Here is a 57,671-nt window from a genome sequence, read left to right on the forward strand (position 1 = left end):
AAAAATCTAACTTAAACTGCTGTCCTGTTTTCGGGGGGAATTATAAAATCCTTTATTTTTTTTGTGTGCTCTTCGCTTAAGTGAGAGAAGTCATTATCGATTATTTTTTCAACGACATCATCCAAATTTTCTTTTTTAATTTCTATGTATTTTATCTTAGCGATTTTGTTCCTTTCAAGTTCCTCTGGATTTGAGTCTATTGTTATTAAAGAGAGTTTATTATTTGGCTTACTAATATATTTTAAAAGTTTTCTGTGATCTTCCAAACTGCAGTTATCAAGGATAATAATCCTATTTTCATCCTTTTCTTGCAGACTGTTGAGATATTGTGATAGATCTAATGTTGATTTTTCTTGGAAATCGTAATAGAGAATCCTACTTGACAATAGTAAACTATTCGGATCACTATCTATAGGTCTAAAGGTTTCTAATAAAATTCTGCTTTTACCAAGTCCTGACAATCCAATTATTCGAATCGAGGTATAACTATTGCTGACCGTATTTTGAATATCATTTATAAAATCACTAATAAATTGATTATTTTGAAACTGTTGAGAACAATCAAAGTCATCATTCCAGTCGTTCCAAGTCTTAAATGGTCTAAATTTACTTTTGAGGGTTTGCAAATGAAATCTTGAGGTCGTTTCTATAGCATCAGCCAATTGCTTAATTAGTTTTTTCTCTACCTTTAGCTTATCATCTTTATTGTCTTCACTATAGTTGTATGATAAAGGGAATCGTAAATGTCTTATATCAAATGGTAATAGATTTTCATAATCTTTTAAAGACCCAAAGTACTCATTTACAATACTAATTATTTTCTCTTCACCCAATACCTGATAGGCATTCCCGTATTCAAGCAATACATTTGGGTTTGGTGTAGGCTGAATTAGTGTCTTATATTCGTCTCGTTTTTCTGCTGGAATAAAATCAGGAATTTCACCATTAATATTTGTTAGATCAGCGATGAAAATATCAGATCGAGGAATTCTATCATCCATGATTTTTGAGGCTAATTGTACTGATCCTGATTCACCTGATATTCCTTCTAACAATTCGAATTTGATTCCCTTGAAGTCAGGAACTGTTTCTAAAAAGGGTAATATCTGTTTTAGACATTCTAAAATAAAAAATCTGTTATACTTGCCTTTAGTTCTAGCTTGCCAAGAAAAAAAGATGGTTATTTTCATGTATAATATAGGTTAATTGATGACGTTTATTTATCTTTCTGATCTTTTAAAGTAACTCTTTTCCAACCCTGTTTCACAGAAGAGGATTTTCTGTAATATCTTATCGGAATTTCAAATGGTTGCCTCAGTTTGTATAAAATTGTTTTAATTTCTTCATGTTTAATGTAGTTTTTTTCTCGATTGAAGAGAAGATGATAAAAGGATGCCCAAAATATAGCGGAATCATTCATATTAATAGCCTCAGGTGCGCCCATAATTGAATAACAATCTGTATTTTTAAAGACTAAATTAGCGAAACTATCTGTGGTCAAGGAACACGCCGATAAAAAAAGCCGTCTTTTATCTAATACATTCTCAAGTATCATTGATAGCTCAGATACACCAATAAATTCGTTCAGAGTCGTCTGTAAACCTTCTTCCGAAGCATGACATGAAAGATGTAGGTATCTAAAGTTGGATTCTTTAAATTTTTGTATAAAGTACTCAAATTCTTGCTTTGTTCGAAAGTAGTAATATTCACAATCTACGGAAGACATTTGCAAAATTTTGTAAATGATCTCACCTTCGTAGTTTCCTTTTTCTTCGTCTTCAAAATCAAGGCTTTCGAGAATGAAGACTTTTGCTATAGTTTTTTCCTTTTCTGACATATTTACTCAATGTATAATATATGATAAAAAATAGTTAATACCGAATATAGTTAAATGAGGCTTTCCAGTATATTATCAGCTCTCCTCCTTAGCCGGTAATCCATTAATATTTGATCGAACAGCAAAAGAAGTTTTTTTCTTTTAGTTTTACTATCCTCATCAATACCATGCAAGCAGTCATAAGCTCCTACCACAAATTTTATGGCAGTTTCGTCACTACGATGATATGCTCGGGGATTTTTTTCACTTAGAGTGTGTCTATAAAGTGCTAAGTCAAATACATCAATTGCAACATAAACAGAGATCCCACATTGATAAATTAAATATTCTATAAAATATTCCGACAATTTAAATTTAGGTGATGATATATACTGCATTAAAAATTCTTGAATATCAGTTATCTTGACATGTTCGACATTTATAAAATTTAATGTCATGTCCTCTTCATCATCTTCGCTGATTTGCTTAATTATCAGATTCAGCAATCTATCATTTTTCTCTTTACTATTTGGCACATCATAGTAATGTTTCAAAATTTCTCTGATAGCTCTAGACGATATCTTTTTATTAAAATGCAAATGCTTTAACAATAAATATTCAGCACCAATTTGATCATGCAGATAGGAGCCATAAAGAATTAAAAAAAGGTTGTAACTATCATCCTGACCCAAAAGCTCAGACTCTATTAGCTTCTCATAAGCGTCGGACAATACTTCAAAGCCATTAACATTTCTCATATATTGTAGTGACCAGATGGATGAGGCGATAACATAAATGTTATTTTCTGATGCTATGCTCTTTGCGAATATAGCGTAAGCCCTCTCTTTGTCTAAATGAGTTAAATAGGCAAATTGCCAATACCCAACCGCTCGAAGTTCGTTTGGTGCAGAATTGAGAATTTTTTCTAAAGTATTAAAAATAAGATCTTCATAGGCTTTATCCCTAAAAGTTAATAATGTTCGTACTGCAGAACCGCAGGCTGTATTGATTCCAGCCATAACCAGTCCATTTATCGATGTTGTTTTTTCTTTTTCTTCATAATTTGAGAATATCGTTCTTTTATGATTTTCAAAGTCTAAAGATTGATCAATGAGAAAATTTACTAAATACTCTTCATTATCACTATCACCTACAAGATTGGAAGCAATATCAATGCAGGTCGATATGTCTGAACCGTTGCAATCACTCAATATAGTTTTGAACAGCGGTATAGTCTTTTCTTTAAGATCTTCTCTCTTTTCTGTCCAGCCCCACAAACCATAGATAGCATACTTCCTATTTATTGAAGAGTCATCTAATATACTTTCAATTAGTTCAAGTTTTTGGTTGGAGGGATTTTCCTGAATAGCTTTACGAAATGTCGATGCCAATTCATCCAATCCTCCTTTCAAAAAATCTTCTCCTCTTCTCGATTGATTATCGTTATATTTTTTGAAAGCCTTTAACCATTGTTCATTCGACATATATTGATGAGCCTGAGAATTGATAGGACTATGTACAACTCCTGCCATAACAGATCTACTCCTTCGTTTTTCCTTTCGATCTGCAAATCTTCTCTTTAGTTCTTGTAAACTACGATTGAGTTCTTTATCAATGGATATTACTTCTGTCGGCAGGCGTAATAACCAATAGTATTTGGCCAAGCCCCAATGTGAATAAAAATGCTTCTTTCTCGGTTCTCCATATTCATGAATACCCATTTCATATTTGTTTTCATATCGTTTTATTTGTGATATCACATAATCCTTTTGATTTGGTTTGAAGTATTTAAATGTACGTTCAATGAGATTACGCAACTCAAACTCTAAATCACTATCTTGACTTATCAATCCGGATTCGAATAGCTTCTGAAAAATGATAAAAACGCTGTCATAATGTTGCTCCTCATTATCATTAAGACTAAAAAGTAACAAGCGCAATATTGCCTGATATCTTGAATTTTTAGATCTCTCAAAAAATGGGACAAAATGTTTAGGATATCTGTTTGCAGTTCGCTTTAGGCAGACTGCCAGTAATTGATAGATAAACTCTGAGCCGAATATCGTCTCACTGTCGTTCAAATCCACGTTGTTGTACTTCCAGTCTCTTATAATACCTTCCTCATATTCAATCTCTCTTTTTAGATCTATTTCTATACAATCATAGAAAATAGGAAATAGTTTATGTGGACACGTTTTTGCCAGAGTTTTTAGCACTTCTTTTTCCTCATAGTCTCTATCAGATTTTGATTTTTCAAAGTGCAGAGGTAGTAGTTTTGAAAGTATTTCGATGACATAATCTTCATTACTCTTTGCAATGCTGTCCAATACATGGTAGAACTCAAATGGATTAGTGGTTTCAAAGTCTTTACACCTTTCAAAAAGTTCATAAGATATTGGATTGCTCCACTTTTCAACTGAAAATAACAGGTCTTGAACAATCTTGTCATCTTGTAAAGATTTCAAGAACAGCCAAGCTACAGGGGCGTTTTGCGTAACGATATGGTTTCTCAAAAAGAAGAAAGCCACATTTTTCCTGTATGCTATTAAATCCTCAGAGAGATCAACGTCTCCGATTGTTTCGCTTTTCAATACGTTCAGCAATCCCTCTTTTTCGGCCAAATCGAACCAAACTGTAGACATGGCTAACTCGAAGAACATAAGCTGTAAATGAATCGATTTATGAATCACCCCTTTAACCAAATCTATTTCTGTTTTCGAGGGGTTATTTTGAGAAATCAATAACGAAAACAGTACATGTTTAATATGGAATAGTGTTTCTTGATCTTCAAAAATCAGTCTTATTGTATCTTCATATTGTTTTTCATCATAGTCTCGGAGATACGAAATTATCATTTTTAAAGCGGGACGTATGTGGATTGATTGCTCGGATTGCTTTATGTATCCTAAGATATCTTTAGTGTTCTCTACAAACTGCTTGGCAAAAACAAAGTCATAAAAAGATTGGTGAAAAAATTGCAACTGTTTATCTTCCCTCTTTAGCAATCTCTCACTCACAAGGTATTTTATCTCACTAATATCGTCTTCAAATTTCAGAGAGGAAACTGTTATTCTTTGCGTATTGAACATTTGATTCGCAATGTTGTATAATACAGTTTTTAAATTGGTTCGTTGTACGGGAACACTGTCAGGGAGATTTACGATCTTGTTGTTCCAAAGCTCTAAATACAAACTCTGAATGGATGTTGCTTGTAAATTTACTCCCCCACCTACAACGACACGGATGAAAATGTTTAGATGATTAGGCACCTTAAGGAGTTCAAACAACTTGGGAGATATGGTTTCCTTTTTGATGTTGATTTTTGATATAACGGATAACACTTCACTTTCACTTAGAGGTTTTAACTCGAAAGTGGGCATGTTTTTATATATACGGAGGGATGGGTCATAATATAGCTCATAAGGTCTTATGGATACAATTATTCTTACAGAGTTATCTTTAGTGAACTGATCAATAAAACTTCGAAATACATTTAAATAGTTCCGGTCTGATGCCATAGATTGAGAAAGAGCATCTATTTGATCAATCAGAACAACTATTTTCTTGTAGTATTTTTTACATGTTTCAATAAATTCATTTACAGGAATCGGAAACCCCAAACTTTTTTGTAAGCCATCCAGAGTATAAGTATATAGTTTGTCTGCCTTTAAGCCCAAGACTGGTATCCCATTCACATTACATTTATCATATAAATCTTTTAAAACGACCGTTTTGCCATAGCCTGCTTGTCCTACCAATAGACATACGCTTTGGAATTCTTTATTCTGGCTTTGTTTTTCAGAAACAATCCAATTATATAAGTCATCCGTTTCCTTTCGTGGAAGATGGGAATCTTTTATATCATCGAAATTGTTTTTTTCAGAATTTAAGCTTACCGATCCCGATTTTAATTTTTTACTTATTTCTTCTTGGCTTAAATCATATCCTAATTTTGCGATCAATTCATCGATCTTAACGTTGTCAGTGACGGTTCTAATCTCAAAGAATAATGGAACGAGGTGAGTAAGGACTGGGGTGCTGAGATCCCTGTCCAAATCCTGAGGTGTGATTTTTTTTACTTTAATTTCGGCAAGGATATGTTTAACTTCATCGTAATCTATGCTCAATGCTAATGATTGTAATGTAGGGATATTTAGGCTTTTAGAAATCCAATCTGATAGCTTGGGATCTTCTGGCGCTAATTTGTTAAAGTCGTCTATAAATTCTATACAATCCGCGGTAAATCCTTTAGAGACAGAAATATAATAAGTAAAATCCGATTGATCATGTAATAAAGTTTTTTCCAATAGACTAAATAATACAAATTTGGTAATTTCTATACCTAAATCATTTTTGCTATAATTTTTTTCGTATTTCTTACACTGGATCAATCCATAGGACTTACCGTCTCGTATTAACACACAATCCCTCCCCTGATCTCTGACGCCCGTCATCAAATTAATATCATCAAAGTCATCAAACGTATCATTTTCTATTTTTGCTTTGTATATACTATAAAGCAACTCTTCAAATCGCCGAGAATCGGCAATATCATTATAGGGAAAAGATTTATTGGCTAATGCAGGGGGACGAGGCAATGTTCCCTTATCTATTGTTGGTTTCTCATACACAATATTCATACTATAGTACTTCTTTTAAATAGCTTATATATTTATTCACTAATAATTTGATCGTACAGCGTTTCATTAGTTTTTGAGAGCTATTTCCATGCTTAAAAAACTTAATGAATATCTGTTAAAGGTTTTGTTAAATATAAGTATAATACCCATATAGTGAGGTAGCCTGCTGTTTATGAAATTACATTAACGTGTTGTCAATTCTCATTAGACAAGTTATACAATATGAGGCAAGTCGGCTCTGCTATTTACAGAATCAAGACAGATCAGATCTATATGAAATACTACAAACAAATATACATTCAATGAAAACAGCTTATTTATATGTACGTGTAAGTACGGACGAGCAAAAAAGAAAAGGATACTCCTTACCGGAACAGGAGGAACGGTTATTAAAATATTGTAGGTACAACAATATTGAAGTCAAAGGCATTTACCGTGAAGACTTCTCTGCTAAGAATTTCAACCGACCCGAATGGAAAAAACTATTTTTAGAAGTCAAAAGTAAACCAAAGATGGACAAGAATACTGTTCATCAAGTGGGATAGATTCAGCCGAAATGTTGAGTATGCCTATGAAATGATAGGTATGCTCCGAAAACATAAGACAACAGCAATGGCAATAGACCAACCCATAGACTTTTCAGTGCCGGAAAGTACGGTCATGCTTGCCGTTTATCTATCCGTACCGGAAGCGGAAAACAGTAGACGGGCAATGAACACGGCAAACGGTATCCGTCGGGCAAAACAGATGGGTAGATATCCGAGCAAAGCTCCTTTGGGCTTTATCAATCTGACAACAGCGGACGGCAAGAAAATCATTACTCCAAAGCAACCCGAGGCAGGTATCATAAGGTGGGTCTTTCTCCAACTCGCCAAGAATATCCATAGGATTGAGGAAGTCCGAAAGATGGCTGATGGCAAAGGATTGAAATGTTCCCGTTCATACTTTTTCCGACTTATCCGCAACCCTGCATACTGCGGTCTTATCCCAATCAAATCCGAATCAGAAGAACAATACATGGTAAGGGGGATCCATGAGCCGTTGATTTCCGAAATCCTGTTTTATGAGGTACAGAAGATAATCAATGCAAAGAGAAAGATAACTTCCCAAAGGGACGATTTAAAAGCAATATTTTATCTAAGAGGAATATTAGTGTGTCCGTTCTGTAATAGAAAACTCGGTGGAAGCTTCTCCCGAGGCTCAACAAAAAGATATCCATATTACCATTGCCAAAAAAGATGCAAGACAAGAATCAACGCACTATTTCTGAATGAGTGTTATGAACGTAAGCTTAGACAACTGGTACTTTCAAATGGAGCGATGGATTTATTCAAGAGTATCTTAGAGGATTGGAATACAGGCACACAAAAGGCCATGTATTTACAGCATCGAAATCTGGTCGTTAGAAAACTGATTGAACAGGAATCAACCCTTTCCCAAGCCCGAAAGCTATTTGTGGCCGATGTACTAAAATCCGATGATTACAGTGCAGTAAAAAGAGAATGTCATGTCAATGCCAAATGTCTGAAAAGGGAACTGAACGATATCAATGTTAAATTAGAGCGTATCGATAAACAAAGCCTGTTGGGTAGCCGTTCTTTTGTCCGTATTCTTAAAACGTTTCCAAGCTTGGACACAGCAGACAAAAAACATCTTGTCAGTCTTATTACTCCGCTTAATGTTGATTTTCAAACAGGAGATATGTCATTGGAACTATTTGGGGGATTATCAAAAATATTATCGACAAAACGACAATCAAAAAAGCAATGAATATGAATTTTATCGATAAAAAGGTTTCTGTTAGACGGGCAATTACGATATTAGCAAAGAATGGTATTGAAGTCGACGATGATGAAGCAAATGTTATTGTGGACTTCCTTTATCTCATGGCAAAAAATCACACAAAAGAGAAGGTGGAAAAGATGTCGAAACCCAAAGGAGAAATCGAACTTTAGAAAAAACAGGGTAGTGATGTCCTAAAGCAAGTTTTTTAGAGAGTATCACACATCGGCACAAAGATTTTAGTCATGAAAATCGAACTATAATTGACCAGATTATAACAGTTTGGGTCACAGATTTTTATTGGCATAAAAAAAGGAGACAACCATTACTTGGTGTCTCCTTAAGGACCCCGCAGAGGATCGAACTCTGGACCCACTGATTAAGAGTCTGTTGCTCTACCAGCTGAGCTACGGAGTCAAAACGTCGTTTCTGACTTACAGAAGCAATATATGAACAAATTTTGGAATCGCAAAATTTTCTTCCGTTACTTATTTGTAACGGTTTTTTTGACAAATTATAGCCGTTAACATTCAATAGTGTATCATTGTTTCACACCTTCTAAGGTTGTGGCAAACCTCTATTCCTGCTGGTCCTTCTTTTTTTGCCTTACGAACTATAACTTTGATTATGATTTTTCCTAATTTCAAAAGGGCCATAGGATGTGTCAGTTCGGAACAATTCTTTCAATTAATTTCACGGGCGAACATCTATTATCGACAAGATCTTTTCATAACGAAGGCAAATCTTAGAACCCAATTTGTTAATTTCGGACAATGCTTGAACAAAACAGAATAGGTCTTGGTATGGCTTCCATTGGTAGGCCACGATATATCAATATAAAACAGGATGAATCCAACAAGTCTTTTTCTTTGGAGAATTTTAAAGAAAAAGGAAAAGCAGCCATTGAAAACGCCTATAAAAATGGGATAAGGCATTTTGATACATCGCCGGGTTATGGCATAGCCGAATCATTACTCATCGATTGGCTAAAAGAAAAAAATGATCCTGCGATAACCGTATCTACTAAATGGGGATATACCTATGTTGCCGACTTCGACCCCAACGCAACGGAACACGAGGTAAAAGAACATTCTATAGATAAGCTAATCGAACAGTGGACGGTTTCCCTAAAATTATTGCCTTATTTGAAAATCTATCAAATTCATTCAGCGACATTGGAAAGTGGAGTATTGGAAAATTCCGAAGTTTTAAGCCGACTACATTCGATCAAAAAATCACATAAAATCCATATTGGTTTATCAACCACGGGAGATAATCAGGTAGAAGTTTTACAAAATGCAATGGATATATTCATTGACGGAGAACAACTCTTCCAATCATTTCAATGTACGTTCAACATTTTAGAGCAAAGCATTAAAAAAATTAAAAATAAGCTTGATCATTTAGAAGGCCGATTGATAATTAAAGAAGCAATGGCAAACGGAAGATTAATCCCTAATAGACAATATCCTGGGTATAACGTCCTTTATACTTTTATGAATACTTTAGCCGCAAAATATCATGTAGGTATTGATGCCGTTGCGATGCAATATTGTATGGAAAGTTTCCCCAGGGCATTGGTCTTAAGCGGGACCAACGATAATAATCATCTGATGTCAAATTTAAAAGCCAATCAATTTACGCTATCATCGTCTGAAATGAAACAATTAAGCGCTTTCGGCATAGAAAGTTCAGACTATTGGAAAGAAAGAAAGCGATTACAATGGAATTAAAAAAGGTGGCTTCTTATTTTTGATGCGTCACCTTCTATTTATTTAATCGCTATTATTAAACCAAAAACTTACCTGCTTTTCATTTCCAAAGTTGTCCGAAACCTATATATAGTATATATCGAATGATTGCGATACCGTCGAGGCTGAAGTATAATACAATCTGAATTGCTCCATAAGCACCCGCACCCGCAGATAGTCTGAACTTGTCCAGATCGGTATCCCAAAGGACTTTGGTACGTCCCTGCAAGAGTTTTCTATGTACACGGGGATGCGGCCGATAAAAGCGAAGCCGGGATGGTATGCCTTAGTTTTTTTGTAACTGAACCGGGCATCCTGTTTCTCATTTTCAATGACCACATTATCGTAATCCAGGGTATAGCATTGCCCATCGGATGCGTTAAGCTGATTGCATCTGAGGGCAAGGCTGACCAGCAGCCCGTTGAGCCGGTTGTCATGGTTCAACTGATGTACAACCTCCGATTCCACGGTTATTTCCTGATTGGGCCGTTTCAATTGCTGACACACATATTCCACCGTATCGGGTGAAGGGATGGGGGAGTAATGCTGCCCTACCAATTTTGCCTTAACTATTTCCAGATCTGCCAAGCATGTACTCTGTGCCAGGCTCTTGGCAAAAAGGGCCAGGACAATATCGGCGTGCGTGTATTTGGCAAATGGACTCCTCGACCTCAGTTATTTATCAAGAAAATCCGGCAAACCGGATTGTGTAATCGCATGGTAAATGAAATTTATTCGCCAATGGCGTGATTTCTTGAGTACTATTGGTAACTTGCATATATTAGTGGGCCGAGTCACTAGTATTACCATCCTGGTGCAACAAAACAAGGATTTAACTAATTGTATTTCAAGTTATTAATCCCTATTTTTTTATATAGACTTCGACTTTTAGGTTTTTTACAAAAAGGGGTAACAATCCTTTTCATCTCTTGATATACCTACAAAACCGCGGATAATCCCGCGAAGGCGGTTTCCGAAAAGCCTTTGAAGAGTAGGAATGAATTAAATCAAATTGAGATGAAAAAGTTTAACATGACCCTGATTATTGGCGCAATGCTGACGGTGTTAGCATCATGCCATAAAGAAGATGTAGCAAGCCCAGACTTCATTTTAGCCCCTGCATCTGCAGTTAAATTTCAAGAATTAAGAGATCAAGCACTTCAGGATCTTACCCAAACAACCACATTTAAAGCAGAAGAAGGTGTTGTATTCACCTCAGAGAAAGGTGCCGTTGTGACCATTAACCCTGGTTGCTTGCGAGATGAGGAGGATAATGTGATTACTGGAGATGTGACCTTATCGTTTGTTGAAATTTACGACAGAGGAAATATGGTGGCAGCGAACAAACCAGTCATGGGTAAGGATATGGATAACGACGGAAAGCCAGCTCCTTTAGTTACCGGCGGACAGTATAACCTGAAAGTCATGCAAGGAGATAAAATACTGAAATCCAGTTGTTACTTTTCTGTAACCCTGCCTGCAGACCATACTGGAGGCGTAGATGATGAAATGATCCTCTGGAAAGGCCAGATTAATGAAGACGGAAACCTGGTTTGGGAAGAAGCCAGAAAAGATAATGAGGCCAATGTAAACCCGAACGAACATCACACCCGTTATGATATCTGGGAAGATACATTTGGGTGGACTAATGTAGACCGTTTTTACAGCGACGACCGGGATAAAACACAAATCAAAGTGGTGGTTCCTGAAGGATATGATAACGAAAATTCAGGTGTGTTTCTTGCCTATGAAGGCGAACCGAATGTGCTTGCACAACTGGACATGTACAACACAGCAGAAGGGTATTTTTCCGAGCACTATGGTTTTATACCCATCGGTTTAAACGTACATGTGATATTCGTTTCCGAGAGCAAGGGTGAGGTGGTGTATGCCATCAAAAAGGTGACGATTGAAGCTGGTAAGACCATTGCCATCAACAGCGATGCGCTGGATACCACGACAAAGGATGATCTGGTTGAGAAGATTAATATGCTGAATTAACATCAAGTATTAACCATGCATTGAGCAGCATCGTGTCGGGAACACGGTGCTGCTTTTTTTGGGTAGAGTTCCTTAATCGCCGGCGCCGGATCTATGAGACCTCCTGGAATGCCTTTTTAAATACGCAGGTTGCTGCGCATAAACCAGTCGGTATTGGTCGCATTCTTTGTAAGCTTCCCATTTAATCGAACTATTTAACTCAGAAATTTCCGGTTTGTTTATATTATGCATCCCTGGGCAGGCAAGCGTATACTGATTAAATACGAAGAAGATATTTATCGATCGAATTTCACTCTGCCCCCTGAAGTAGTTTATTCCCTTAAAAGTGCGTTAAAATGCACTATTTAAATCCATCCTAATTCCAACTTTTGTCAGAGCTCAATCCCCCTGACAGCAAGCATTCGGACAGATAGTCGAGTCCATACTTGAATACCGACACGGCTCTCCTTCCGTGCTTTTTCACCTTTCTCGGTCTGATCTGCGTGTCGATGTGGTCTCCTATATTGTAGCACCACACGATTGACTCCTGATCGCTCAGCCTGATGTCTCCATCCGGGTTGCTCCTTCACGCTTATACCTGCCGCATATACATTCATCCCTTCCGGATAAGTATTGGATTTTAGAGATACACGCCTCCTTGTCCGGTATGGATGCCTTATATGCGATTCCTGTTCGTCAGGCCAGCGCCTTGCCTTCGGCTTCCTTCAGATTCCACCTCGCGATGGACACCCTTGCCGTTCGGCTAACAGTTTCCCTTACCGGGCCTGTAGATGACTTCCACCTCCAAGAGTCTGTGCCCTGCCGGGCGCACATTAAAAAAGCAACCAACCGGATGCTTTTGAAAATCGGTCGTATCATTACCAGGTGATCATAACCAATGATGGAAACAGCTCTGAAAAGGAGGTGATCGAATTCTATAACCAGCGTGGTGATACGGAGAAATCCAATTGCTATCTGCTGAATGACTTCAACCTCAGTCGCCTGCCCTTCATGAACATGGATGCCAACACCACGTATATGTATTTGATGGCTATGTGCACCACTTTATTCGAATGGATAAACCAGGTGCTAGTTACCAATAAAACCCCGGGTATCTCGTCGACGATGCGGGTCAAAGCCATCTGTTTCCATTACATCACGGTTAGTGTCCGCTGGGTGACCCATGCACGGGAGACCGCCATAAAAGGTCTTTTCCAAACAACAATACCGCTTCCGTAGGGGAATCGAACCTACTTTCTATCAATCTATTTATCAGTATTTTACAAACTTCCCTTTTTCCAACTCACCGAATCACTCACTGGTTTGACATACGTTTTAGCTGCAATTGCTATAATGCTAAGATACAAAATTTCTGTGATGTAGGAATGAAATATTAACGGTTTTGTATATGAAAAGTAGCGGATTTTATGCCTTAACTTTTCGGTTTATAACTGACCTTTAATTTGTTTATTTTCTTTCGATTAAGCGATTAAACCGCTATTTTTTATATACGTTGTTGTGGGCAGTTTTTTATTTTTTCAATTAATAATTTTTCCTTTGTTCTTCGACAATTTTTTATGCCATTCTTCAATTTGTTCTGGTGTTTGCTTAATCCAATCAGTTACTTCTCCAATAATTTTTAATGGTTCACGAGAACGATAAGAGCGTGTCAGATTGCCTGGGAATTTCTTGTCGGTAACATTTGGGTCATTTTCAAAATTTCCAGTTGGTTCTACCATATACACACGTTCACGCCCCTTTCCTTTTGCCAATGTTGCTGCAAGTCCTGCTCCATTAATCAAAGCGGTAAAATATATATGATTCATTTTTAATTCAGATTGGTAATTAGAGTTTCCGCCTGCTGTCAGTAAATCTCCTACTTTTAAATCTGCTTTCGTTCCGTGATAGAAAGGTCCTTTGTCAGACAGATTGCCCTTAAAAGAAATAGCTAAATCATAATTTTTTTTTACATTGTCTGTGTCGTTTAATTCTTCATAACACTCGGCAATTTTTGAGTATAGTGAAGGGAAGGCACTTTTAACAGAGTCGTCATTTATTTTTAAACCATACTGCAAAGCTGTTTCGAGCCAACTTAATTTGTCCGACACTTTAATTTGGTGTCGAGCTACATAATGAGCTGCTAGAAATTTTTCGAAATCGTTTGTCGCTTCGTTCCAAGCTTGAAAAAATAATTTACTAGCTTCATCAGGTTTGCTAATTTCTTCCATTGCCATACCTTGAATACAACGTTTAACTATATTGTTGTTAGAATTGAATTCCATCTATTTTAACTATTGGTTTGAATTTGCTTATTGTCTTACCCATTTAGTAAATTAATAATTCTGCTAAATGGTCTAGTGCCGATATTTTGGTCATTACTTACATATTGTCCATAAGTAATACGTTGAATTTATGGCCATCAGGGTCAGCAAATGCAAAACCATAGTAGCCAGATTCATCCCTTCGTAGTTTCTCAAAAATCTCTCCACCAGCTTTTCTTACTTTAGCTTCAAATTCCTGTACTTCTTCTTTTTTATCTGCGGAAAGTGTAAAAATAATTTCATCGGTTTTCGAGCCTGATGGGAAAAATTTATCTATTCCTGTACCTTTTTCAAAAAAGTGAATCACAAATTGATTATCCGCAAAAAAGAAACTGGCAAGTTCTGGATTATTCTGTAACGACCCGTTTGGGGTAAAACCTAATTGTGTATAGAATTGAGCTGTTCGTTTGGCATCTTTTACACTAAAATTTGCCCAAATTAATTTTGATTTCATACTATTGATTTTTATAACGATTTAAAGTATTACTGTCTATTTATTTTTCTAAAAATTCTTTAAGCGAAACATTAATAATTTGATTCCAACCGTTTTCAAAATTATGAATGGCCAATTCAGGAATATCGGCAGGAAAGCTATCAATACCTGAATGTGTCAATTTCAGTTTCGTGCCATTATGCTCCTCAAATAGCTCGAACGTTACATAGGACATCCCGCTACAACCTTCGTACTTCCAAGAGTAAGCAAGTTTCTTTTCTGGAACAACTTCCGTTATCTCGCACAAATGTTTCCATTGCTTACCACCTTCTTCGCCACCCCAAAACTCAAACTTAAACCCAACAACAGTCTTGAATTCTTTCAAATCGAAATACCATTGTTTCACTAGTTCTTTTTCAGTTAAGGCTTTCCATACCAATGCTATATTGGCGTCAAAAACACGTTCTACTACTACGTTTTTACTGCTCATTTTTATTGTTTTTAAGTTTTGATAATAAATTGTCAAGTTTGTCAAATCGGTTTTCCCAAATCTTTCTGAACTGTTCCAGCCATTTATCGATTTCTTTCATTTTTTCGATTTCAAGGGAGTAATAGATTTCTCTGCCTTCTTGTTTTTGCGTTACTAATTCACATTCGGTTAAAATGCGAAGGTGTTTGGAAACCGCTTGTCTGGTGGTGTCAAAATTCTCGGCAATGGCGTTAGGTGTCATCGCCTGCAATGCTATGAGTGCAATAATCGCCCGTCTTGTCGGGTCTGCGATTGCCTGAAAAATGTCTCTTCTCATATTGTTGTTATTTAACTTAGGAAACTAATTAGTTGCAAATTTATGCGCAACTTTTCGGTTTCGCAAATTTTATCAATTTTTTTTCTGGAAGCTAAAATTTAAGTCGGAAGAATTGGTGTTAGTCCGCTGGTTGTTGTTCTTAAATTGCCCACAACGGCCGGCAGGTTTGCGTTCGGGCGGGATTAGAAGCACAAACGTTCAACCTTGCACCAAAGTTAATAAAAAGCACTGATGTTCAATTTACCACGTCCGCCCGCCTGACGCAAACCTGATGTTATGTGTTCGGGCATTTAGTCAAGCGTTTTCGTCATTTTATAGTTAGTCAGATTTACTCCTTTTCTGTTTACAATTTGTTCTGTCAAAACTTTGAAGTTATTCTTTTCAAAAAACGGTCTTGCGGTTTTGCTAACGTCAGAAGTCAAAACGGTTTGTTTTAGTCGTCTTGCTTCGGTTTCAATGCCGTCAAGTAGTCGCTGTGCAATTCCTTGTCGTTGGTGGTCTTTGTGAACATATAAAAAGTCAAAGTAATTTCCGTTGTCAAGTGTCGCAAAGCCAACGATTTTGTCTGCGTGTTGAGCAACTAAAACAAATTGCTTTGTCAAAATTTCGTCCCAACGTTGTTTGTTTTCAACGCTCGAAATCCACACTTCAATTTGTTGTTTGTCGTAGTCAGCGGTGCAAATTGTCGTTATTGTGTCCACAAATAATTTTTGCAGTTCAGTCAAGTCGTTTGTCTGCCCTTGTCTAAGTATGAAATGTTGTTTATTCAATTTGTCAATGCTTTTATTGCTTCCGATTGAGAACCGACAAAGTTGATTTGTTTTCCTTTATTGCTTTCAAAAATGAAATCGTTTAAACTCTTACTCTTAAATTTTGAAAAATCTCCAACAATTATCAATGGCATTTGATATTGTGTGAATTTTTGAAGTATATCTCCTGCAATTTTAGTTTTTAGGTCAAAAAAGTCGGGGGTAATGTTCTTTTCGTAAATAATGATTTTATCAAACCCTTGATAATATAGATTACCCAATAAATCTAATCCGTCTTCGGTAGTTCGTAGAATAATTTCGTCCGTAATAATTTCGGCAACTTTTATGTCGTTGATTTTGTAAGTTTCAATTTTCATATACTATGGCTCTGTCGTTTTGCGGGGTGTCCTTGCCTGACACATAACGGCTCTGTGTATGAGCAGTAGCGGATTTCAAGGCAGTTACCTGTCCGGCTACCACCAAAGTTAATTAAATGCACTGACCTTAAATTTAGCACTTCACGCGCTATTGCTTATACACTTTGTTGGGGCATCGTGCTTTTCATTCTTTTTGTTTTCTGTCCACAGTGTCAACCGGCTCAAAGTCTTATTCTTGTCTGTTCGTACTATTGTTTTGTCTTTCTTTTTAGTCGCGTGGGGCATTTTTGAAAATTTCTTTTCTCGGGTTGGGCAGGCACACTCTTTGGCTGGCTTTGGTCTGCGGGTCGGCTCTGAGTGGCCAGCCAATGTGTGTGACTGATGCGTTGGCACTATTTAGAAAGTTGCATTATCCTGTACGCTCCCCTTGCTACTACAAGAAATACGATAGTCCCGATTATTAAATCCGGATAGCTTGAGTTTAACCAGTTCACCAGAAGTCCGGCCGCAATTACGCCAGTATTAATTATGATGTCATTGGAAGTAAAAATCATACTTGCCTTCATGTGTGCTTCACTGCTCTTACCCTTTTGAAGTAGAAATAAGCAAATTACATTCGCAATCAATGCGAGTATTGAGACGATTATCATAGTTTGGAAGTCAGGCATTTTTTCTTCACCAACAAAACGTCTGATGACTTCTACAAAACCTATAATAGCAAGGGTTATTTGAAAATAGCCTGCAAACCTTGCAACCTTTTTCTTTCTTGAAACTATTTTACCTACTGCTAATAGTGATAGTCCATAAACGATACTGTCCGCAAGCATGTCTAAACTGTCCGCTACCAACCCCATTGAGTTTGCAACCAATCCTGTGGTTAGTTCGATGGCAAAAAAGGAAAAGTTAATGAGTAAAACTGCCCAGAGCAGTTTCTTTTCTTTTTTGTCAGAAGGTGTATTAGGAGCCAATTCCGCTTCTTCGGAAGAAACTTGCGTTGTATTCAGGTTTAGACTTTCCAAGGCAGCCAATATAGATTGATAAGTCCCGGTGTGGTAAACTTCTAACCTTCGATTTTCAAGGTCAAAATCAAGAGACTTTATCTGGTCGTCCCCTTCCAGTTTCATTCTTATCATCTGTTCTTCACTGGGGCAGTCCATTTTCTGAATTTTAAAAACTGTTTTCTTCATGCCGTTAAAGTTTGAGTTTAATTCCTCCGTTAATAAGAAAACCATCGAGTGGTGCATAGATGTCCCTGAAAACAGGATTGGTGACCGTGCCTGTATTAATTGTGTCAAAGCGGGTTTGTCTTGCGTCAAGGAAATTTTCAAAATTCAGGTAGATGGAAAAATTCTCCCAAAGCTTTTCAGCCATAAATCCGGCAATGACATATTGCTGTCCGGTAGTTCCATCGCTCAGCTTTTGAGGACTGTAATAATATGCTTCTAACCCTATTTTCCATTTTTCTTCAACTTCATAGAATAGCACTGAATTGATGCGGTGCTTTGGAGTTAAAGGAGCTTCATTCACTGTGCCACCTTGATGCAGCCTTGCATCGGTGAATGTATAACCCAAGAACAATTTAAAGTCGTCATATGCTATCTTCATATTCGTTTCGGTTCCTCTTGTATCTATGTAGCCTTGAGTATTGACAAATTGGTATAGGCCGCTTGTCTGTAGTTCAAGTAGCAATGGATTGTCCAGATAGGTATAGAAGAAAAGTTGGTTAATGCTGAAACTGACTTCTTCGCCAATAATGGTTTTGTAATTAATGTCAAAATTTCCCCCATAGCTACGTTCAAGTTCATTGTTATTGCTGCTAATGGGCAAGACATTTTGAAACTGTATGCGCTCACTTTCTTCCGTGAAAATGGTAGGTGCCTTATAGCCAAAACCTCCACCAATACGCGAAGATAACTTTGGTGAAATTTTAAATAAAGCAGAAATTCGGGGAAGCAAGACAACACCATAATCAAAAACATAATCAGTTCTCAATCCTGTCTCAAGGTTTAGCCATTCAGTGGCTTTCCATGAGGTTTGTGCGAAAGCTCCAAGGGTGTTCAAGTTGTAATCGCGGGTTTGAAAGGTGTCCAGTTGATTTTCATCAAAATGGTCAGTCCAAAGATTTAATCCTGTAACCCATTCAAACTTTTCATTGCCACAGGCGTAACTTGCTTCTGAAAATGTGGCTAACTGTGTTCCTTCAAAATTATAATCAGGGACTGATATACTTCGATTAAAATAACTTACGCTGTTTTTAAAATTGAACAATCCGTTACCTGTCCTATGGTCTAAGCTTAATTGAGTGGAATAGCGTTGCGTATTATTTTCCTCAAAATAGCTGTGAATGTTGTCTCCCTCACCTTCAATGAATTGAAGATCTCCTCCCAACCGGTCTTCCACTGTTGCATTCACTCCAAAGTTCAATTTTGTTTTTTCGCTGAAATAAAGGAACAGCTTTGGGTTCAATACATAACGCTCGTATTGTGGAATGGCAGATAAGCCTATTCCCGCAGGGTCATAAGCCCAACTTCTGTTGTGTGAAGCAAAAATGGTAGTGCCTACCTTCTCGAAACGCTTGGAATAAAATCCGTTCAGGTCAAACCCTTTCCCAGAGTTTACATCCAGGTGAAAAAGTAAATCTCTTTCCTCAGAAGGTGTTTTGGAAATCAGGTTTATTAAGCCCGCAATTGCTCCACCTCCATAAAGTGTTGATGCCGAACCCTTGATAACTTCCACCTGCTTGAGGTCGAGTGGTGGAGTTTGTAAAAGACCCAGCCCACTTGCTGCACCTGAAAAAAGCGGAAAACCGTCTTTTAGAATTTGAGTATAGCGCCCATCCAGCCCCTGAATACGAATAGAAGCATTGCCGGATGTTGCAGAAGTTACCTGAGTTTGAATGCCCGTACTTTCGCTTAAGAGCATTCGAATATCTCCGGCTTTCATATTGGCTTTTTCTCCTAATTCCTCTAAGCCAATGAATTCCATTCGGGTAGGAATTTCCTGAATAGTTCGGGTGCTTCTTGTAGAAGAAATAACAACTTCCTCTAATTCACCGGCTTTGGGGTTCAACTCAATTTGAAAAGGTTCGGTGTGTGTCAGAGGAAAACTAAAGGTGTCTGATTTGGTTTCATAACCAATGTAGCTAAAGACAATAATTTGCTTGCCATCAGGAATATTTTCAATTGACAATAAACCTTCCAGATTAGCAGTGCTGCCTTTGGTTGTTCCCTTTAAAACCGCAGTTGCCCCAATCAGTGGTTGCTGAGTTTCGCTGTCTGTTATAATTGCTTCGAAAGTGTTCTGAGCGAATACAGAACTTATATTAAATGCCGCCAATAGCAGCAAAATGCTTTTTGTTGTCATTGTTTTAAGATTGATAATGTTAAAAAATAGCTTGGCGGTGCGTAGCACCGCTTTCAGCATTTATGCCGAATACACTTTAAACATTATCCAATCTTAGGCGGCTGCCAGATGGAACCGGAATATTGAAGGGAATGGAAATTCTTGTAGAAGGTCAGTTGTATTTCATGATTTTCGAATGGCTCCGAAAATAAAATAGCAACTGGAACTGTACATCCGAGGCATGTTGTGCAGGACATGAAAGGATTACAAAGGTCATCACAGCCGTCTTCATCATTCTCCGTTGGTTGCTGGTTCTCTGCATCTGAATTGTGAATGGATGCGATACAGATGTCTTCGTTACCCAAATCAACCATATCCATTATTGGCTGCACATTGAGTGCAATGATGTAGATTGAAAGTATGATTGAGAGAATTTTCACGGTTGCAAATTTAACCAAAGTTGATTAATTTTTCAAGATTGAGCGTTGGTAAAATTTGGCTCTTCCCGCTTTTTGTCGTATTGGCTATGTGTGTTGGGAAAGCGGGATGTGCCAAATGCGCGTTGACAGAAATTTTCAAAAATGCGAAGCGGGGGCTTTTTCTTTTTTCTTCTTTGTCAGTCGTCTCTGTCGTTGTCCAGTTGCAATGTTGGTCAAGTCGAGTTAGTCCGGTCGTAAAGTCGGTTTGTAAAACGATATGCCTTTTGTTACTCGTCATTGTCAATGTGTCCGTTGTCTTTTTTGCATGTGCCCCAACGGTTCGCGTATTGGCGATAGTGGCGGATTAGAAAACCTAAACTTTCAGTCTGGCACTTACCTAAGCAACAGCCTTTTATTATTTTCTAAATTTATGAAAAAAGGAAATATAAAAGACTGTTGCGACAAAAAAAAGGAGAAACTTTCAATTTCTCCCTTAAACCGCCATTTCGCCAATGCGATGTTATCAGCAGTCCTTTTATAGGTAATAAACTATCGTACTTAATATCTCATTCTCCAACTTGTTATCAATCCGTTCTCAACGGTAAATAAAAAGTTAGCCTTATTTGTATAACCTACACTCGAATACTGCCCTTTGACAACAACCTCATTTTCACTTATCACAGAATATTCAGGGTTGGCAACCTTGCCCTGGCGATCCACGATATCACTTTCAATCCATTTTTTGGTTTCTTCGGCTGTTTTCATCACTCCATCCGAACCATAGGCTTGAGTGGCTGTTTCCGAAAATTGAGCTCTGATCAATTCGGCATTTTCTGTTTGCATCGCTTCCATCAAAGTTTTTACTGGTTTTAATAGGGTTTCGTCTTGCATTTTTTCTGATTTTTTATTTGTTGTTTGATTGGTGTTTTGTGTTTGTCCACACGCCGTAAGTGAAAAAGAGGAAAACAAAATGATTAGAAATTTTCTCATAACACATTCGATTTTAATGGGTGTTGTAAATAAATGATGATTAAATTGAGTAACAGAAATGGGATTTCTATCGCCACGCCTTTCAAGTCTTTGTTGAGCAACTGCAAACAGATAATCATCAGTATTCCCGCTGCCATTAGAAAGTTTCCCCACACGAATGTTTTCGGAAAAAGGATTAATATAGATGCCAATAAGGTAACTGCACCATTAATCATTACAGCATTTTTGCTAAAATTCCATTTACCAAACATTTCGAGCATTTCTGGTTTTGCAGTGAGCATATTCCATCCGTGCTTGGCACCCATAAACACCGCAAATAAAATCAATGCTGAATTGAGAATTTTTAAAATCATAATCTTTAAATTTAAAAAAAGCAAAAAACTAAGTCATTTGCCTTTTCAAAATATTAAATTTTATTTTATCTTGTTGTGTAGCCTCCGTTTGCAAAAATAGTTTGTCCAGTAACCCACCAACCATCGGTTACTAAAAACTCAACCAAAGGTGCGATGTTTTTAATGTCTGTAAGTCCACCTAAGTCAGAGGCTTGTTTGTGATAGGCTACGGCATCATCGCTTTCTTGTCCATAGAAAAACGGCGTGTCCATTGGTCCTGGAGCAACGGCAGTTACAGAAATTCCTCTTGAACCAAACTCTTTGGAAGCAGCCCTTGTAAAATGCTCTACTGGAGCTTTGGCACCTGCATAAGTAGAATAATATCCTGTAAATGCAGCCAATAACGAAGTTACAATTGTGTTGATTTTTCCATTATTGTTTAGTTTTTTGCCTGCTTCCTGAATGAAAAAATAAGCAACTTTCGCATTGATGTCGTTCATGCTGTCATATTCCTCTTCGGTGGTATCTGCGAAAGGTTTTTTCAATACTTTTCCAACCGTATTAATAGCAATGTCAATTCCTCCGAATTTTTCAATAGTTGCATCAAAAAACTTTGTAATGTTTTTTACATCTGTCAAATCAGCTTGGAATAAAAAGGCTTCTCCACCTGCGTTTATGATATCTGCCAATGTTTTTTCGGCTTCCGCCTTTGTGTTGTCGCTATTGTAGTGGATAGCCACTTTTGCTCCTTTAGCCGCAAAATTACGGCTTAGTAAGCCACCTAAATTTTTTGCACCACCTGCAATTAAAACTACTTTTCCATTTACATCGTTTCTTGCCATTTTGTTTGATTTTAAATGTTATACAATTGATTTAGCAAAGATGGCTAAGCAAAAAATATAAATCGTGGTGAACTTTTCGGAAGTTTTTATTTTTTGTTTTCTTTTCGGAATTGTCCAGGAGTTTTACCAATAAATTTTTTGAAGAACTTAGAAAAATTCGATGGATCGTATGTCAATATTTTTGCAATTTCAGAAATAGTTTTATCTGTTTCTAAAAGCATTTTTTTGGCTTCATCAAGAATTTTAAGGTCATAAAAATGACAAGGATGACTTCCAGTTTCTTTTTGAACGGTATCTGTTAAATGTTTATGAGAAATAAATAATGCGCTGGCAATTTGATTGATTTCCATAAATTCTTCAGTTTTTCCCAAAACAACATCTTCAATATGGTTGTCTAAAAGCTGAAAATAATTTTCGGTAATTTCTTCGCTCCGTTTTAATATATCTCGTTCGCTCTTTTTCATTCGCTTTCATTCAAAAAATATTGTAAATATGCAATATTCATAAAAACTATTTATGGTGACCTTTTCGGTTTTTTCTTTTAGAGACGGGTTTCAGTAGGATTGCTGATAACTCCCAAATATACGCAATAATCTTCTGCATACAAAGATGTCAAATTCTTTTCTATTTGTTCTTGTAAATGGTTGTTTTTAAGTGTCTTGCTTTAACCTTATCAGATTCTATCTATTGCGCATTTTGCATAACTTTCTTAGATTTGCTTTGGTAGATAATACAAAATACGCAGTATGGAAGTTGTTGATTTTTCTGGTTTTGATTTTCGGGAAGGTAGACATAAGGATGCCGCAGTCATTTGGATAGATTTCAAATACGACCGAGCAAAGATTGATTTGGTCAAATCGCTGAAAGGCAGGTGGAGCAGGTCTGAAAAGTGCTGGTATGTACCGGACAACACCCATTTCCGGACACTGTTTGGGATGAAAATCCCACCGGTTGGCAAAGGGGTATTGTCCAAATTGTCACCCGTGAATGCACGGGAGTTTCAACGTATGAAAGAGGTATTGCAGATGAAAGCCTACAGCCCCTCCACCATAAAGACCTACATGATTGAATTTGCACAGTTACTGTATGTGGTGAAGGACGTGCCAGTTGATTCGCTGGGCTACGACCGTCTCCGTGCTTACATCCTTTATTGCATCAATACATTGAAGATTTCGGAAAATCAATTGCACAGCAGGCTCAACGCCATCAAATTCTATTTTGAACAGGTGCTCCATAAACCGGGCTTCTTTGCCGAAATCCCACGGCCGAAGAAGCCATCCACTTTGCCAAAGGTGTTGAGCCAAAAGGAAGTAAAACGGATATTCGACGCGGTACGAAACCAGAAGCATTTGCTGATGTTGCAACTGTGCTACGGAATGGGATTGCGAGTAAGTGAGGTTGTCAATCTGAAAGTGAGTGACATCGACAGTGGACGGATGCAGGTACTTATCGAAGCAGGCAAAGGAAAGAAAGACCGGTATGTACCGCTACCGACCGCAGTGCTGGATTTGCTACGGGAGTATTATAAAGCGTACCATCCTAAAACTTACCTTTTTGAAGGTCAGTACGGAGGGCGGTATTCCGTCCGCAGTGTCCAAGCGGTGTTCAAGAATGCGATGATGGCCGCAAAGGTAAACAAGCCGATAGGGATACACGGTTTGCGGCATAGTTACGCCACACATTTACTGGAATACGGCACGGACATATCATTCATTCAGCAGCTACTTGGTCACAACGACATCAAGACCACGATGCTTTATGCAAAAGTCGGCAATGCGCAAGTGAATGCAATCAAAAGCCCGTTGGACAGGATTTTGTAGCTACAGATTTAAAGATTATCACAATGGGATTAAATTACTTCAAAAGCAGAAAACGTTTTGATTTTTCCCCGCATCCGTTTGATGTTGGCAACATACTTGGTTTGAAGAGGGGGTATGGCAACAACCATTTCCTGCTCAAAATCTACGGATTGGAAAAAGCCGATTTCGAAACCTATTACACCTACCACCTGAATCATTTCCGGTCTACAGGTCGGGGTACCGAAAAAGATTTCCTTTCCCACGTGTGGCACATCGTGCAGAAACGGATTGAATATTTCGAGCGGAAAGACCCGTTCTCATCCGAGCATCCCCGGCATTTGTCAAACATTGAGAAACTTACCGAATTCCAGCAATACCTCGACACACACGATAAATGGAACATTAGGCCAAACGATGTGCTGCTGAAAGAAAAAGACGGAAAGATAGCCGAACTCGAAGCCCATATCCAAGATTTGGAAGAACAGTTGAAAGCGCATACAAAATATGGGGTTGCGCAGAAAGTGTACGTGGAGGACGGCTACCTGCCCACCCTCACCGACCTCATCCAGCAACTGCGCGAAGTGGAACTGCCCAATGGGAGGAAGCTGCTCAAAAGCGACCACCACAGCCCGTATTACAAACTGGTGGCGAAATACTTCAACCACGGCGGCAAGGAAATCCCATTGGATACGGCACGCAATTATTTCGTGGGCAAGGGCGAAGCCCCGATAAAGGGTTCGCAGGTGCCGGATGGCAGGAAGTTGTTCCGCATCGTCCCCGCCTAATCATCTACCCGTTCAATCCCCGAACATGACCAAGCCGCCTCGTTTGGTCATTCATATCCCTGTTTTATCCCCCAACTTTGTCCCAACGGAGCGGGTGATGCCCGGTGGCAATGCCGGGAGCAATCCCGTTTGGTTGCCGAGGCAAGCCGTGCCGACTGCACATTCCGCCAAATTGCCATTCCCCGATGGGAATGGAGCAAGCGGAAGTTGGGCATAGCCCTACTTGCTTGCCCCCACGCTATCGCTATGGGGGTTTCGGGTATCCTCCGGGGATACCCCAATGCGCTGGGATAGCACCAGCGCAAGGTTCCGGTATACTTGGCCGTATACCGTGCGCCCCGTAAAGGGCGTAAATCAATATCCCGCTATCGGGATATACGGATATGGGAATATAATGATAAGGATATGGAAATAGACATCGTCACACGGGAAGACCTCCGGCAGTTCAAACGGGAAATGCTGGATGAGTTCAAACAAATCATCGGAAACAGGGAAAAAGACAATCTTGGCAGGGAGTGGCTGAAAAGTGCCGAGGTGCGCAGGCTACTTGGCATATCGCCCGGAACGTTGCAGAACCTCCGTGCGGGCGGCACGTTGCCGTACCGCAAGTTGGGCGGCAGCATGTACTACCGCAGGGAGGACATCAGGAAAATGATGGAGGGAGGTAACGGCAATGGGTGAACGGATGGAATTGCCCAAGCACGCGTTCAGCGCGTTCTTTGAGCGGATTGGCGATGACGGGCGTTTGCTGCCCACGCACATCGGTTTGGTGGCGGCGTTGTTTTACCACCACGATTGCGGCAATCCGCATCGCCATTTCCACGCCAGCCGCAGGAAGCTGATGCGCTTCTCGCGGATACGCTCCATCGCCACCTACCACAAGTGCCTGTCGGAATTGGTGGCCTACGGTTATGTGGAGTACCGTCCCTCGTGGCATCCGGCCAAGGGCAGCAGGTTCAGGTTCATCATCCGCACGGAGGGAGGGGTAAATGGTCAGGATTGACGAGAACAAGAAATCCGTCCGTTTCCCCGAGGCGGTGGACGAACGGCTCACCCTGCTTGCGCGGAAACTTGGCCGCACCAAGCGGGAAGTGGTCATGCAGATGGTGGATTATTTCTACAAAAGCAAGAAAGACCCCGCCGACCTGAACGACGAGGTGCTGAAAAAGGAACTGTCAAGCGGTATCAGCCGCATCCTCTCGTTCATCCGCAAACAGGAGGGTGACCTGCTGGTGCCTATGTATTCGGCAATGGAAGAACTGATGGCCATCGCCAAAACGCAAAGCCCGCTTTTGAAGAACATCGGCATGGGGCAGTCGGAGGCAACCATCATGGGCAGGGAAACCATCGGCTACCTGAAACTGGTGGACGGCACGTTGAAAAAGATGCTCGGCAGTATGCGGGAAAAGGAGGCATTGAAGTCCAGGTTCCGGCAGGTACTGGACTACTACATCACCCAGCGTGAAGCCTTGGGCTGGCCTGTATCGGCGGCCAAAAAGGAGGAACTGGCCAAGCATACAAGGCAATCGTTGGACAACCTGTAACGTAAGGCCATGTACATCAACATTACCAAATCGGAAACGGGAGATAACAAGGGCAGTAGCGGAGCATTGGTGCATTACCTCGAAAAGGAAAACCGGATGAAGCCGGAAAACGCAAATGAAAATAAACCGGAACATTGGTTCAACGGAATGGCCAGAGACATCAAACCCCACGAGGTGCGGATGGGTATCGACCGCAACGTGGCGAAGCTGGGTAGGGAAGACAGCAAATTCTTCCTCATCAACATCAGCCCCAGCCAAAAGGAACTGGCGCACCTTGTGTCGCAATACGGCGAGGACGGCGCAAAAGAAAACCTAAAGGAATTTGCCATGAGGGTAATGGACGAATACGCCCGTAACTTCAAACGCCTCGGCATAAACAACCATCGGGATTTGCTTTGGTTCGGCAAGCTGGAAAGCTACCGCTATTACAGCCACAACGACAAAGAGGTGAAAAACGGGCAAAAGAAAAAAGGTGAACGCAAGGAGGGGCGGCAGATGCACGTCCAGATCATCGTGAGCCGTAAGGACATCACGAACCGTATCAAGCTAAGCCCGCAGAATACGTCACGTGGCAAAAACAAAGCCCATTCGCAAAAGCTGGGGCAGTTCGACCGCACCGCATTCAAGCAGTCGGGCGAGACGCTGTTCGATGAACTGTTCGACTTCGAGCGTAACCTGAAAGACAGCCTGCAATATGCCAATACGATGAAGAACGGTACAGCACGGCAAAAGGCACAGATGCACACGCTCACGGAATTGACGAGGCGGCATCCGCAGAGTCAACGGTTGGCAATGGAACTGGCGCATGATGTTACCCAAGGCATGTTCGAAAGTGTGGGCGAAATGCTGGCCACCACGGGCAGTATGGCTGCCGACCTATTGGGATTACTGATGGCTCCGGTGGAGGGAGCGGGTGAGCAGCAAAGCCCCATCGAGGAGGAGGAGAAGCGGCGCAAACGGAAAAAGAAAGCGCAGTCACGGGGTATCAGGCGGTGAATTTTACGGGTGGTTCAGGGCATCCGGCCTTTGCACCGCCCGGCCAAAATTACCCTCGGCGTGGGAAAGGTCAAGGGTATATAAACGCCGCTGCCCGCAGGCCTTTGCCCTCCGGCGCCCTTGACCCGATTCCCCCGCCTTGCGTTCGGTGGCCTAAGCGGTGAAAATGCCCTGGTGTGTGCAGATTTAAAAACAAGGCTACTGAAATGAACCGATACGAGCCGATAAGAACCAATAGTGAGCCGATATGAGCTAATAAGAACCGTTAATGAGCCGATAATGAAATGTTTGTACGGAATCCTAACTTTTCTTTTAGTTTTTCCATATCGCTGCTAATCCGCGTGTCCAGCAGCTTGGCATAGTGCTGGGTGGTCTTGATGTTGGTATGCCCCAGCATTTTTGATACCGTTTCTATCGGCACGTTGTTGGCCAGTGTCACCGTGGTGGCGAATGTGTGCCGCGCCATGTGGAATGTCAGCTTTTTAGTAATACCGCACAGGTCGGCAATCTCTTTCAGGTAGCTGTTCATCTTTTGGTTGCTCAATACCGGAAGTACCATCCCCTTTGCTACGCATGGGGGATAGTCCGCATAGCGTCCGATGATTTCCAAGGCTTGCGGAAGCAGCGGGATGTTGGAGGAAGTTTCCGTTTTCTCCCGGCTGGTCAACACCCACAATCTGCCGTCAATACCCTTGGCGATGCCCGTCTTTTGCAGTTTCCGCACATCGGCGTATGACAGCCCCGTATAGCAGCAGAACACGAAGATGTCGCGCACATGAGAGAGCCTTGTTATGGAAAATTCCTTTTGGGCTATCCTGTCCAGTTCATCGGGCGTGAGAAATTCCTTTTCCCTTGGCTTGGCCTTCGTTTTGTAGAACACAAAGGGGTTTTCCGTAATCCATCGGTGTGCAAGACACTGGTTTATGATTTTACGCAGGTGTTTCATGTACTTGGCCGCCGACACCGCACTGCATTCCATGTCAGAGCGGAGGAAAAACTCATAACCTGTGATGAACGCATGGTCGATGTGCCGGATCTCGATGTCCGTTTCACCATGGCATTTTTCCAGATAGGAGGTCAGGTGTGCAACAGAAGTGTTGTAGCCTTTCAGCGTGTTGGGTTTGAAACCTTTCCCAAGCAACGCTTCCATCTTCCGGTTGTGTTCGGTAAACGTTTCCATCAAATACCGCCGTTGCACGTCCTTGCCGAGGTATTTCAGTTTCAGCGATTCGGCGGTGATTTCCGTGCCGTCCTTTACGAGTTGCAGGTGGGCATCGGCCACCTTTCGCTCCAGCGTGTCGAGGTAGGCATTCAGGCCACGGATGTCCTCCTTGGTGCCCTTGGCACGGTTGGCCTTGGCGTTCCACCGTACGGGGTCACACTCACGGCCGGTGGACACTTCCTTGGGGTCACCGGCCACGGTGATACGCATGTAGATGGGTTTCATACCACCCACATAGTTTTTTGGTTTCTTCAAGTAGAAGAGCAAGGAATAATTTGTACTCATGATAATACATCATTTATGGTGAAACAAAATTAGCCTTGCAGCCTATGGTAGTCAAGATGTTTAGTTATTGAACAGGTTGTCATTCAACAACTTAATGTGCTTTCAGTGAGTAGCGGTAGGTCAGGGATTGACTCACTGAATTACTCACTGTTTTTATGCGAATAATTGAATGAATCAGGATGCTGTAAAAAACAAAAAGCCTGCAAACGTTTAATTTGCAGGCTTTTGTATGTTTTGACTTCAAGATGTGTAGCCTTATTGATCTAAAACCCATATTCCCCGAAAAAAACTGACTCACAGTATCTGGGGGAAAGGGGGACTTGTGACTGAATAGAACTATATCCCTTGCTTCTGACCAATAACTGAGTGCCAAGCCAATGTTTGTGTAGGGTTCCACGCCGTTTAAGTAAGGCCGCCACTTTTAACAAAAAAATAAAAAAAACGTTAATGGAGTCGTTTCTGAAGCTTAACGGCCTTCTGGTGATGGGTACTTCCTTCCCTTACCCGTATTGCATAAGCTTGTGCCGCATTTTTATTATCCAGCTTCCAAAGGGCTACGGCAGCAAAATAGCAGGCGCCGTCAACAAATACCGAGGTTCCCTCTGCAACGGATTTAAGGTCCGTTAGGGCCCGTTGGTATTTAGCCTGGCCCAGATAACTCAATCCTCGGTAAAACCGGTACCGTACGACGGTAGAATCTTCCTGAATCATGGGATTCAGCAGGTCAATACTACGACTATACTCGCCAGCATTGAATGCCATCGCCGCCTGTTGGTATACCGTATCTACGCCCCCGGCCCGGGTAACCGAAGTGGGCATTTCGGGCAGGTTTTCAAAATGGGGCACAAAGAATTCCATATAATTGAAGACGGCCAGTAAACAAGCCGCAGCAGCAAGCGGTATCAGGTATCGGATGATCCCCCGCTTTTTGGCCCGGGGAACATCAAAGTGCTGGGCGCCCATTTGCTTCAACGTAGGTTCCAATGCGGACAATGCGTCTTCGGCCTGCCTGTGCTTCTTTAAAACCCCCTGCAGTTCACGCTGGAGATCCACCTCCTTTTGCAGGGGCTGGTCTAATTTCAGTTGTTGTTCAAATATCTGCTGATCTTCGGCGGTAAGTGCGCCATCCAAATAGTCTTGTATCTGGTCGAAATAATTTGCCATAATCAATTATCGTTTAAACAAAGGATGCGCTTTCACCAATCGACCCAATTCCGCCATGCATTCGCTTTTTTTCTTTCTAAGGTATGCATAGGTAAGTCCAAGTTGTTGTGCAACTTGCTCCTGCTGTGCTTTCCCCATGCAAGCCTGAATGATTTCACGACACCGCTCACCCATGCTGCTGAGTACTTGCATCACTGTACGTTCCCGCTCCAACTGTTGGGTGTGCCGCTCGGCCTCTTGTTCATCGCTCTTATCAATGATAAATCCATCATCAATGGATTTTGTTACCGGGCTACCCGATTTTTTCTTTATTACATTCAACCATTTGCGTTTGCACACCATCACCAGAAAAGCCTCGAAAGGACAGGTTAGTCTAAATTTACCATCGGCACTCATTCGGCAGATATCCATCAAGGCTTCCTGCATAATGTCCGCAGCATCCGCGGCATCCCCGCTGTTATACTGGATCATGCGCGCGATCTTAGGTGCATATAAGGTGTAAATTTCTGCGATGCCTTGATTATCGTTGCATTGCAAGTAGGTAATAAATCGTTGGTCAGGATGCATCTATGAAGCAATAAAATGGATATAAAGCCGTAAAAGTAAAAGTTTTTTATTAATTTTCCGACGAAGTGCTAAAACAACCTTTTATATGAAGCCAAACATTTATCTGGTTATCTGCGTATTGCTTTTCATGACTACCTCGGTATTTGCGAGCAAAGTAGATACCTTAGAAGCAAGTATAAACGTCGAATTTATGAGCGACCGGATTATGTTTAAACCGGAGTTACCGGAGCTGGCGGGTATCCCGGGAGGACGGGATCCCTTTTACACTTATCTATGGGATTTCGGAGATGGGCATTTCAGTACCGCTGAAGCGCCCGGGCACCGGTACGCCAAGGCCGGCGAGTACGCGGTAACGCTTTACGCGGTAAACAACTACGACAATGGTCCCCGGCCCAAGCGACCTACCCGAAAGATTAAAGTCGATTCGGCCAAAGCCGGATCCCAGCAAGTTGCCTCGGTTGCCGAACAGCATTTTTTCAATACAGACGACACTTTCAAGTTGATCAAAAATGCCAATGCCTTGCCTGGCCAGGATATGGTGGTTGTTGCCGGTATAAAAACCACTGAAAAAGGATCAGTTTTTTTGTTGACCAATGAGAAAATTTTTGATCCTGAGGGGTTTCGGTTTGCCGGCCAATCCACCTATTATGGGGAACAAGTTATTCCTATGGAAGAAACCCAGTCCTTAGAAAGCCTTTGGGCCAATGTGTCTACGGCATCGATCACCCGAAGTGGCAGTCCGGACTACGGGATGCGCGAGAAGTTGAATTTTTCAGGGGACGAGGCCGTCGATTATTTCTCCGAACTCTACAGCAGTTATAAAACCATCACCGGGTATGAGGTAGATGGGGCCTCCGATGCGCAGTTTTCATTGATCAATCTGGACATTACGCCCGAAATGCTGGCAGACACCAATGCTACGGTCACCATTACCGGGGTATTTATCCCCGAAAAAGGACCTGCCCGGATCCACCAGCTGGATGTACCGATCGTCACCTCGCACGATCCCAACAAAATGTCGATAAAGCAGTCTCAGATCAACTATCGAACCTTGGCCAAGCGCAAGAAACTTACGTATAAAGTGCAATTCCAAAATGACGGTAAAGGCGATGCAAAAAATATCCGGCTGGAGGTAAAGCTTCCTGAGGTGCTCGATCTGTCGACGATCGAACTGCTTAACTTATACCCCAGATGCGATACATGTTTAACCCCGGAAAGTACCGGGTGTTACTACTATGAAATCAAGGGAAGCGACACCTTGGTATTCCATTTCAAAGATATCGCACTTCCTGGCTCCAAAGCCCCTGATGTACACGACAAGGATAGCACACAAGGGTTTATTCGTTTTAGCATTCGCCCCGAAAAAAATTTGCCTAACCGGCCATTTAAAGCCCAGACCAACATTTTCTTTGATAAAAACGACCCCATTACCACGAACGTGGCAACCGGGCGATTCCGCAAAAGCCTTTCCCCGATTGTATTCGCGGGGTACCATCATTTCCTTCAGGCCCCCGAGCAATGGAATAATAGACAGGCCACGATGAACCCCGGAATGCTGTTCGGGGTTGGCCTGGCTCCTCTGGCGCCTTATCGAAAGCTCTATTGGCAGGTGGAACTGTATGCCAATACCTACCAGGCCACTTCAAATGTCCAGGGCATCAAAGAATCGGGAGAAATGGAAGTTCCCATACCAGGGACCGACCGGCCCCAAATACGGTCCTATACGAGCTACGACCAGTATATGAACTCAAGGTTTCTACAGCTGCGTATCGTCCCGCTTCAGGCTCGGTATAATTTTAACAGCTGGGTGTCTGCCGGTATAGGTGCCATGGTCGAAACCTCTATTAATACCTCCCATAGGGAAACGCGTACCTATCACATCCCCTTCGACCCGGATGAGCTGTTGATAGCGCAACCTTACACCTCGGAAAGACTTGAGCGAGGCCGATTACAACTCCAGCCCTTTATTGACTTGAACGTTGGACGTACTTATCTGGGACCCGTAGCTGGCCTACGCTATATATATGGAAATAAATCCGGTCAGGCCACACATTTGTATGTTGCCTGGCGCTTTTAATGCCCATGCAACGCGCAGGACATAGCTCAAAGGTCGCCCGTTGGATAGGGGGTCTGTTACTTGGGGTCTGTTTAGCAGCATGCCAATCGGCACAAGCCCCTGCGCGCAAAACCGTCGTATCGGAAACGATCAGTGAAGAAGCGTTACTCGATCGCTTGGATACCCTGGGCGCCATCGCCTACGATCATCCTGAGCAGTATATTAATCGACCCGATTCTTTCCTTAATCGCCTGCCCCGGCGACCTACTTCCCCAGAGGGCAAGGAAATGTATGCCTGGCTATTACTCAATGTGGCTTACGCCCTCCGGGAACACGGACATACACTAGAAAGCATTCAATACTATGAAACGGCATTGAACTACTGTACGTCCGAGCAGCTGACAAGTCCGGATCGCGTGTTGTATATTGCTAGACCGCTGGGAAATCTATACACCCAGGTCGGAGATCTTCAGAAGGCACTTCATATCCACCTGAAAGCCATTCAGCTCACCAAAGGACAAGCATCCCAGCAGGCTGCCCTGTACGGCAACTTGGCGATTGTATACCAACAACTTGGACAACCGGATAAGGTGTTAGAGGCTTGTAAAAGCGGGCTATCTTACCTCGACCCCACTGCACTGCAGGCTGCACTTTTATACAATACCATGGCGAGCACCTACCAGGAAAGGCAGCATCTGGATAGCGCGCATATAGCCAACGGGTCGGCTTTGACGTTGCTTACCAACCATGCCCTGAAAGGCGATACGGTGCTATGGTATGCGGAAGCCTTGCACCAAAAGGGGCTTCTGACCGCCCAGCAACACCGGATAGATCAAGCCCTCCCTTTCATCAATCGCGCCATTGAGCTGGCCGAAACCCATTTTCCATTCCGGAAAAACCGGGAAAAGGCCAAATACTACTATATGCGTGGTAATCTAAAAAGCCTCAACAACCAGCCTACCGATGCTAAAGCAGATTTTATCCGTGTATTGGATTTGCTCGGTGCTACGGAGACCGACTTTCCGGCAGACTACACCATTACCGATGCACTTTGGGGGTTGGCACGAATTCATCGGTCCCAGCAACCAGATTCGGCTGTATATTACTATACCAAAACCTTGGAACATTCTTATTATACGCAGCAGTTAATTACGAGTAAACGGAGCCATTATCAAAATTCAGCATGGAATCGTTCGCTCCTTCAAGAAGTCATATCCGCTCTCCTCGAGACGTATAGGACGACCACAGATCAGGTGCGGCAGCAAGATCTTATCTTACGAATGCTATGGGTTATTGAGCTATCAAAAGGACGACAACTCCTCCAAGAAGTGAACCGGACGAACCGCTGGGCGGCAACAGATCGGCCGGATCTGCAAGAAAACCGGGAACACTTGCAGTATCTGTATGGTCAGCTTGCCGCAACTAGGGACACCACACTACGTTCCGAATACAGACGTCAAATTGCAAACACAGCCTTCCAACTGCAGCTTTCTGAGCAGCATTTCGATCGGGATTTTACGCCCCCGGTCATGCGTGATTTTAATGATTTCGCAGGGCGGGTTTCAGAATCCAAAGCATTGATCAGCTATTTCATGCCCGATAGCGGGTCGGGATTAGCGATCTATTGCGTCCAAGGACAATACCGTATCCATTCCATCGATAGCGTTCGGAAAGTGTCTCAGCGCATAAACCATTTCGTTCAAGACTATTTCCACGCTGGACCCAGTGCCTATGAAAACAACCCCGGGGCATATGAGCGCCGAGCCGACGGTCTGCGAGAAACACTGATGCCCTTCTTCAGTGCCTTGCAGCAAAAAGAACTGATCGTTTCATTAGACGGCATTTTATTTACGCTGCCCTTCGAGGCGCTCATGGAAAAAGGGTGCTTTTTAGTACAATCTAATTCCATTGCCTATACCTATACCCTATTACTCAATCAACGGTATGCTACCATCGAGACGGTGCACCCGGGAATCCGTTGCTTTGCCAAATCCGACTATGGGGGTAAACTGCCGGACTTGCCTTTTGTAGCGGCAGAAAAGGAATTATTGTCCAGTCAATTTAACGGGGAGATATTTGAGGGTGCGAACTTGACCGATTCGGCCATTCTGGATGCGCTTGAACATGGGGCATTGCTGCATATATCCGCCCATGCGGTAAGTGGCGACGGGGTCTCTCCCTATATTGCATTTGACCGACCTTTTACTTTAGACAAACTGAGTTATGCCGTCACGCAGTCGCCACTTGTCGTTTTATCCGCTTGTTATACGGCCACAGGCACTCCGGTGAAGGCCGAGGGCTTAGAAAGCCTCAATAAAGCATTTATAAGTAAAGGGGTTCTGGGCGTAATTGCAGCGTACTGGCCCGTTGATGATGCCACTATGCCGAAATTCATGCGTTTGTTTTACGAACAACTGGCTAAGCAGCATGTTCCCTCGGTGGCACTTTCCCGTGCTAAGCAACTTTATCTGGAAAACGCCACGATTCCACTAAAGAATCCCTGGTACTGGGCGACGCTTAATTATACGGGTGTGTATACCCGGATTATCGTATCGGAATCAACCCCCTGGAAGGGCTGGGTTTTAGGCATCGCAGGATTCGGTTTCCTGGGAATAGGGATTGGGTATTTTCGACACCGACGGAAAGCAGTAAACATAAAAAGCGGGCAAATCAATTGATCTACCCGCTTGGCTTCCCATTAAGCGCAGTCTGCTTAGGTTACTTCACTTGATAGTCCAATACCCGTATTTCCGTGCGCCGGTTCTGTTGGTGCAGTTCTTCTGGACAGTCCTGATTGTTGCTGCAGTCGTTCAATAGCCGGGTTTCGCCATAACCTCGGGCTTCCATGCGATTCCGTTGGATGCCTTTGCCTTCCAGGTAGGCGACCGCCGATTCGGCTCTTTGTTGAGACAGACGCAGGTTATACGCATCCTTACCTCTGCTATCGGTGTGCGAAGACAGCTCAATGCGTAAGCTTGGGTTTTGCAACATGATGTTGGCTACATTATCCAAAACTAACGCCGCATCTCTCCTGATGTTACTTTGGTCGAAATCGTAGAGGATATTTTTCACTACCCAGCTGGCTCCTTTCTTCAAGTCATTCACGCCTAACTTAAGGGTTACATACAGTGTCTTACTGCGATCGAGTCCCATTGTTCCTACCCGTTCGGTTTGCGAATATTTTCCGGCTTGATTGGCCACTACATTGTAAGCCGATTGTTGTTCCAGCTGATAGATGAATTTACCCTCACCATCGGATACCTGACTCATGTTGGTGTGCGTACCCTCATTGGTCAGGATGGTATTGATTCCGGAAAGGGTTCGGTTTGAATCCCCATCTACCGTTTCCCCGATCAGGGTAAACCGTGGATCGTTATGCAACAGCTCTTTGTATATCGTTCCGCCGCTGGCTGCGAAATCTGCTTCACTTAGTATTACCGCGGCCGTTTCAATGCCGTTCTTTTCACCTTTTATCCGGTATTCTCCGCTTTCCACGCCATTCAGTCGCCGGGCTTCTCCATTCGCGTTGGTAATGGATACTTGTTCGCCCTGAGGCCCGCTAATGACTACTTTAACTCCGCTCAGAGCAAGTCCGGTCTGCTTGTCTTTGACTACCACGATTAGATCTTTCGCCTGCGTGGGTTGCGATTGCGGTACAGCTTCTACCACTGGGGCAACCGGTCGCTCCGCAGGTTTATGTGGTTTACGTTTGCCGAAAGTGTATTTGATGCCAACCGTCATATTCACCGCCTGGGTATACGTACGCCTGACCGTCGAGCGATCGGTATAAAAATTAGATGCATCGTCTACATACGTGCCTTCGGTAATCGCTGCCGAGACTTCTTGCTCCCGGATAAAAAAGTCGCTGTTTTTGCCTCCAAATTGCTTACCGAAGGTGGACAAATAATCACCCTGCAGAAAAACACCGATTTGTGGGGTCACCGCATAATTGAAACGGACACCGCCGACAGCCAGCCATGCCCAGGCCTTATCGGATACATTTGCCGTAGAACGGACCTGCAAGGTATCGGTTATGCTACCACCTCCACTGGGATCTTTAAGCGTATACACCAATTGCCGCTGATAGTTCGGAAATTGCTGGTGAAGTACGCCAGCCTTAGCGAACAGTTCAAAGCCCATTTTTCCGGAATTAAATTGATAGGTAGGCCCTATGGCTATTCCCATATGGCGGAAACGTTTTGCATTATTGAACGTGGTGGCCAGATAGCCATTCCGAAACTGTAAACTATCACCTCCCCATAGCGGATGCTGCATAATACGCGCATCCAGCCCTACTCCAAAATGACCATCCCCGAAATAATAATCGGCAAATATTCCGCCCACATACCCTATATTCGCCCTCGCCGTGTCGCCGTGGTAATCTCCCAGGGTAGCACTTGCTCCCCCGAAAAGTCCCACTTGCCAGGGTGTTTGTTCCTGTGCCCGAACCTGTAGCATACTGCCAGTATGTAATACCAGGGCAATGATCGCTGTTAATGTAATTTGTATAACCTTTTTCATAACATGTAAATTTTGTTGAATATTTTCTGAAGGTATATCAAGCCTTGAGCGGAAATGTTACCTTCAACGCCGGAGGTATCGTTCAGCAAACTAGCTATCAACTGCTTAATGTTTTGAAAATTCAGAAAAACGGATCCTGACCTTATACGAAAGACAGGGTATTCTTCCTGAAATCAGCGGTGTCGCTGGAGGTGGTAAGGGATAGTGGCATCTGGTAAGAATACAGACAACATAATGGTTGGTGTCAATAAATTTTCTCTCGCTTTTGTGATGGACACAGATTTTTACGTTGTAGGTGCCATCGGTTTTTTTGTGGTGCTCATAAACTTTTGCGCTTACGGTTGTCATAATTTTTTCAGTTAGCACGCAAAAATTTCCGTTACCTATTTGTTACGGTTTTGCGTGAAATTCAACAAAAAACTATGTAAATCCCACCGTTTCGGGGTATCCGAAACGGCTTGAGCAGATGTCTCTAATCTGCCCTTAGAAATGCAAAAAAGCCGTTTCTCCAGATGAAAAACGGCTTTCTATTGTGGTGACCCCGGACAGGTTCGAACTGTCGACCCACTGATTAAGAGTCAGTTGCTCTACCAGCTGAGCTACGGAGTCGGTATTGTTTCCTTTTGCAAGGGAGGCAAATGTAGGGAATGTCACTTTTATATGCAAAAATTTATAGGCAAAAATAGTCACAATTCGTCTGGGTCATATCCACCGAGACAATCCATACACGCATTTCCGTAGGCGTTGTATTCATCGTATGCAGCACCTGGTTTGCCATACAGGGTAATAATACGGTCTACCCTGATTCTTGCCGCCGTATCCATTACGATAAAAAGACCCTCCTTGGTAATCTCTTTCAGTTTAATGACCTTGCCTGCGGCTTCGCAAACTCCTTCGTCGCGACAGAAATAAAAAATTTTGCCGGTCTGTTTCTTTTCGATGGCCTCTTCGATGACCTCGCGGTATTCCCACGCCACCGGCAGGTATGATGTATCTGCGGCTTCTTTAAGGGCCATTCCAAGCTTATTTTCCTGCTTCATATATGTTTTGTTTAGCCGGTTATCACTGATGGGCAACTTTTTGCTCCAAACAAAGGTACGAAATACCGGACCAATGGCCGCGTCTCGGTAGATTGGCTTTGTTTTTTTATCTTTGTCTGCCACGTGTACATCGCCCGTAGGCAATAAAATACGATTCATAGCATGATGTCCATTCAAGAACTTGAAGACTTCTTCCGTACGCACCCGGTACCCGCAGGTACCATGCTCAATGCCGCAAATGTCATCACCGAGCCGGATAAATTCTTGGAGGTTAACCTCGGCGTCGTCCGGGCCTGGCCACGCGATCTGAATAAATGCCCCAGCTACTGGCACCTTTGCCAACTGGCCGCTATCATTGCGGGCAACGAGCGGATAGCGGAGGCCTGATGAGCCCGACGCTAAAAAGGGGTGCGCTCCTCGTTGTCATCTATCTGGCATTTATCAGCTTAGGCTTGCCCGATTCGTTGCTCGGTCCAGCATGGCCCACGATGTATATGGACCTGGATGTACCCATACATTTTGCAGGTATCATTTCGATGGTTGTGGCAGGGGGCACGGTGGTTTCCAGTTTATTTAGTGCGCGGCTGATTGCCCGGTTGGGGGTTGCATCGGTGACTACCTGCAGCGTCTTGATGACTGCCCTGGCATTGTTGGGCTTTGCTTTTTCACACCATTTCGTTTTTTTGTGCCTACTTGCCGTTCCGCTTGGTTTAGGGGCGGGTTGTGTCGATGCGGCCCTTAATAACTACGTGGCGCTGCACTACAAAGCGAAGCACATGAACTGGCTGCACTGCTTCTGGGGCGTGGGCGCCGCAATCGGTCCAATAATTATGGCTGGCCAATTGGCGCAGGGGCAGTCGTGGACAAACGGGTATTTAGCAGTTGGTACGATTCAAGTAGCGTTGGTACTGCTTTTGCTGTTGTCGACGCCTCTTTGGATGCGTAAGCCCGCATCGGCCGCCATGGATTCGACGGAACCTAATAAAGGATTTAAATCGATGCTGCGTATACCCGGTCTGAAGCAGGCACTGGCAGTGTTCTTCTGTTACTGTTCCGTCGAAGCCACCTTCGGCCTATGGGGAGCGAGTTACCTGGTTTTCACGAGGCAACTGGAGCCCGATGATGCAGCCAGATTGGTTTCCCTGTATTACGTGGGCATCACGGTGGGTCGGTTTGTTTCGGGTTTCGCCACGGAACGGCTTTCCAACAAACAATTGGTGTATATTGGGCAGGGGGTGGTCGTTCTCGGATTGATTAGCTTATTGGTACCGTTTGATGTTGCCGTTATGCCGGGCTTCCTGTTGATTGGTCTGGGATGTGCGCCCATCTTTCCGAGCTTACTGCATGAGACACCACGGAATTTCGGTGAAAAACATGCGCAGGCCATTATGGGCATGCAAATGGCCAGTGCATATATCGGAATTACTTTCATGCCGTTATTATTTGGAAGATTGGCGGCTTACCTAAATTATTCATGGTTGTTGGGTTTTATTGCCGTCCTGCTCGCCCTACAAATTTTCATGACTTATAAGCTGAACCGTAAGGTGTCTCAAAGGTTCCGGTGGTCCGATTTTTGACCGGTTATGATTTTCTCCCTATCTTGGGCGCTAAGAATAATCGATAGTTGAATTTTATTATAAAATAAAAGTTATGCGGAGTGGTTTGTTGACCTTGGTATGTTGGGTGATGTTGGTTTGGAATGCCTTGGCGCAGGAGCAGGTTGACCGTGCCAAATATGAGCTCATCAGGGAAACCATTAATTTATTGGCTACGGATAAAGCGGTTTCCCAAGATACCGCATTCCGGATTTCATGCGAAGCGCTGGATTATGATTGCTTCGAACAGCAGTTGGCTGGCAACCCAATAGCCGGTATCGAACGGTGGTACAACCGTTGGCGGTCTATGGCGGCAAGCGATGAGGCTGGTTTGAAAGCATTGCGTGACCGCATCTTTGCCGATATTTTTGAACGGGAGGGCAAAGGTTACCGAAAGCAGCTTGCGAGTTATGAAGGGTACGTAACCCGCACCGCGAACCTTATCGCTCTCCCCGTGGAAAACATACCGCCGGAAGTAGCTATGGATACGGTATCGGAGCGCGTCCCTGATCACGCCGTTTCGCAAACCATATATCCTGAACAATTAACTGATCAGATTGATAACCCCGAAAAAGAAGACCCCATGATTGCTTATCTTGCTATCGGCATCGGCCTCATTGCGCTTGCCATTGCCGCCTTACCATTTATCAGGAAAAATGAACCGGAACGGCCTACAGATTTTGATGCGCTGGAAGAGCTGCACGGTCGGTTGGATGGCATCGCCTTACGGATGAAAAATCTCGAGCAGAAAATTACCGACCCCCAGGCTGCTGAGACGCTGACCCATCTTACCGATATTATGGAATCGGTAGAAAAGCGAGTGGTCGATCTGGAAAGCCGCGTCAGCAGATAGAGTGATCGTCATAAGGCTACTCTGTGTTCGAATTCAGCCATTAAAGATTTCAACATCATAATGGATCGTTTTTATAAAACGTATCTTTGGTAGATGAAACAATCCATCATTCGCTATACGCTGATTGTTGCCTGCCTCTCGGCATGTGTGACCCAAAATTTTGCGCAAGAGAAGAAGACCGTGTTCAATCACGTTGCGCTATCCGTTTACGACCTTCAGAAAAGTACTTCCTTTTACGAGCATGTATTGCAACTCGATACCATTCCGGAACCGTTTAAGATAGGTAAGCACAAATGGTTCGAAATTGGCCCCGGTTTAGCCCTTCATTTGGTAAATGATGCGACCGAGATCATTGAACACCGTAGAAATACGCACGTTTGTTTCAGTGTTGCATCGATAGACGAGATCGTTGCCCGTCTTAATAAATACGGGGTGGCATACTACAACGTACAACAAGAGGTGGGTAAGGTAGGCACACGGGTGGATGGTGTAAAGCAACTCTATATCCAAGATCCCGACGGGTATTGGATTGAGATCAACGACGAACGAATGGAGCGGTGAAAATTGCATCTCGTCGCAACTATGCGTAACTTCGCCGGCAAATAACAGCAAACATGCAGCAAAGGCAATGGCGGGGAAGCCCGGAGAAGCGCGAAACAAACCAACAGGTATATGGTATCCGCGCAGTGATGGAAGCCATCGATGGTGGAAAAGAACTCGAATCCCTCTTTATCCAACGCGGTTTATCAGGCCCGCTATTTCTAGAGTTGAAACAGCTGCTCCGCCAGTATGATATCGGCTACCAACAGGTACCGGTAGAAAAGTTGAATCGGATGACCGGCAAAAACCATCAAGGGGTAATTGCCGTGATTTCACCCATTGCCTACCAACGGGTGGAGGACGTGGTTCCATTGGTGTATGAGAGGGGAGAAGTACCCCTGCTGCTCATCCTTGATGGCATTACGGATGTGCGTAACCTGGGAGCAATCGCCCGGACGGCCGAATGCGTCGGTGCACATGCCCTCATCGTCCCCAAAAAAGGCTCGGCGGAAATCAATCCCGATGCCATCAAAACGTCCGCCGGTGCGTTGTTCAAAATCAACGTTTGCCGTGAAGATAGTTTATCGGGTACCGTACGATTCCTTCAGGACTCAGGCATTCAGGTAGTAGCCTGCACCGAAAAAACCGAAGACAGTATCTATGGACTGGACTATTCTGGGCCTATCGCGTTTATTCTCGGTTCGGAAGAACACGGGATTGCCGACGACTTGATTCGTGTATCCGACCAGCTGGCGCGTATTCCCATGGGGGGCACCATTGCCTCGCTCAACGTTTCCGTGTCTGGCGGTGTCGTACTTTTCGAAGCACTTCGGCAACGCCTAGCCGCCAAATAGCCCCTCACCCCACATCGCGGTTCGCCCAGTTAAGCCACTTCTCGCATATCGACAGCGACCACACGTGAAATACCCTGTTCAACCATGGTGACCCCATAGATAATGTCTGTGCTGGCTATCGTGCGCTTATTGTGCGACACGATGATAAATTGCGATTGATCGGAAAACTTGCGGATAATGTTATTGAATTTGTCGATGTTGGTATCATCCAGCGGTGCGTCTACCTCATCAAAGATACAAAACGGTGCGGGTTTGAGGAGGTACAAGGCGAACAACAGTGCTGTCGACGTGAGCGTTTTTTCCCCACCCGATAGCTGGTTGATCGAGAGTGGCCGCTTTCCCTTGGGGCGTGCCATGATATCGATATCGGATTCCAATGGGTTTTCCGGGTCGGTGAGGATAAGGTCACACGTATCCTCTTCGTTGAAGAGCGAGCGGAACACCGTGGTGAAATTGTCGCGGACGCGCGTAAATGCGGCCATGAATTTCTCGCGGGCGGTATCATCGATTTCCTGGATGGTTTCCAATAGCGAGTTTTTTGCGTCGATTAAATCCTGTTTTTCCTTGATAATAAAGGTGTAACGCTCGTTCATCTCTTGGTAAGCTTCCATCGCCATCGGGTTGATGTTGCCGAAGTCGTCCAATTGCCGCCGCAGCTTGTCGGTTTTTTGGCGAACCGTCTCTTCATCGTCATATAGCCCTGTTTCGGCTTCGCTATTTTCCGTATCGGGTGAGGCAAGGTCATTGATATCGACGGAGAATTCGACAGCCAACCGTTCTTTCAATGCATTTAGGTCGAGTTTTAGGGTTGTCTTCTTATCGCGGAGCTCCTCAAACAGCAAGCTCATCTGTTCTTTCTGCCGACGTAATTGGGTAACCTGTTCTTCCGCTTCATTGATTTTCCCTCGCAACGCGTAATAGTCTTCTTCTATCTCCTGCAGGCCTTTTTCGTAAGCTTCCTTCTGGGTATACATGGCCACCAGGTCCTCATCAGTGTCATCAACATGCTGTAACGTGTCTTTAATCGCGGCCTGTACCTGGTCGTATTCCACTGCGTTTTTGGTCGTTCGGCTTTCGTACGTTTCTCGCAGGCTTTCGCGGTATTCAAGATCTTTCGTAATGCCTCCTACCGCATTTTGCTGCTGGTGAAAGCGAATGTTTTCTTGGTTGAATGCCGACGATTTATCTGTAAGCGCGTCCGATAGTTCCTGGTAGGCAAGCTGTATTTCTTGCAATGCGGTACCACTATTCGCTTTTGCTGCACGCAGCATCTCGAGCCGGGGCTCTGCTGCGTGGAGATCGGCTGCGATACGAGCCATTTTCTGTTCGATATCTTGCTTGCGGTTCTGGCTGTTGGTAATGAAGGCATCGTATTGTTCCTGTTTGGTTTTTACCGATACCAATTCATTATTCAATCGGTTGAGCTGGCGGCCCAACTCTTCCATTTCCGTTTTTTGGGAGCTGCCTTTCAATGTAATCAGCTGCTGGGTGGCATCGTCCAGCGCCGCCTGTTGTTTGGTGATGCGCTGGCCCAATGACTTGATGTCTTTTGCCATATTTTCCAAGTTCTTTGCGCGACCGATGCGCTTACCTTCAAATAACCCTACGGAACCGCCCGACAAGCCGAGTCGGTTTTTGTTGAATTTGCCGCTCTTATGGAGCACGACAATAGCCTCACGAGGTAGTTCGCTGTCCAGCACCTGCTCGTCATCGGTAGGGAGCAGGTATACATTATGTAGTAATATGCGGCACAAGGGGAGGTACCGTTCTTCTACACTGATGATACCCAATGCCGGGATGAGCGACTCATCGACGTGCGTTGCTGGTGTTGTATCGGGAATACGACTAATGGCGTCAAGTACAAAAAAATTGGCCCGTCCACGTGCTGCATCACTAAGCAGCCGAATGGCGTGAACTGCTTCATCCTGCTGTTGCACCACGTAATGGTTCATGTAGGGCTCCAAGTAGTTCTCAATGGCAATCCGATAGTCTTCTTGGCAGAAAAGGATATCTGAAAATAAAGGATACGGGTATTTCCAGCCTGCATTTTTACGTAAGAAGCGTATCGACTCGGGAAATCCTTCGAGGTTATCTACCAGTGACTTGGTAAGGTTATATTCGTTCTGCTTGGCATCAAGTTGCCGGTTGTCGCGCATGAGTTCCCCACTAAGGGATTGAATAGTGGTTTCCGTGCCGGTTACCTTTTCCTGAAGGGCGGTTTCGGCCTCGGAGGTGGTATCGTAAGCCTGCTGCACCGCTTCTGTCTGGCCCTCGAGATCGGCCACCAGCGCATTAAATTGATCGAGTTCAGCGGTTTTGGATTCAGCGTCAGTTACGTTGCGCAGACTTTCCTGCGCAAGTGCATCATGCTGGATACGTAATACAGCAACCTCCTTTTCCAGTTTGTATATTTCGTTCTGTTCGTCGTTGTGCTGGCGTGTCGCCCCGTCGAGCTTTTGTTTGGCGGTGTGCTGCTGTCCCCGTAGTTCGTCGACCGCTGCCCGATGCTGCTCTAGGATTACAGAGATGCCATCTAGCTTTTGTTGTGCCTCCAGGTGTTCTTCATGGAGGCGTTTAATGTTGTAAAGCACATGGTTGAGCTGTTGCCGGTCTTGCGATAGCTCGCCAATGATACGGGCCTCTTTATCCTTCAGGTTACGCAGCTGCTCGTTTTTGACCTTCTTATCGCTTTCGTATGCCCTGATCTTCGCAACATATTCGTTGGTGGCTCGCTGTTGTGCGGCAAGGTTTTTCTCCTTGACGAGGCTTTGTTGCTTCAGCTGCTGGATAAGTGCCTCCAATTGTGCTGTTTCGGCATTGATGCGGGTCTGTTCGGTGCGATGTGTAAGCTCTTGGGCATCGAGCGCGGCCAGTGACTCACTGAAATGGCCAATGCGATAGCTGGCCAACGCCAAACTCAAGGCCTTGTACTGGTCTTTAAGGCGGTAGTACCGTTCGGCTTTCTTCGCTTGGTTTTCTAACGTCTTTAGGTTTTTCTCAATTTCAAAAAGTAGGTCATCTACCCGCGACAAATCATTTTCGGTCTCTCTTAGCTTATTGATTGTTTGCTTTTTACGGACTTTATATTTAGAAATACCTGACGCTTCTTCAAATAGCATCCGACGCGAGTTTTCTTTGTTGTTGATGATCTCATCGATCATCTTCAATTCGATGATGGAATAGGTGTCGGTCCCGATGCCTGTGTCTAAGAAAAGGTCTGTGATATCCTTGAGACGGCACTTCACGTCGTTGAGCCGATACTCACTGTCACCGCTGCGATACAATTTCCGCGTAATGGTGACTTGGGAGAACTCAGTGGGTAAGATATTTTTCGTGTTGTCGAATGAAAGTGATACTTCAGCCAGATTGGAGGCTTTGCGATTTTTGGTTCCGTTGAAAATAATATTTTCCATCTTTTCGGAACGTAAAACGCGCGTACTTTGCTCACCTAAGACCCAACGGATGGCATCGACGACATTGGATTTCCCACAACCATTGGGCCCCACGATGGCGGTTACACCTTCATTGAAATGGATGGTAATCTTGTCGCCAAAACTTTTAAAACCCTTTATTTCGAGTTTGGTTAATTGCATCTATGCCAATCGTTCCTTTCGTTCTTCCTGTTGCGAATTTAAGAAATTGGTTTGAATTTTTTTCTTCATACTGCTTAACATCAGCATGGTTTGTTAAATGATGCTTTTCGGTACCGCTGGGGTGTGGAGCAGGAAGGTGCAGGATAGGCTCTTTCGTTATTTTTCGTTATTTAGTGAGCAGATAAAGCATTATAGACCAATCGATGATTAAACAGACGTTACCTGTAAAACCGCGGTTGTTAGCCGGTTTAGTGTTGCTGCAGTTACTTGCACATGCAGTATGCGCGCAACCCGAAGCGCCCGTGAACGAACCCGAAGCGATATGGTGGGGATGGGAATTTGTGGGGCGATTACATCCCATGTTGGTGCATTTCCCGGTTTCATTGTTGTTGATTGCCACCATCATGGAGGTTTTGACCTTCCGCCGTTTTCATTCGCAACTGCGCGTCGGCATCAATTGGCTCGTTTTTATTGGCAGTACGAGCGCCATCATCGCAGCGATATGTGGTTGGATGCTTGCGTGGTCTGGCGAATATGGAGGCGATACATTCTACGCACATCAATGGGCTGGGACCGCCACCGCGGTCTTAGGCGCCATGGCTGGGTTGCTATTATGGGCGATGGTTCGGAAGGGGCGGATGGCTTTACGCAAGGCATACCAAGTTACCTTGTTTCTTTCATCCGTAGGCGTCTTTCTCGCCGGCCATTATGGTGGATCCATTACCCACGGGCAAGACTATCTCCTTGGTGTGACACCTTGGGCGGCGGAAGATGAACAGCTGGCAGCCCTGGGCGACCCCTCAACAAACGTAGCATGGCAGTCGTTCGCCCAACTTGATACGTTGGATGAGCGACAGGAGGCCGAGTTGAATCTGGGCGTTCGCACGGTACTGGCGCACCGTTGTTTCCAATGCCATAGTAGCGACAAGATGGAAGGGAAATTGCGCCTCGACCAACGGGAGTTTGTTTTTCAGGGTGGGGAATCAGGACCGATTATCGTGCCTGGCGATGTGGAAAATAGTGAGTTGGTGCGTCGCATTACGCTGCCCCCAGGGCATAAGGAGGCCATGCCCGGAAAAGGCAAACCATTGGATGAGAATGAAATTAATTTGATCAAACTTTGGGTAGCAAAGGGTGCACCATGGCCCGAGCACATCCAAGGGATTTTTCCCGTGGCGCCGTTGGAACCGCGGCGCCCCGAACTGCCTGCAATAGCCAACGGACTGGAAAATCCCATTGATCGTTGGGTCAATGCATATTTTGGAAACAATCAATTGACATGGCCCGATGCCGTGGACGACCGGGTGTTCCTCCGCCGAATTTATTTCGACCTGATCGGATTACCACCGACGCCACAGGAACTGCGCGAATTCCAAGAAGACCGTCACCCCGATAAACGTGCGCAGGTCGCCGCCGAATTATTGGGCCGCAACGCGGATTACGCCTTGCATTGGACCACCTTCTGGAACGACCTACTACGCAACGATTATACCGGCCCGGGTTACATCACGAATGGCCGCTTCAACATTTCCGACTGGTTGTACCGGTCGCTCGCCGACAACAAACCCTACGACCAATTCGTAAAAGAACTGCTGAACCCTGATGAATCGTCAAAAGGATTCATCAAGGGCATCGCTTGGCGGGGGGCGGTCAACAGCAGCCAAACCACCGCGATGCAAGCTGCGCAGAACGTATCGCAAGCGTTGCTGGGCGTCAACCTGAAGTGTGCCTCGTGCCACGATAGCTTTGTAAGCGATTGGAAATTGGACGATGCCTACGCCTTTGCCAATATCTTCTCCGACACGACCCTTGCCATAGCACGCTGTGATATTCCCACCGGCCAAATGGCCGATACCCGGCTGCTTTGGCCCGAGTTGGGAAACATCACCAAAAATGGATCGGTCAAGGAAAAATCACGAGAACTGGCAACGCTGCTCACGCAGCCCGAAAACGGACGTTTGTACCGCACGCTGGTAAACCGGATTTGGGCACAATTGATGGGACGCGGTATCGTGGCACCCACAGACGAAATGGATAATGAGCCCTGGAGCCAGGATTTACTCGATTGGCTGGCGGTGCATTTCGTAGATAATGCTTATGATGTGAAGCATCTGCTTTACCTGATCACCACATCGGAAACCTATCAGCTTCCTTCTGTTGCCATTGCGGATCCGGCGACCATCAATAAGCCTGATTTTGTATTTACCGGCGCACTGAAAAGAAAGCTTACCGCTGAGCAGTATGCCGATGCGGTCAGCACAATCGTACATCCATTGTATCCTACGGCTTCATTGATGTACAACCCCGAAGGTGATACGACGTCGTTTGAGGAGTCGCATTCGTTTGTGCGTGCGGCACTGGTGCAAAACGATCCCTTCCTCACCGCGCTGGGCCGACCGAGCCGCGAGAATATCATTAGCGTGCGCGACGGCCAGGCGACGCTGTTGCAAGCAATGGAACTCACCAATGGGTCGTTATTGAACGAAACGTTAATAAAGGGTGCACAGGAATGGATGGCCACCCACAGAGACGCGGACGGACTGATCACCGCAGTATTTATGCAAAGCGTTGGGCGAATGCCCTCGGAAGATGAACGCGACGTATCACGTAAAATCCTCGGCGAGAAGATGGACGCCACCAGCGTACAGGATCTGCTATGGTCGGTGGTGTTATTACCCGAATTTCAATTTATTGAATAATATAGTTATGAACCGATATTACAACCGGCGGAATTTTTTGAAAACGGCAACTGCTGGCACCTTGGGCGCATTAGCCGCCGGTGCACCGCTTGCCGGCTTTCTAAATTCGTGCTCCGGAACCCAAGCGAGCGCCGACGCGGTCATCCTGCTTTGGATGGCTGGCGGCATGGCCCATACCGATACCTTCGACCCAAAGGCATACACACCGTATGAAAAAGGCTTGGATTCCAATCGGGTATTGAGCACCTTTCCATCCATTCCCACGGCATTGGATGGCATCCATTTTTCAGAAGGATTGGAATCCATTGCCTCGTTGATGGATAAGGGTACATTGATCCGTTCTTACGTGGCTGCCGATTTAGGGCATATCCTGCATTCACGGCACCAATATCATTGGCACACGTGTTACGAACCCCCTCAGACGGTTTCGGCTCCACACATCGGTGCATGGATCGCGCAGGCTCTTGGTCCCAAAAACCCGGTAATACCCCCATTTATCGATATCGGTCAACGGATGACGGTAGGCGAAGCCGAAGAACTAAAGGCTTTCCATACGGCCGGCTTCTTGGGCAGCGAATACGGACCGTTCATGATTCCCGACCCCTCCGCTGGACTAGACGCCGTAAAACCACCCGCAGGGATGTCTTTTAGCCGCTTTGAACGGCGCAACCAGTTATATAACGAGCTGTTGAACCAGCATCCGGTTGGTGACTACGGGAGCGATTACCAAAGAGAATCGTTCAAACGGTCTATGGAACAGGCATACATGCTGCTCAAATCGCCAGAGGCCAAGGCGTTCGATTTGCGGGAGGAGCCCGAGGAACAGTACGCGGTGTACAACACCGGGAAATTCGGATTGGGGTGTTTGATGGCACGGAGGCTTGTCGAACAAGGCGCACGTTTTATCAGCGTCACCACCGAGTATGAGCCATTTATGGGATGGGATACCCACGAAAATGGTCATGTACGCGTTGGTGATATGAAAAAACTCATCGATGCTCCTGTTGCTCAGCTCATCAAAGATCTCGACGAAAGTGGGCATTTAGATCGTACATTGATCGTTATTGCCAGTGAATTCAGCCGCGACATGGTGATGGAAGGGCGTCCCGGCGCCGAAGTGAAGCATCAGGTAGAGCAACCCGATGTGATTAACGATATCCGGAACTACGGTATGCACCGCCATTTTACCGATGGATGTTCGATATTAATGTTCGGCGGCGGAATTAAAAAAGGGTCGGTTTTCGGTAAAACAGCGGATGAGCGGCCGTGTAAAACCATCGAAAACCCCATCCGTATTGAGCAGATTCACCAATCGATTTACCATGCTTTGGGCATCGATCCGCAAAAACACGCGATGGTGGAGGGGAGGCCATTCTATACCACCCCTGATGGTGTACACCTGCCGGAGATGGCATTGTTTGCGTAGCTGGTGGCCATGCGTTAAAAAAATATTACGGCGGATACAATACGATCCCACCATACACGTTATTACTACAGTAAGTTTGTCTTTTCATAATTAGGTTTATAATTGGTTAGTTTTGAAGGCCTCGGTCCGCCCGGATCGAGGTTCTTCTTTTTAGGCATAACGATTGCGGTGACCTTCGAAACGCAAATGATGAATATTGTTAAAATTTCTGGAGCACTACTTGCCATCACCCTGTACCTGTCGGCGTGTACGAAAGATAAGCAGACGGAAGCATATTCCGTTGAAGAGGATGTTGTCTTGAAAGATGTGTCTTACGGCGACCACGAACAACAGCGCATGGATGTTTACCTCCCAGCGGGCAGGAACCGGAATGACACTAAAATGTTTGTATTTATCCATGGCGGAGGATGGACGGGCGGTGATAAAGGCGACCTACAGTTTACTGACGACAGTTTTCAGGCATTGAAAGCACAGTTTCCAGCGTTCGCCTTCGTGAACCTGAATTATCGGCTGGTCGCCGGCGAAGATAACCGATACCCAGCAGCTGAAAACGATGTGAAGCAGGCCATGAATTACCTGTACCGCCAATTGGAGTCTTACCAATTGTCGTCAAACACCTACCTTGCCGGCGGGAGCGCTGGTGCACACCTCGCGGCGTTACATACCTTGAAAAACAACGAGAACGATCATATAAAAGGTTGTATCGCGATTGCGGGTGTTTACGATATGGTGTCGCTCTACGAACAAGGTGGCCCGGAAGCCCGGCAGATTGTTGCGGGATTTATGGGCGGCACACCGGCCGATCAAGCCGATCGGTATGCACAAGCATCCCCCGTCAATTTCATTACGCCATCGAGTGCGAAATTCCTCCTCATGCATGGCATGGAAGATGCCTTAGTGCCGGTGTCGCAAGCTTATGAATTCCGAGATGCACTTGCAGCGCATGGCGTGGATTATACCGAATTTACGTATTCAGGCGGCCATGGTATCCCGCCCGAACATCTTGTCGAAGCATTCGAACATATCGCTGCTTTCCTACGCTAGCCTGGGCTACTCGGCACACCGGGTCAGTGAAGTTTGTTAAACCAATCGATGTAGGCGTCTACGGCCTGTTGGAGGAACGCTCGGGTTTCCTCATTTGTGAGGTTCCCGGTCTCATCAAAAGCATCTTTCATATTTGGGAGGTAGACTTCCGGCTGCTGCATGGCGGGTACGTTGAGGAACACCAAGCATTGCCGGAGGTGGTGGTTGGCGCCGAAGGCGGAGAGGTTACCGGGCGAGTTGCTGAATACGGCGCCGGGCTTTCCATTCCACATGTTCTTGCCGTAGGGGCGCGACCCAACGTCCAGCGCATTTTTCAGGACACCGGGTATCGAACGGTTGTATTCGGGGGTAACGAAAATCACACCGTCGAGCGCTCCGATCACATCCCGGAATACGGTATACGATTCGGGCACACGGTCTTCATCATCGAAATCCTGGTTATAGACAGGAAGGTCATCAAGTGGGATCATGTTGAATGCAAACCCGGAAGGTGCCATCGCGGTGATGGCGTTGGCCAGTTTCTTAGAAAACGACGCTTTGCGTAGGCTGCCTGCAATAATTCCTATGGTGTTACTCATCAGATTTTTGTTTTTTGTGTTAATCGATCATGGTTCTCCCGATTAAAGAACAAACACCACTGCCGATTGTTTACCCTTGTAAAATCAAAACGATGAGAGCCATTTGGACAGGTGCTATCGGCTTCGGCCTGGTGAACATACCCATAAAAATATACAGTGCAACCCAAGAAAATCGGCCTGATTTCGACCTGCTGGAACGGAAGTCCCTTGACCGGGTGCGGTACAAACGGGTGAACGAACGCACGGGAAAGGAAGTAGACTGGGATGATATCGTGAAAGGTCATTACCTGAAAGATCGGTATATTGTGGTGGAAGATGCAGATTTCGAAGAGGCAAGCCCCGAGAAGACGAAGACCATCAACCTGCAGTCGTTCGTTAATGAGTCGGCCATCGATAGCGTCTATTTTGAAACGCCGTATTACCTGAGCCCGCAGAAAGGCGGTGAGAAGGCCTATTCACTGCTGTACCGTGCACTGGCCAAAACAAAAAAGGCGGCGCTCTCTACCTTTGTGATGCGTAGCACCGAGAGTCTGGCCATAATAAGGCCACATGATAAGCTTTTGTTGCTTAACCGCCTCCGTTTCCATGAGGAAATCCGGCCGGCATCAGATGCAGGCATTACCCTTTCAACGGTTTCGAAAGCCGAAATGGACATGGCGGTGAAGCTGATCAAGCAACATACCGGTGATTTCAATGTGGAGGACTACCGCGACGAATACAGCAAGGAGCTGATGAAACTCATCCGCGCGAAGGCCAAGGGCAAACGGCCTACGGTGAGGAAACTCAAAAAGAAGCCCAAAGCATCAACGGATCTGCTGGAGCAACTGAAAGCAAGCCTTGGATAATACGGACACATGGCACTCACAGCGTACAAGAAAAAGCGCCGGTTAAATGAAACCCCCGAGCCGGCCGGAGGAAAGGCTTCCGCCGCGCAACTCCGGTTCGTGGTGCAAAAACACCATGCCTCGCGGCTGCACTATGATTTTAGGCTGGAACTTCGGGGCGTATTAAAGAGTTGGGCCGTGCCCAAGGGACCATCCCTCAATCCTGAAGATAAGCGACTGGCCATGGAGGTTGAAGATCACCCCTACAATTATAAGAACTTCGAAGGTATTATACCCAAAGGCAATTACGGAGCCGGCACCGTGATCGTTTGGGATGAAGGGACGTATGAGCCAGTCGAAAGCAATGGCGATAAAAAAGCCATGGAGAAAGAACTGATGAAGCAATGGAAGGCAGGGTCGCTCAAAGTCGTTTTGAAGGGTAAAAAGCTACAGGGTGAGTTCGCATTGGTGAAGATGAAGGGGAAGGAAGAAAATGCCTGGCTGCTTATCAAGCATAAGGATCAGTATGCCACCGACACAGACATTACGCAGAAAGAAAAATCGGTGGTTTCCAAACTGACAATCGACCAAGTGGCCGCCGCGGGGAGCAAGGAAGGGACTAAAACCCCTTTCCCGAAATCCATATCGCCCATGCTGGCTACGCTCGTTGACGAACCATTCGATAACCCCGACTGGGAATATGAGGTGAAATGGGACGGCTATCGTGCCTTGGCGTTCCGCCACGGAAAACAAACGGCACTGAAGTCGCGCAACAACAAGTCTTTTGCCGATAAATTTTACCCGATTTTTGAGGCCATAAAAGCGTGGGATATTGACGCTGTGGTAGACGGAGAAATTGTAGCCGTTACGGATGGTGGGATTTCCAATTTCAATAAATTACAGAATTGGCGCAGCGAAGCAGATGGCGAGCTTTTGTATTATGTGTTTGACTTACTGTGGTGTGACGGCAAAGATACGACAGCATTGCCGTTTTCGCAACGGAAAGCACTACTCCAGCGTCTGGTACCGGCAACGGGAATTATCCGGAGCGGCTATAGCGTCGATGCGGAGGGGATGGCGTTTTTCGAAGCCGCGGGTAAACTCGGGCTAGAAGGCATTATCGCCAAACGCTCCGACAGCATCTACCGTCCCGGCGAGCGAACAAGGGATTGGCTGAAAATCAAACTGCAAAAGCGGCAGGAAGTGGTGATTGGCGGCTTTACGCGAAATGCGGGAACATCGAAACCTTTTAGCTCCCTGTTGTTGGGCGTGTTTGATGGAAAAGATTTCAAATATGCCGGAAAAGTCGGCACCGGCTTCAAAGATGCCGAACAGCGTGAAATGCTGCAGTTGTTCAAACCGCTGGTCCGCAAAACCAGTCCGTTTGCAACTACGCCCGACCCCAATAAACCGTCGCGGTTCAGACCTCATCCACCGCATGCAGAGGCGACGTGGCTAAGCCCCAAAATCGTGTGTGAAATCCACTACACGGAGGTGACCGACGAGGGGGTCTTCAGGCACCCGGCATTTATTGCGCTGCGCGAGGACAAAGACCCCAAAACGGTGGTGATGGAAAAAGAGATTGTTATGGATAAGGCGAACGGAAAATCAGCAATGATGGTAAAGGAAGCGCCAAACCGCGGGAGGCGCACGCTATTGAACCCCTCGGAAAAGACGCAGGTGCGGAAAGTGAACGGCAATGAGCTGAAATTCACGAACCTCCAAAAGGTATTCTGGCCAAAAGCGGGATATACGAAAGGCGACATGCTCAACTATTACCGGCAGGTGGCGAAATACATACTCCCTTATCTGAAAGACCGTCCCCAGTCGCTCAACCGGTTCCCCAATGGCATCGACGGGAAGAGTTTTTACCAGAAAGACGTAACGGGAAAAGTGCCGGCATGGGTGGAGAAATATCCCTATAAAGCGGAAGGTGAGCGGAAACGCAAGCACTACATGCTTTGCAATAATGAGGCGGCACTGCTCTATATGGCCAACCTGGCAGCTGTTGAGATGAACCCCTGGAGCAGCACAATCCATAAACCCGACAACCCCACGTGGTGCCTGCTGGACCTCGACCCTGATAAAACCAATACTTTCGACCAGGTGATCGAGGTGGCCAATGCCATCCACGCTTTTTTAGAAGATATCGCCGTACCTTCGTATTGCAAGACCTCTGGTTCGACCGGATTGCATATCTACATTCCCCTGGGTGCGAAATACACCTATGACCAGTCGCAGCTCTTCGCCCGCTGGGTAGCCAACGAAGTGGATACGACCTTGGATTTTACCAGCGTGGAGCGAATGACCGATAGGCGGCGTGGGAAGGTGTATATCGATTTCCTGCAAAACCGGCCGTCGGCCACATTAGCCGCTCCCTATTCCCTTCGACCAAAGCCGGGTGCTACTGTATCGATGCCGCTTCACTGGGAAGAGGTTAAGAAAGGGATAAAAATAAGCGATTTCACCATCGCTAATGCGCTGGATCGCATCCGTTCAGAAGGCGACTTATTCAAGCCGGTGCTCGGCAGGGGGATCAACCTCAAGAAATTGCTTAAAGATTTGCAAAAATAAGGTAAAATCTCCGCTATGTTGTTTTTTAGTTACTTTTATACACACGTTCGCAGTTCCTGCTCAAACGGGCAAGACGCGACAAACCAACGGATACCATGGCAGAACTGAAAACAAAACCTACGGAGGCCGATGTACACGCATTTATCAACGCGTTCGTCGATTCCGAGCAGAAGCGTAAAGATAGCTTTGAATTGCTAGATCTGATGCGTGAATTTACAGGGTATGAACCCCAAATGTGGGGGGCTTCCATGATCGGATTCGGCAGCTACCATTATAAGTCGGAGCGAAGCCGACAGGAAGGAGACTGGCCACTCGTTGGTTTTTCGCCCCGGAAGGCAGCCATCTCGCTCTATGTCTATACGGGCAGTCCAGAACATGCGCATCTGCTCGACGACTTGGGGAAGTTTAAGATGGGCAAAGCCTGTATTTACGTGAAAAAGTTGGCGGATATCAATCAGGCCGCGCTTCGGAGATTGATGGACGCTACGATTGATTTCCTGCAATCGAAATACGGAAAAATTAACAGCTAAACAGCGAGAAACCATGCAACAGCTAAAAAAAGAAGACATTAAGCAAGAGGTTTTTGATCTCTACGATGATTACGCACACAACCGGTTGTCGCGGCGCGATTTCATGCAGCGGCTGTCGGCCTATGCCGGTGGGGCCGTTACCGTGCCTGCGCTCATGAGCTTCTTGATGCCCAACTATCAGGAACGCATCCAGGTTAAGGCAGGCGATCCGCGGATCACCGAAGTTTACGTCGATTATCCCTCGCCGAAAGGCGGCGGCACCATCAAAGGATTGTTGTGCATGCCGAAAGGTAACAGCCAGCCGCTGGGTGGCGTGGTGGTGGTACACGAAAACCGGGGATTGAATCCGCACATCGAAGACGTGGGACGTAGGGCGGCGTTGGCGGGGTTTGTTAGTCTCGCCCCAGACGCATTGACACCATTGGGAGGTTATCCGGGCACCGATGATGAGGGCCGCGAAATGCAAAGTAAACGTGATCGCAACGAGATGCTCGAAGATTTCATCGCGGCAGCGGCATTTCTGAAACAACAGGACTCGTGTAATGGCAACATTGGCGTGGTGGGATTCTGTTTCGGTGGGTGGATCTCCAATATGATGGCCGTCCGCGTGCCTGACCTGAAGGCGGCTGTGCCATTTTACGGCGGTCAGCCCGCTACCGAAGACGTGCCGAAAATTCAGGCCCCGCTCCAGTTGCACTATGCCGAGCTGGATACCCGCGTGAACGAAGGATGGCCAGCTTACGAACAGGCGCTGAAGACGAATGATAAAGCATACACCATGTACATGTATGCGGAAGCCAACCACGGTTTCCACAACGATACCACACCGCGGTTTGACCCGGAAGCGGCAACGCTAGCGTGGCAGCGGACGGTGGATTTTTTTAAGAAGTTCCTTACGTAACGCGCGGCAAGACATCGCGGTTAAAAAAGCAGGAATAGGGTGGATATCACCGTCAATGCAATCATGGCCGTTTTGAACGTACGTTCAGGCAGGATGTGCACAATACGGATGCCGAGTATGCCGCCGATCAGGATAAACGGTAGTGCGGTGAGGTCGAGAAGGAGGCTATTCCAGGAGAGGTTGTCCCATACGAAAGCTTGCAGCGGGATCTTGAGGTAGTTGAGAGTCATGATAAACCACGCCCCGGTCGCCACAAAAGCAAACTTCGGCAGCCGAAGTGCAAGCAGATACACAACGAGGAGTGGGCCGGCAGCATTTCCAATCATGGTCGAAAATCCCAGTAGAAAACCCATCACTGGCGCAAACCACGGCGACTCAGTGAGGGCATAAGCCCGTTCGGGATGCCTTGTGGCCACCATGGTGATGATGCCCACAAGGATACAGACCCCCATCATCACCTTGAAGCCCGATTGGGGAATGAGATGCCCGGCCATAAGAGCCACCACCACCCCCAGCAATGCCCAAGGCATGGGTTTGAGTACCAAATCGCGATGGAATTTTTTGCGGTAGTAGATGACAGCCAGTAAATCGGCCATGCATAGCATGGGCAGCACGATGCCTGTGGACGCTTTCGCCCCGAAAAGGAGGGCGAATATCGGCACCGTAAACGTTCCGATATTCGGTACCCCTGTTTTAGACATGCCAATGAGTATGGCGCAGCTGAGAAAGATGGCCCATTCGAGTGGTCCCTGCAGGAACCCGGAAAAATCAGGCATCCCCATCCATGTCAAAAATAACGGCATAGTTGTCCATTCAGCAAAGATAGCCTTTCTGGTGGAATGGGGATGGAATAGGTTTTCCGTTGTCGTTACGAATACGTAATTTTGCCCGCATGAATAACCACGATGGCTATACACCCAAGTTGCCGCAGTTTGCAGAACAGATCATCTTCGAAGATGACAACCTGATCGTGATCAACAAACCTCCTTTTCTGGCATCGCTGGATGAACGCGAAGGAGGCGAACCCAGTGTGTTGCGTTTGGCTAAAAAGTATCATTCCGATGCCCAAGTGTGCCACCGGCTGGACAAGGAAACATCTGG

The 57,671-nt window shown here is 44.8% G+C and carries 54 protein-coding genes and 2 tRNA genes (1 of these 56 running past the window's edge); 28 read left to right on the forward strand and 28 right to left on the reverse strand.

The window, feature by feature from the left end; all coding sequences use genetic code 11:
• Positions 1–11: 11 nt before the first annotated feature.
• Genes U9S71_RS08085 through U9S71_RS08095 form a run of 3 tightly spaced genes read right to left on the reverse strand, consistent with a single transcriptional unit; the run spans position 12 to position 6,456 of the window.
• Positions 12–1,190 carry a hypothetical protein gene (locus U9S71_RS08085; RefSeq protein ID WP_326326613.1) on the reverse strand — a complete coding sequence of 393 codons (1,179 nt, stop codon included), beginning with the start codon at positions 1,188–1,190 and terminating at the stop codon, positions 12–14.
• Positions 1,191–1,216: 26 nt separating this feature from the next.
• Positions 1,217–1,837 carry a hypothetical protein gene (locus U9S71_RS08090; RefSeq protein WP_326326615.1) on the reverse strand — a complete coding sequence of 207 codons (621 nt, stop codon included), beginning with the start codon at positions 1,835–1,837 and terminating at the stop codon, positions 1,217–1,219.
• 50 nt (positions 1,838–1,887) lie between these two features.
• Entirely contained in the window at positions 1,888–6,456 is a 4,569-nt protein-coding gene (locus U9S71_RS08095) for an ATP-binding protein (RefSeq protein WP_326326616.1), read from the reverse strand.
• 302 nt (positions 6,457–6,758) lie between these two features.
• Between U9S71_RS08095 and U9S71_RS08100 the strand changes: the two genes are divergently transcribed.
• The 3 genes from U9S71_RS08100 to U9S71_RS08110 are packed head-to-tail and all read left to right on the forward strand — an operon-like array spanning position 6,759 to position 8,411.
• A complete protein-coding gene (locus U9S71_RS08100) occupies positions 6,759–7,001 on the forward strand; it encodes a recombinase family protein (protein ID WP_326326618.1) in 243 nt (80 codons plus the stop codon).
• A 31-nt stretch (positions 7,002–7,032) separates the two neighbouring features.
• Positions 7,033–8,226 carry a recombinase family protein gene (locus U9S71_RS08105; RefSeq protein WP_326326620.1) on the forward strand — a complete coding sequence of 398 codons (1,194 nt, stop codon included), beginning with the start codon at positions 7,033–7,035 and terminating at the stop codon, positions 8,224–8,226.
• Positions 8,227–8,228: 2 nt separating this feature from the next.
• Positions 8,229–8,411, forward strand: coding sequence for a hypothetical protein (locus U9S71_RS08110; RefSeq protein WP_326326621.1), 183 nt, complete (start codon positions 8,229–8,231; stop codon positions 8,409–8,411).
• A gap of 171 nt (positions 8,412–8,582) precedes the next feature.
• Here U9S71_RS08110 and U9S71_RS08115 read toward each other — a convergent pair.
• A tRNA-Lys gene (locus tag U9S71_RS08115) sits at positions 8,583–8,655 on the reverse strand.
• A 356-nt stretch (positions 8,656–9,011) separates the two neighbouring features.
• Here U9S71_RS08115 and U9S71_RS08120 point away from each other — a divergent pair.
• Positions 9,012–9,971, forward strand: a complete 960-nt coding sequence (locus U9S71_RS08120; protein ID WP_326326623.1) for an aldo/keto reductase — start codon at positions 9,012–9,014, stop codon at positions 9,969–9,971.
• Between the two features lie 102 nt (positions 9,972–10,073).
• Here the strand turns inward: U9S71_RS08120 and U9S71_RS08125 are convergent, their stop codons facing one another.
• The gene (locus tag U9S71_RS08125; RefSeq protein ID WP_326326624.1) at positions 10,074–10,577 is read right to left on the reverse strand and encodes a hypothetical protein; all 504 of its coding nucleotides are present in this window, start codon (positions 10,575–10,577) and stop codon (positions 10,074–10,076) included.
• Between the two features lie 429 nt (positions 10,578–11,006).
• Between U9S71_RS08125 and U9S71_RS08130 the strand changes: the two genes are divergently transcribed.
• On the forward strand, positions 11,007–11,990 hold the full coding sequence (locus U9S71_RS08130; protein ID WP_326326626.1) for a hypothetical protein: 984 nt from the start codon (positions 11,007–11,009) through the stop codon (positions 11,988–11,990).
• A 675-nt stretch (positions 11,991–12,665) separates the two neighbouring features.
• Here U9S71_RS08130 and U9S71_RS08135 read toward each other — a convergent pair.
• On the reverse strand, positions 12,666–12,848 hold the full coding sequence (locus U9S71_RS08135) for a hypothetical protein (RefSeq protein ID WP_326326627.1): 183 nt from the start codon (positions 12,846–12,848) through the stop codon (positions 12,666–12,668).
• Between the two features lie 6 nt (positions 12,849–12,854).
• Here U9S71_RS08135 and U9S71_RS08140 point away from each other — a divergent pair, with 6 nt between their 5' ends.
• Positions 12,855–13,208, forward strand: coding sequence for a hypothetical protein (locus U9S71_RS08140; RefSeq protein ID WP_326326628.1), 354 nt, complete (start codon positions 12,855–12,857; stop codon positions 13,206–13,208).
• A gap of 299 nt (positions 13,209–13,507) precedes the next feature.
• Here the strand turns inward: U9S71_RS08140 and arr are convergent, their stop codons facing one another.
• From arr to U9S71_RS08200, 13 genes are all read right to left on the reverse strand, one after another.
• On the reverse strand, positions 13,508–13,915 hold the full coding sequence (gene arr / locus U9S71_RS21015) for an NAD(+)--rifampin ADP-ribosyltransferase (RefSeq protein WP_436410311.1): 408 nt from the start codon (positions 13,913–13,915) through the stop codon (positions 13,508–13,510).
• A gap of 433 nt (positions 13,916–14,348) precedes the next feature.
• Positions 14,349–14,744, reverse strand: a complete 396-nt coding sequence (locus U9S71_RS08150) for a VOC family protein (protein ID WP_326326631.1) — start codon at positions 14,742–14,744, stop codon at positions 14,349–14,351.
• A 40-nt stretch (positions 14,745–14,784) separates the two neighbouring features.
• Entirely contained in the window at positions 14,785–15,213 is a 429-nt protein-coding gene (locus U9S71_RS08155) for an SRPBCC family protein (RefSeq protein WP_326326632.1), read from the reverse strand.
• Positions 15,203–15,529, reverse strand: coding sequence for an ArsR/SmtB family transcription factor (locus U9S71_RS08160; RefSeq protein WP_326326634.1), 327 nt, complete (start codon positions 15,527–15,529; stop codon positions 15,203–15,205). The genes U9S71_RS08155 and U9S71_RS08160 overlap by 11 nt, the downstream gene beginning before the upstream one ends.
• Before the next feature lie 290 nt (positions 15,530–15,819).
• Positions 15,820–16,299: a GNAT family N-acetyltransferase gene (locus U9S71_RS08165; protein ID WP_326326635.1), complete on the reverse strand. Its 480-nt coding sequence runs from the start codon at positions 16,297–16,299 to the stop codon at positions 15,820–15,822.
• On the reverse strand, positions 16,296–16,655 hold the full coding sequence (locus U9S71_RS08170; RefSeq protein ID WP_326326637.1) for a DUF4180 domain-containing protein: 360 nt from the start codon (positions 16,653–16,655) through the stop codon (positions 16,296–16,298). Before U9S71_RS08170 ends, U9S71_RS08165 begins: the two co-directional genes overlap by 4 nt.
• Before the next feature lie 392 nt (positions 16,656–17,047).
• The gene (locus U9S71_RS08175; RefSeq protein WP_166143261.1) at positions 17,048–17,842 is read right to left on the reverse strand and encodes a cation diffusion facilitator family transporter; all 795 of its coding nucleotides are present in this window, start codon (positions 17,840–17,842) and stop codon (positions 17,048–17,050) included.
• Positions 17,843–17,846: 4 nt separating this feature from the next.
• Positions 17,847–20,078: a TonB-dependent receptor gene (locus tag U9S71_RS08180; RefSeq protein WP_326326639.1), complete on the reverse strand. Its 2,232-nt coding sequence runs from the start codon at positions 20,076–20,078 to the stop codon at positions 17,847–17,849.
• A 23-nt stretch (positions 20,079–20,101) separates the two neighbouring features.
• Positions 20,102–20,437 (reverse strand): DUF6660 family protein, encoded by a 336-nt coding sequence (locus U9S71_RS21020; RefSeq protein ID WP_236976703.1) that lies wholly within the window; start codon positions 20,435–20,437, stop codon positions 20,102–20,104.
• A 537-nt stretch (positions 20,438–20,974) separates the two neighbouring features.
• Positions 20,975–21,406 carry a nuclear transport factor 2-like protein gene (locus tag U9S71_RS08185; RefSeq protein WP_066209160.1) on the reverse strand — a complete coding sequence of 144 codons (432 nt, stop codon included), beginning with the start codon at positions 21,404–21,406 and terminating at the stop codon, positions 20,975–20,977.
• Complete coding sequence (locus U9S71_RS08190) at positions 21,403–21,759, reverse strand: DoxX family protein (protein WP_066209163.1); 357 nt, start codon at positions 21,757–21,759, stop codon at positions 21,403–21,405. The genes U9S71_RS08185 and U9S71_RS08190 overlap by 4 nt, the downstream gene beginning before the upstream one ends.
• Positions 21,760–21,824: 65 nt before the next feature.
• Positions 21,825–22,580, reverse strand: coding sequence for an SDR family oxidoreductase (locus U9S71_RS08195; RefSeq protein WP_326326643.1), 756 nt, complete (start codon positions 22,578–22,580; stop codon positions 21,825–21,827).
• Between the two features lie 86 nt (positions 22,581–22,666).
• A complete protein-coding gene (locus U9S71_RS08200; protein WP_326326645.1) occupies positions 22,667–23,044 on the reverse strand; it encodes a helix-turn-helix domain-containing protein in 378 nt (125 codons plus the stop codon).
• A 282-nt stretch (positions 23,045–23,326) separates the two neighbouring features.
• Between U9S71_RS08200 and U9S71_RS08205 the strand changes: the two genes are divergently transcribed.
• From U9S71_RS08205 to U9S71_RS08235, 7 genes are all read left to right on the forward strand, one after another.
• A complete protein-coding gene (locus U9S71_RS08205; RefSeq protein ID WP_326326647.1) occupies positions 23,327–24,400 on the forward strand; it encodes a tyrosine-type recombinase/integrase in 1,074 nt (357 codons plus the stop codon).
• Positions 24,401–24,423: 23 nt separating this feature from the next.
• Positions 24,424–25,164 (forward strand): hypothetical protein, encoded by a 741-nt coding sequence (locus U9S71_RS08210; protein WP_326326649.1) that lies wholly within the window; start codon positions 24,424–24,426, stop codon positions 25,162–25,164.
• 129 nt (positions 25,165–25,293) lie between these two features.
• Positions 25,294–25,458, forward strand: a complete 165-nt coding sequence (locus U9S71_RS08215) for a hypothetical protein (protein ID WP_326326651.1) — start codon at positions 25,294–25,296, stop codon at positions 25,456–25,458.
• Positions 25,459–25,569: 111 nt separating this feature from the next.
• Positions 25,570–25,845, forward strand: a complete 276-nt coding sequence (locus U9S71_RS08220; RefSeq protein WP_326326652.1) for a helix-turn-helix domain-containing protein — start codon at positions 25,570–25,572, stop codon at positions 25,843–25,845.
• A gap of 4 nt (positions 25,846–25,849) precedes the next feature.
• The gene (locus tag U9S71_RS08225; protein WP_232279771.1) at positions 25,850–26,167 is read left to right on the forward strand and encodes a hypothetical protein; all 318 of its coding nucleotides are present in this window, start codon (positions 25,850–25,852) and stop codon (positions 26,165–26,167) included.
• On the forward strand, positions 26,154–26,708 hold the full coding sequence (locus tag U9S71_RS08230) for a BfmA/BtgA family mobilization protein (protein ID WP_326326657.1): 555 nt from the start codon (positions 26,154–26,156) through the stop codon (positions 26,706–26,708). Before U9S71_RS08225 ends, U9S71_RS08230 begins: the two co-directional genes overlap by 14 nt.
• Positions 26,709–26,717: 9 nt before the next feature.
• Complete coding sequence (locus U9S71_RS08235) at positions 26,718–27,704, forward strand: DUF5712 family protein (protein ID WP_326326658.1); 987 nt, start codon at positions 26,718–26,720, stop codon at positions 27,702–27,704.
• A gap of 265 nt (positions 27,705–27,969) precedes the next feature.
• On the opposite strand, the gene U9S71_RS08240 is transcribed toward U9S71_RS08235, so the two are convergent.
• The 3 genes from U9S71_RS08240 to U9S71_RS08250 all read right to left on the reverse strand — a co-directional run bounded on the left by U9S71_RS08240 (position 27,970) and on the right by U9S71_RS08250 (position 30,942).
• Positions 27,970–29,211, reverse strand: a complete 1,242-nt coding sequence (locus U9S71_RS08240) for a site-specific integrase (RefSeq protein ID WP_013663625.1) — start codon at positions 29,209–29,211, stop codon at positions 27,970–27,972.
• Positions 29,212–29,655: 444 nt separating this feature from the next.
• The gene (locus U9S71_RS08245; protein ID WP_326326662.1) at positions 29,656–30,375 is read right to left on the reverse strand and encodes a hypothetical protein; all 720 of its coding nucleotides are present in this window, start codon (positions 30,373–30,375) and stop codon (positions 29,656–29,658) included.
• Between the two features lie 6 nt (positions 30,376–30,381).
• The gene (locus tag U9S71_RS08250) at positions 30,382–30,942 is read right to left on the reverse strand and encodes an RNA polymerase sigma factor (RefSeq protein ID WP_326326664.1); all 561 of its coding nucleotides are present in this window, start codon (positions 30,940–30,942) and stop codon (positions 30,382–30,384) included.
• An 85-nt stretch (positions 30,943–31,027) separates the two neighbouring features.
• Here U9S71_RS08250 and U9S71_RS08255 point away from each other — a divergent pair, with 85 nt between their 5' ends.
• Together U9S71_RS08255 and U9S71_RS08260 are read left to right on the forward strand one after the other, a co-directional pair.
• Positions 31,028–33,019, forward strand: coding sequence for a PKD domain-containing protein (locus U9S71_RS08255; RefSeq protein ID WP_326326665.1), 1,992 nt, complete (start codon positions 31,028–31,030; stop codon positions 33,017–33,019).
• 5 nt (positions 33,020–33,024) lie between these two features.
• Entirely contained in the window at positions 33,025–35,676 is a 2,652-nt protein-coding gene (locus U9S71_RS08260) for a CHAT domain-containing protein (RefSeq protein WP_326326667.1), read from the forward strand.
• A 40-nt stretch (positions 35,677–35,716) separates the two neighbouring features.
• On the opposite strand, the gene U9S71_RS08265 is transcribed toward U9S71_RS08260, so the two are convergent.
• From U9S71_RS08265 to U9S71_RS08275, 3 genes are all read right to left on the reverse strand, one after another.
• The gene (locus U9S71_RS08265; RefSeq protein WP_326326668.1) at positions 35,717–37,519 is read right to left on the reverse strand and encodes an OmpA family protein; all 1,803 of its coding nucleotides are present in this window, start codon (positions 37,517–37,519) and stop codon (positions 35,717–35,719) included.
• Between the two features lie 533 nt (positions 37,520–38,052).
• Positions 38,053–38,128: transfer RNA gene (locus U9S71_RS08270), tRNA-Lys, on the reverse strand.
• 77 nt (positions 38,129–38,205) lie between these two features.
• On the reverse strand, positions 38,206–38,718 hold the full coding sequence (locus U9S71_RS08275) for a hypothetical protein (RefSeq protein ID WP_326326670.1): 513 nt from the start codon (positions 38,716–38,718) through the stop codon (positions 38,206–38,208).
• A gap of 3 nt (positions 38,719–38,721) precedes the next feature.
• Here U9S71_RS08275 and U9S71_RS08280 point away from each other — a divergent pair, with 3 nt between their 5' ends.
• From U9S71_RS08280 to rlmB, 5 genes are all read left to right on the forward strand, one after another.
• Positions 38,722–38,946 carry a DUF6965 family protein gene (locus U9S71_RS08280; RefSeq protein WP_326326672.1) on the forward strand — a complete coding sequence of 75 codons (225 nt, stop codon included), beginning with the start codon at positions 38,722–38,724 and terminating at the stop codon, positions 38,944–38,946.
• On the forward strand, positions 38,946–40,136 hold the full coding sequence (locus U9S71_RS08285) for an MFS transporter (protein WP_326326673.1): 1,191 nt from the start codon (positions 38,946–38,948) through the stop codon (positions 40,134–40,136). Before U9S71_RS08280 ends, U9S71_RS08285 begins: the two co-directional genes overlap by 1 nt.
• 73 nt (positions 40,137–40,209) lie before the next feature.
• Positions 40,210–41,007 (forward strand): hypothetical protein, encoded by a 798-nt coding sequence (locus U9S71_RS08290; RefSeq protein ID WP_326326675.1) that lies wholly within the window; start codon positions 40,210–40,212, stop codon positions 41,005–41,007.
• Positions 41,008–41,100: 93 nt separating this feature from the next.
• Positions 41,101–41,568, forward strand: coding sequence for a VOC family protein (locus tag U9S71_RS08295; protein WP_326326677.1), 468 nt, complete (start codon positions 41,101–41,103; stop codon positions 41,566–41,568).
• 53 nt (positions 41,569–41,621) lie between these two features.
• Complete coding sequence (gene rlmB, locus U9S71_RS08300) at positions 41,622–42,401, forward strand: 23S rRNA (guanosine(2251)-2'-O)-methyltransferase RlmB (RefSeq protein ID WP_326326678.1); 780 nt, start codon at positions 41,622–41,624, stop codon at positions 42,399–42,401.
• Positions 42,402–42,430: 29 nt separating this feature from the next.
• Here the strand turns inward: rlmB and smc are convergent, their stop codons facing one another.
• On the reverse strand, positions 42,431–45,994 hold the full coding sequence (smc, locus tag U9S71_RS08305; RefSeq protein ID WP_326326680.1) for a chromosome segregation protein SMC: 3,564 nt from the start codon (positions 45,992–45,994) through the stop codon (positions 42,431–42,433).
• Between the two features lie 203 nt (positions 45,995–46,197).
• Here smc and U9S71_RS08310 point away from each other — a divergent pair, with 203 nt between their 5' ends.
• From U9S71_RS08310 to U9S71_RS08320, 3 genes are all read left to right on the forward strand, one after another.
• The gene (locus U9S71_RS08310; RefSeq protein WP_326326682.1) at positions 46,198–48,693 is read left to right on the forward strand and encodes a DUF1549 domain-containing protein; all 2,496 of its coding nucleotides are present in this window, start codon (positions 46,198–46,200) and stop codon (positions 48,691–48,693) included.
• Between the two features lie 7 nt (positions 48,694–48,700).
• Positions 48,701–50,119: a DUF1501 domain-containing protein gene (locus U9S71_RS08315; protein WP_326326683.1), complete on the forward strand. Its 1,419-nt coding sequence runs from the start codon at positions 48,701–48,703 to the stop codon at positions 50,117–50,119.
• Positions 50,120–50,305: 186 nt separating this feature from the next.
• A complete protein-coding gene (locus U9S71_RS08320) occupies positions 50,306–51,163 on the forward strand; it encodes a prolyl oligopeptidase family serine peptidase (protein ID WP_326326684.1) in 858 nt (285 codons plus the stop codon).
• A 23-nt stretch (positions 51,164–51,186) separates the two neighbouring features.
• Here U9S71_RS08320 and U9S71_RS08325 read toward each other — a convergent pair whose 3' ends face one another.
• Positions 51,187–51,741 (reverse strand): NADPH-dependent FMN reductase, encoded by a 555-nt coding sequence (locus U9S71_RS08325; RefSeq protein WP_326326685.1) that lies wholly within the window; start codon positions 51,739–51,741, stop codon positions 51,187–51,189.
• 92 nt (positions 51,742–51,833) lie between these two features.
• Between U9S71_RS08325 and ku the strand changes: the two genes are divergently transcribed.
• The 4 genes from ku (at position 51,834) to U9S71_RS08345 (ending at position 56,570) form a co-directional block, all read left to right on the forward strand.
• Entirely contained in the window at positions 51,834–52,586 is a 753-nt protein-coding gene (gene ku, locus U9S71_RS08330) for a non-homologous end joining protein Ku (protein ID WP_326326686.1), read from the forward strand.
• A gap of 9 nt (positions 52,587–52,595) precedes the next feature.
• Positions 52,596–55,139 carry a DNA ligase D gene (gene ligD / locus U9S71_RS08335; RefSeq protein WP_326326687.1) on the forward strand — a complete coding sequence of 848 codons (2,544 nt, stop codon included), beginning with the start codon at positions 52,596–52,598 and terminating at the stop codon, positions 55,137–55,139.
• 95 nt (positions 55,140–55,234) lie between these two features.
• Positions 55,235–55,669 (forward strand): DUF1801 domain-containing protein, encoded by a 435-nt coding sequence (locus tag U9S71_RS08340; protein ID WP_326326689.1) that lies wholly within the window; start codon positions 55,235–55,237, stop codon positions 55,667–55,669.
• Positions 55,670–55,682: 13 nt separating this feature from the next.
• Positions 55,683–56,570: a dienelactone hydrolase family protein gene (locus U9S71_RS08345; protein ID WP_326326690.1), complete on the forward strand. Its 888-nt coding sequence runs from the start codon at positions 55,683–55,685 to the stop codon at positions 56,568–56,570.
• A gap of 20 nt (positions 56,571–56,590) precedes the next feature.
• On the opposite strand, the gene U9S71_RS08350 is transcribed toward U9S71_RS08345, so the two are convergent.
• Entirely contained in the window at positions 56,591–57,373 is a 783-nt protein-coding gene (locus U9S71_RS08350; protein WP_326326692.1) for a sulfite exporter TauE/SafE family protein, read from the reverse strand.
• Between the two features lie 89 nt (positions 57,374–57,462).
• On the opposite strand from U9S71_RS08350, the gene U9S71_RS08355 reads away from it, so the two are divergent.
• Positions 57,463–57,671: the 5' end (the start) of an RluA family pseudouridine synthase gene (locus U9S71_RS08355; protein ID WP_326326694.1), read on the forward strand. It continues 535 nt past the right edge of the window; the window shows 209 of its 744 coding nt (coding positions 1–209); its start codon is at positions 57,463–57,465; the stop codon falls past the right edge of the window.

It is taken from the genome of Parapedobacter flavus (assembly GCF_035818675.1).
GTDB lineage: Bacteria > Bacteroidota > Bacteroidia > Sphingobacteriales > Sphingobacteriaceae > Parapedobacter > Parapedobacter flavus.

Excerpts from the sequence above, each read along its gene's own strand:
- U9S71_RS08085 (WP_326326613.1), bottom strand. The coding sequence starts at position 1,190 with ATGAAAATAACCATCTTTTTTTCTTGGCAAGCTAGAACTAAAGGCAAG.
- U9S71_RS08090 (WP_326326615.1), bottom strand. The coding sequence starts at position 1,837 with ATGTCAGAAAAGGAAAAAACTATAGCAAAAGTCTTCATTCTCGAAAGC.
- U9S71_RS08095 (WP_326326616.1), bottom strand. The coding sequence starts at position 6,456 with ATGAATATTGTGTATGAGAAACCAACAATAGATAAGGGAACATTGCCT.
- U9S71_RS08100 (WP_326326618.1), top strand. The coding sequence starts at position 6,759 with ATGAAAACAGCTTATTTATATGTACGTGTAAGTACGGACGAGCAAAAA.
- U9S71_RS08105 (WP_326326620.1), top strand. The coding sequence starts at position 7,033 with ATGATAGGTATGCTCCGAAAACATAAGACAACAGCAATGGCAATAGAC.
- U9S71_RS08110 (WP_326326621.1), top strand. The coding sequence starts at position 8,229 with ATGAATTTTATCGATAAAAAGGTTTCTGTTAGACGGGCAATTACGATA.
- U9S71_RS08120 (WP_326326623.1), top strand. The coding sequence starts at position 9,012 with ATGCTTGAACAAAACAGAATAGGTCTTGGTATGGCTTCCATTGGTAGG.
- U9S71_RS08130 (WP_326326626.1), top strand. The coding sequence starts at position 11,007 with ATGAAAAAGTTTAACATGACCCTGATTATTGGCGCAATGCTGACGGTG.
- U9S71_RS08135 (WP_326326627.1), bottom strand. The coding sequence starts at position 12,848 with ATGATACGACCGATTTTCAAAAGCATCCGGTTGGTTGCTTTTTTAATG.
- U9S71_RS08150 (WP_326326631.1), bottom strand. The coding sequence starts at position 14,744 with ATGAAATCAAAATTAATTTGGGCAAATTTTAGTGTAAAAGATGCCAAA.
- U9S71_RS08155 (WP_326326632.1), bottom strand. The coding sequence starts at position 15,213 with ATGAGCAGTAAAAACGTAGTAGTAGAACGTGTTTTTGACGCCAATATA.
- U9S71_RS08160 (WP_326326634.1), bottom strand. The coding sequence starts at position 15,529 with ATGAGAAGAGACATTTTTCAGGCAATCGCAGACCCGACAAGACGGGCG.
- U9S71_RS08170 (WP_326326637.1), bottom strand. The coding sequence starts at position 16,655 with ATGAAAATTGAAACTTACAAAATCAACGACATAAAAGTTGCCGAAATT.
- U9S71_RS08175 (WP_166143261.1), bottom strand. The coding sequence starts at position 17,842 with ATGAAGAAAACAGTTTTTAAAATTCAGAAAATGGACTGCCCCAGTGAA.
- U9S71_RS08180 (WP_326326639.1), bottom strand. The coding sequence starts at position 20,078 with ATGCTGAAAGCGGTGCTACGCACCGCCAAGCTATTTTTTAACATTATC.
- U9S71_RS08185 (WP_066209160.1), bottom strand. The coding sequence starts at position 21,406 with ATGAGAAAATTTCTAATCATTTTGTTTTCCTCTTTTTCACTTACGGCG.
- U9S71_RS08190 (WP_066209163.1), bottom strand. The coding sequence starts at position 21,759 with ATGATTTTAAAAATTCTCAATTCAGCATTGATTTTATTTGCGGTGTTT.
- U9S71_RS08195 (WP_326326643.1), bottom strand. The coding sequence starts at position 22,580 with ATGGCAAGAAACGATGTAAATGGAAAAGTAGTTTTAATTGCAGGTGGT.
- U9S71_RS08200 (WP_326326645.1), bottom strand. The coding sequence starts at position 23,044 with ATGAAAAAGAGCGAACGAGATATATTAAAACGGAGCGAAGAAATTACC.
- U9S71_RS08205 (WP_326326647.1), top strand. The coding sequence starts at position 23,327 with ATGGAAGTTGTTGATTTTTCTGGTTTTGATTTTCGGGAAGGTAGACAT.
- U9S71_RS08210 (WP_326326649.1), top strand. The coding sequence starts at position 24,424 with ATGGGATTAAATTACTTCAAAAGCAGAAAACGTTTTGATTTTTCCCCG.
- U9S71_RS08220 (WP_326326652.1), top strand. The coding sequence starts at position 25,570 with ATGGAAATAGACATCGTCACACGGGAAGACCTCCGGCAGTTCAAACGG.
- U9S71_RS08225 (WP_232279771.1), top strand. The coding sequence starts at position 25,850 with ATGGAATTGCCCAAGCACGCGTTCAGCGCGTTCTTTGAGCGGATTGGC.
- U9S71_RS08230 (WP_326326657.1), top strand. The coding sequence starts at position 26,154 with ATGGTCAGGATTGACGAGAACAAGAAATCCGTCCGTTTCCCCGAGGCG.
- U9S71_RS08235 (WP_326326658.1), top strand. The coding sequence starts at position 26,718 with ATGTACATCAACATTACCAAATCGGAAACGGGAGATAACAAGGGCAGT.
- U9S71_RS08240 (WP_013663625.1), bottom strand. The coding sequence starts at position 29,211 with ATGAGTACAAATTATTCCTTGCTCTTCTACTTGAAGAAACCAAAAAAC.
- U9S71_RS08245 (WP_326326662.1), bottom strand. The coding sequence starts at position 30,375 with ATGGCAAATTATTTCGACCAGATACAAGACTATTTGGATGGCGCACTT.
- U9S71_RS08250 (WP_326326664.1), bottom strand. The coding sequence starts at position 30,942 with ATGCATCCTGACCAACGATTTATTACCTACTTGCAATGCAACGATAAT.
- U9S71_RS08255 (WP_326326665.1), top strand. The coding sequence starts at position 31,028 with ATGAAGCCAAACATTTATCTGGTTATCTGCGTATTGCTTTTCATGACT.
- U9S71_RS08260 (WP_326326667.1), top strand. The coding sequence starts at position 33,025 with ATGCAACGCGCAGGACATAGCTCAAAGGTCGCCCGTTGGATAGGGGGT.
- U9S71_RS08265 (WP_326326668.1), bottom strand. The coding sequence starts at position 37,519 with ATGAAAAAGGTTATACAAATTACATTAACAGCGATCATTGCCCTGGTA.
- U9S71_RS08275 (WP_326326670.1), bottom strand. The coding sequence starts at position 38,718 with ATGAATCGTATTTTATTGCCTACGGGCGATGTACACGTGGCAGACAAA.
- U9S71_RS08280 (WP_326326672.1), top strand. The coding sequence starts at position 38,722 with ATGATGTCCATTCAAGAACTTGAAGACTTCTTCCGTACGCACCCGGTA.
- U9S71_RS08285 (WP_326326673.1), top strand. The coding sequence starts at position 38,946 with ATGAGCCCGACGCTAAAAAGGGGTGCGCTCCTCGTTGTCATCTATCTG.
- U9S71_RS08290 (WP_326326675.1), top strand. The coding sequence starts at position 40,210 with ATGCGGAGTGGTTTGTTGACCTTGGTATGTTGGGTGATGTTGGTTTGG.
- U9S71_RS08295 (WP_326326677.1), top strand. The coding sequence starts at position 41,101 with ATGAAACAATCCATCATTCGCTATACGCTGATTGTTGCCTGCCTCTCG.
- rlmB (WP_326326678.1), top strand. The coding sequence starts at position 41,622 with ATGCAGCAAAGGCAATGGCGGGGAAGCCCGGAGAAGCGCGAAACAAAC.
- smc (WP_326326680.1), bottom strand. The coding sequence starts at position 45,994 with ATGCAATTAACCAAACTCGAAATAAAGGGTTTTAAAAGTTTTGGCGAC.
- U9S71_RS08310 (WP_326326682.1), top strand. The coding sequence starts at position 46,198 with ATGATTAAACAGACGTTACCTGTAAAACCGCGGTTGTTAGCCGGTTTA.
- U9S71_RS08315 (WP_326326683.1), top strand. The coding sequence starts at position 48,701 with ATGAACCGATATTACAACCGGCGGAATTTTTTGAAAACGGCAACTGCT.
- U9S71_RS08320 (WP_326326684.1), top strand. The coding sequence starts at position 50,306 with ATGATGAATATTGTTAAAATTTCTGGAGCACTACTTGCCATCACCCTG.
- U9S71_RS08325 (WP_326326685.1), bottom strand. The coding sequence starts at position 51,741 with ATGAGTAACACCATAGGAATTATTGCAGGCAGCCTACGCAAAGCGTCG.
- ku (WP_326326686.1), top strand. The coding sequence starts at position 51,834 with ATGAGAGCCATTTGGACAGGTGCTATCGGCTTCGGCCTGGTGAACATA.
- ligD (WP_326326687.1), top strand. The coding sequence starts at position 52,596 with ATGGCACTCACAGCGTACAAGAAAAAGCGCCGGTTAAATGAAACCCCC.
- U9S71_RS08340 (WP_326326689.1), top strand. The coding sequence starts at position 55,235 with ATGGCAGAACTGAAAACAAAACCTACGGAGGCCGATGTACACGCATTT.
- U9S71_RS08345 (WP_326326690.1), top strand. The coding sequence starts at position 55,683 with ATGCAACAGCTAAAAAAAGAAGACATTAAGCAAGAGGTTTTTGATCTC.
- U9S71_RS08350 (WP_326326692.1), bottom strand. The coding sequence starts at position 57,373 with ATGCCGTTATTTTTGACATGGATGGGGATGCCTGATTTTTCCGGGTTC.